Source organism: Actinomadura fibrosa (genome assembly GCF_900659615.1).
Classification (GTDB): domain Bacteria; phylum Actinomycetota; class Actinomycetes; order Streptosporangiales; family Streptosporangiaceae; genus Spirillospora; species Spirillospora fibrosa.
Genome location: NZ_CAACUY010000055.1, coordinates 1 through 47,140 on the forward strand (window position 1 = coordinate 1; position 47,140 = coordinate 47,140).

Sequence of the window (47,140 nt, forward strand, 5' to 3'; positions counted from 1 at the left end):
CCGGCGTGGTGGACCGGCGCGCCGGCGGGGACCCCCGGCAGGCCCGGCAGCGCGACCCCGTGGACGCCCTGGAGGACGTCGGCACCCGGCACGGCCTTGCCCGGCGCCGGCTGCTGGCTGCGCGCGGCCATCGGCGTGACCGGCGCCGCGGGCTTCACCACGCGTCCGGGGACGCCCGGACGGCCCTTCGGCTTGGCCGGAACGCCCTTGACCGGCGCGCCCTTGACCGGGGCGGGCTTGGCGGACGCGCCGGGCAGCAGCGTCGCGGGGTCGAGCGGGAGGCCCGCGCCGGCCTTCAGCGGCAGGCCCTCCCCGCCCCCCGGCAGGCCCGTGACCGACCCGCCGGGGCCCGTGTACGCGCTGCGCTGGCCGGCGGGGAACACCGGCGTCCCGGTGGGCATGGCGTTCGTCCTGGGCAGCCCGCCGAGGCCGGGCACGCTGTTCGAGCCCGGAGCGACCTGCACCCCGGACAGCGACGCGAGCTGCGGCTCGTCGGCCGTCCGGTAGTTGGCCCCCCGGATCGGCCTGGACTGCTGGAGCACGGGCAGGATCGGCATGGCCGCGCCCGGGCTCATCCGCAGCTCCTTGCCCGCCGCGACCGGCGGCAGGCCCACCGTCACCGGGTTCGGACGGGCCGTCCCGCCGACCCTGGAGTAGGGGTGGTAGCCGCCGGGACCGTCCTGGCACGCCGGGTCGGAGTGCCCGACGACGGCCGCGGCGTTCCCGCACACGCCCACCGGGACCTGCGCCGGCACGTTCCCCTGGTTGCCGGTGCCCGCGCCGCCGCCGGACGTCGTGTGCCCGCCCGAGCCGTGCGAGCCCGTGACCAGCGTCTGGCCGTTGCAGCTCGCCGCCGCCGCGCCGATGACCGCCACGGCGTCCCCGCAGACGTCGGTCGGCACGGTCACCGGGGCGTTCCCCTGGTTGCCCGAGGCGACGCCCGCGGCGCCCGAGGTGTGCTGGTCCCCGCCGGAGCTGCTGCGCGCGTGCGCGCCGCCCTCGCAGAACGCGCCCGCCTCGCCGACCACGGCCGCCGCGTCGCCGCAGGCGCTCAGGGGGACGCTGATGGGGGCGTCGGCCTGGTTGCCGCCGAGGACGCTGGTGTCGCCGTTCGTCTTCTGCGTGCCGGACACGTGCCCGCCGTTGCGGACGGACGCGCCGCCCTCGCAGCCGGCGACCGCGTTGCCGACCGCGTTGCCGCACACGTCCAGCGGGGCGCTGACCGGCGCGTTCGCCTGGTTGCCGCCGCCGACGCTGGAGGCGCCGGACGTGGTCTGCCCGGCGCCGGTCGGGCCGCCGTTCTTGACGATCGTCCCGCCGTGGCAGCCTGCGAGGGCCTCGCCGAGGACCGCCCCGGTGTTCCCGCAGACGCTCACGGGCGCCGAGACCGGCGCGTTGACCTGGTTTCCCGCCACGGCGCCGCTCGCGCCGCCGGTGACCTGCCCGCCGCCGTGGCCGGTCGAGCCGCCGCCCTGGTTGTGGACGGTCGAGCCGCCGTCGCAGCCCGCGTCCGCGTGCCCGAAGATCGCGATCCCGTTGCCGCAGGCGCTGACGGGCGCCGCGATGGGCGCGTTGACCTGGTTCCCGGACGCGACCCCGTTCTCGCCGGACGTCTGCTGCCCGGCCCCGGCGCCGCCACCGGCCCCGGCGCCGCCGCCGTCGTTCCGTACGGTCGAGCCGCCGCCGCAGGTCGCGCCCGCCTTGCCCACCACGGCGATCGAGTTGCCGCAGGCGCTGAGGGGCGCCGAGATGGGCGCGTTGACCTGGTTGCCGGACGCGATCCCGTTCTTGCCGGACGTCGTCTGGCCCCCGCCACCGCTCTGCGCGGCGGCGGACGAGCCGCCGTGGGAGGTGGCGTTGGCGAGGCCCGCCGCGGCGACGGCGTTCCCGCTGAGGTCGAGCGGCGCGGAGACCGGGAGGTCCGCCTGGTTGCCGCTGAGGGCGCCGCTGGTGCCGTCCGTGACGTCGGCGAAGGCGCCGGTGGGGATGGCGGTGACACCGAGAGCGACAAAGCTCGCGGTCAGCATGGCGGCACGGGAGGTGCCCTTGGCCCACGTTCGCATGATGCTCCGTTCGGGGGTGATGATGGATGGGACGGGACGAGACGCGCATGGCGAAGCGCCGGTCTCGTGAAAGGACTGACATGCCGCCGGACGGCACGTCGCGGACCCGGCCCGAGCCGCACGGGCAGGGGTCCGGAATCGGTGATCAGGTGCTAGTCGGGCGCGAAGGACGGCTCGTCCGCGGCGGTCCGCACCACCGGGGACTCCACACCGGGGACGCGCGGAAGCGACCCCTGCGGCCGCGACGGAGCCCAGGACAGCACGCAGGGCAGCCCTGCCGGGCCGCCGGACACGACGAGCCCGGCGGCCGTCGAATGCTGGTCGTCCTGGGCGGGCGCCGCCGGCAGCGGCGCCGGACGGTGCTGCACGCCCCGCACCGCGACACGGTGCTCAGCGGAGTGCGGCACGGGAGCCTTGTACCGCCGCGCGACGGCCCGCTCCGCCCGCCGGTGCTCCTGGACGTGCCGCGGCCGCGCATGCGCGGCCGCGGTCTTCGCGACGACGGCCGCGGCGGGCCGTCCGACACGCGGGGGCACGGGCACGGGCGGCGGAACCTCGTTCCGCACAGGCGCCGCCTTCTTCGCCACGTGCTCGACCACATCGGGAATGGGCCTGGCGGGCGTCACCGCCTCGCGCACGGCGCCGTCCAGCACGGGCGACGCCTTCGTCACGACCTCCAGCGGCCGTGGCAGCTCATCCGCGCGCGCCGCCTGCGACGCGTGCGCGCCGCCGAGCAGCCAGCCCGCGACCACCAGGCCGGCGAGCACGAGCAGCCGGTAGAGCATCCGCCCGGTGGCGACACGGCGCAACGGGACGACGATCGTCCCCACCCCGTCGTACGTCACCGGTCGTCCTCCATCCGCGACGGACCAAGCCATCCCCTACAGATGGTGACCGTAGCACCACGGAGAGCACCGGCGACGGTAATCCCGGAGAAAAATCAGGACCGATCAAGGAACCTGTCGAGAACCCGCACGCCGAAGCGCAGCCCGTCCACCGGAACGCGTTCGTCGACCCCATGGAACATTCCGGAAAAGTCCAACTCTGGGGGCAGTTTCAGCGGCGCGAATCCGAAGCACCGCATCCCCAGCCGCGCGAACGCCTTCGCGTCCGTCCCGCCGCTCAGGCAGTACGGCACCGGCAGCGCCCCGGGGTCCTCCGAGGTCAGCGACGCCTCCATCGCCGCGACCAGCGCCCCCTCGTACTCCGTCTCGACCGCATGGTCATGGTGGACGAAGTCCCGCTCGACATCCGGCCCGAGCAGCTCGTCGACGGTCGCGAAGAAGTCGTCCTCATATCCGGGCAGGAACCGCCCGTCCACCTGGGCCTGCGCCGTCTGCGGAATGACGTTCGTCTTGTACCCCGCGTCCAGCCGCGTCGGATTCAACGTATGCGTGAGCGTCGCCCCGATCATCCGCGCCAGCGGCCCGATCCGCTCCAGGCACTTCTGCGGCTCATCGGGATCGAACTCCACCCCGTACGCCATGCACGCCCGCTCCAGGAAGGCCCGCACGCTCTTCGTCAGCTGCACCGGGAACTCATGCGACCCCAGCCGCGCCACCGCCGCCGCCACCGCCGTGACCGCGTTGTCCGGATGCACCATCGACCCGTGCCCCGCCGTCCCCTTGGCGGTCAGGTTCATCCACGCGATGCCCTTCTCCGCCGTCTCGATCAGGTACATCCGCCGATCACCGGGCACCGTCAAGCTGAACCCGCCGACCTCCCCGACCGCCTCAGTGCACCCCTCGAACAACTCCGGATGCTCCTGGACGAGCCACTGCGCCCCCCACTTCCCCCCGGCCTCCTCGTCCGCGAGGAACGCCAGCACAACGTCCCGCGGAGGCTTACGCCCCTCCCTGAGCCGCTGCCGCACGACCGCGAGCATCATCGCGTCCATGTCCTTCATGTCCACGGCCCCACGGCCCCAGACACACCCGTCCGCGATCTCCCCACCGAACGGATCCCGCGTCCAGTCCTCCTTGCGCGCCGGCACCACGTCCAGATGCCCGTGCAGCAACAGGGCGTCGCGCCCAGGATCCTCCCCCTCGATCCGCGCGACGAGACTGGCCCGTCCCGGATGCGACTCGAAGATCCTGCTCTCCAACCCGACCTCGGCGAGCTTCTCCGCGACGTACTCCGCCGCCACCCGCTCCCCGGGCCCGGAGTGGTCCCCGGGATTGCTCGTGTCGATCCGGATCAGCTCCTGGCAGATCCGGACGACCTCGTCCTCAGCGGACGGCTGCTGGCCCACAATGATCACCTTCGCGCCTGGGTCCCTCGCGTACCCGTCCATGGTGCCCCGTCGATCGACTTCGCCGCGAGTCGGGACCTTTGGTATGGTGAAGCCCGCCGCAGCCGCGCTGCGGCACGCAACCGGTCCGGGTGGCGGAATAGGCAGACGCGCTAGCTTGAGGTGCTAGTGCCCTTTACGGGGCATGGGGGTTCAAGTCCCCCCTCGGACACAAACCCTCAGCACAAGTGGAGGCCGGGATTACCCAGGCCTCCACAAGCTTTTTCTCGGGGTAGTAGGCCACCACCAACACGAGCCCGCGATGAGAATCAGCTTCGTCACGCGGAGAGCCGCGACCAGAGCCCGAGCAAAATCCTCCGCCTGACGGCTGGCTTCTTCGACGCGGCACCCGGCGAGACCCTCTCAGCTTCGTAAAGCAGAGCCAGCTATCAGGCGCTTCTCAAGCCCAACCTCCGGCTCTCCGCGGACGATCGTCAACCACGCCATGCAACCAGCCCACTCCGCAACCCGCCCCGCGGACGCGAGGCCGACAGGTCTCAGGCCATGTCCGCGATCGCATGCGGGGAACCATCCCCGCCGGCGCGGAGCCGACTGAGTAGCAGGGGGCCGGGACAACCAGGTGATTGGACCATCCCCGCGGGCGCGGGGCCGACTCGTGACCTCTGGGGATCGTGCCGTCGTAGCGTGGACCATCCCCGCGGGCGCGGGGCCGACACTTGTTGACCTGGGGTCTACCGGGAAGTAGGCGAATCCTCATTCGGTTGGGTTCAACGACGGGCCGACAGTATGAGGCCGTCAAGTCGATGGAATACCGCGGTGTTTGCCTGCGGTACGGACAGCCCCGAGCTTGTTCGCTGGCAGCCGACTCGACGAGGATGGCTTGCTCATCGCCGCTGCGGGTGACGAGCAGGTCGACGAAGCGGTCGCGCACTCGAACCGATACTACGCCCAGCTCCGGAGACGACCGAGGTGTACCGGCGGCTCACGTCCAAGCGCTGATCCGGTGCCGGGCTCAGCGAAGCTGGGTGCTTGGTTGCGCCGATCGGTGTGTGTCCCAGTGCCGTCCGGCGTCGGCGAGGCGTTGTATCCATGGTTCTGGGTCGGCGCTGGCGATGTCGGCCCACATGGCGGCCTGGGCGCGGACGAACGCGTCGACGCCTGGACGTGGTGCGTCGTTCCAGGAGGGGAGGCAGGCGGCCCAGGCTTCCGCTTGGGCCGGGGTGTGGCCGGAGGCGATCAGCCAGACCGCCCAGCAGGCCGGGTCGATCCAGGCGGCACCGCGGGTGGGCCAAGCCCAGTCCAGGATGTGCGCGCGATCGCCGATCAGGACGTTGGTGGGCGTCCATTCGGTGTGCAGGAGCCGGTCACCAGCGAACAGGTCTGGGGTGTCGGTGTAGGCGGCCCAGCGTTGCTCGGCCCGTTTCATCGGCACGTCTGGGCACGGGACGTCCTGGAGCCGCCGCAACGCGTCGGCGATCGTGGGCAGGTCGCGTGAGCCGGGTGAGTAGTTGGCCGCGTGACCGTCGAGGTGTTCGAAGCCGAGCAGGTTCCAGCCGTCGCGCTCGACCGCCCATTGCAGGGTTGCCGACAGGTGCCGCACGTAGGGGTTGATCCGCTTCTCGCACTCCTGCGTCCAGACCCGCGGGTGGTCGTCCCGCAGGCCCTTCACGAACGTCCTGCCGCGGCTGGTGCGGACGGCGACGGCGATCTGCGAGTTCAGGCCGTCGGCGACGGGTTCGGCCGCCTGTATCGGTCCGGTCATCTCCTCGATGAGGTCGCGGACGCTCTCCCAGTTCAGACGGTCGGTCACGGCGGCACCTTATCCAGGCGGCGCCAGCGGAAGCCGTGCATGCACGGCTCCCACGGACGCCGGCGGGTCAGCGGTAGGGGTTGTCGTCGCCGCAGCCCATGTTGGCGGCGGCCTCGGCGAAGGCGTCCAGGTCGTCGATGTAGACGACCTCGTCCTCGGGTGGCGTGGGTGTCGGTGCCTTCAGTTCGACCAGGACGGGTTCCATCAGCGTGTCTCCTTCTCGGTGTGCTGGCAGTAGGTCGCCAGGGGAGCTTTGGCCTTGCGGAACAGGGTGACCAGCGGCATGCACGTGCCACAGGTGCTGCTCAGGGTGCATCCGCTGCAGCCGGCTTGACGGCGCAGTAGCCCGTCGGCGATCGGCCTGAGCGCTGCCAGTCCGGTGACGCCTTGCTCGGGCAGGGAGATCTGCGGATCGCGTCCGACCTTGCAGATACTGGCCATGCCGTGCGGGTCGACGTGGAAGAAGGCGTGGCCGGCGTCGCAGCCGGTGAACGGAGTCCGTTTGGACAGGTGCTTCGGGGATTGCGAGGTCAGGCTCTCGGCGCCGCCGTAGATGGTGGGCGAGATGTTGCTGAACTCCCGCGCCGGCGTCCCGTAGCGATCGGCCAGGGCGTGCATGGCATCGACCTCATGGGCGTTGTCCTGGGTGACGATGATGCTGAGATCGAGTGGCAGCCCGGCCGCGTGGGCGGCGTCCAGGCCGCGGATGAACTTCTTGTACGAGCCTCGGCGCTGGGTCAGCCCGTCGTAGCTGGCTTCGGTGGCGCCGTACACGCTCAAGGTGATGCGGTACGGACGTCTCGCGGTCAGCAGGTCCAGCAGCAACGGGTTGGCCAGTCGGGAGCCGTTGGTGAGGATCTCGACGAGCATGCCAAGTTCGTGAGCCAGCGAGTAGACCGCCGGGAAGTACCGGTCGATCATCGGCTCGCCACCGGTGAGCTGGAGCCACAGCACTCCGGCGTCGCGCATGGCGTGGAGCATCCGCTCGCGTTCTGGCCAGTCGAGGCCGGAGAACTCCTTCAGTCCGAGGTAGCAGTGCTTGCAGGCGTAGTTGCATCCCAGGTTCAGCTCGTAGGAGGCGCGTCCGAAGCCGTACGGGGTCTCCGGTCGGACGAGGACGGTCTCGGCGATCGGCCGTCCAGCCAGATCCAGGTTCCATGTTCGTTCGGCGGCCTGTCGCAGCCAGTTGGGCGTCTTGGCCGCTGAGCGTGTGTCTGCCAGCTCGCGGTACTTGGTCCTGGGGATGTTGATCCCGTTGCGGTGCCCGGGTCTCACGACGAGGTAGGAGCCGAGGTAGGGGCTGGCGATCAGCTCGTGCATGAGGTCCTCCGGACCTTGGCTTCGGGAGGCGTCGGCGATCAAGTAGCGGGGCGGCGGCCGTCGTATGTCATGTCGGCCTGGCGAGCTTGCCTTTCACCGCGGTGACCACATCGGCGATGTGCGCGTCGTCCGCCGGCGCGATCGCCTCCGCGCCCTCGAAGTGGAACCAGAGCTCACCGCCGCAGACCATGCGGGGCTCGCAGCGCACTTTCACCGGCTTCGTCGGCAGGTCGTCGACAGGCGCCGCCACCGACATCAGCGGCTCGAAGTCGGCGAGCTCCACATCATGACCGTGTGCCTTGAGGGCGTTGAGCAGGGTGAACAGGCGTGCCGACTGCACCTGGCTGCGTACGTCCGTGGTCAGGGCGGGTTACACCTCCTGAGCGGCGGCTATCAGCGGTAGCGCGTTGACCACGACGCTAGGCATCCCTGGGATCGCTAGGCGATGAGTGTGCGTGGATGTGCGTCAGGTCCCGAGCGCGGCACGCGCCGCAGTGATCAGGGCTCGTGCGGCATCTCCATGGACGGCCAGTTCCGCCAGCTCGAAGAACGCCTTGATGTAGGCGGCGATCTCGACCGGCTGCGTCACCGTCACGATCGCCGACAGCAGTTCCACGCTCACCTCGACGGCATCGAAGACGGTGAACCCCTCCACGGCCCACATCGGCCGCTCAGCCGTGAACGGAATGATGCCTAGTGACACGGACGGCAACGACATCACCGCGGCCAGATGGTCCAACTGCTCCGCCATCACGTCCTGGTCGCCGACGCGGTAGCGCAGCACGCTCTCCTCGATCAGCAGCGCGAACCGGCGATTCCCTGTCCGCAGCATCCGCTGCCGTTGCACGCGGGCCTCGACGGCATCGCTCACATCGTCGGGGAGCTGTCGGAACCGCCTGATGGACGTCAGCAGTGCCGTCGCGTAACCAGGCGTCTGGAGCTGTCCCGGCACCACCAGCGACTGGTAGACGCGGAAGTGCCGAGTGCGTTCATGCAACGGAACGGCGGACTCCTGCAGTTGCCGCAGCCCGGTGCGCTCAAGCCGGCGCCATTCGACGTAGGCCGACTCGACCGCCCGCAGCGTCGCTATCAGGTTCTCGGCCTCGGCCTGGGCCTCGCATGCCCCACACCAAGCGCGGACGTCGTCCACCGAAGGGTTCTGCGTGCCCGACTCCACCTTGGAGACCTTCGTGCGCTCCCATGCACACGCTCGGGCCAGCGCAACCTGTGTCAGGCCGGCATCCAAGCGAAGCTCACGCAACCGCTGTCCCAGTGCGCGCTTGGCCTGTTCGACGCTGGACGAGGGTGATCGAGGCATGGGGCGACGAGAGTCTCAGACGGGGCGATAGTCCGAGTGCGGTATCGCCCGTTCCCACACCATCTCGAACGCCGTCGCACACAGCTTGGCCACGGCCGGATCGCTGACCATCTCGTCCTCCAGGTGGGCACCTGCGCCGCTGAAGTGATGGAAGCGCACCAGCCGGTCGTCAAAGCACCAGAAGTCGTTGCCGGGCAGGCACACGTCAGAGGCGCGACGGCGGGGCAACCACCGCACCTGCTCGCCGACGGCCAGGTTGGAGAAGGTCACGTCGTACTCGAACCGGATGTAGTCGGTGATCGGCTCCGACACCACCCGCGCCCGCTTGACCTGCACCCCACGCTTCACCGCATCAGCGATCGTCTGGTGGAACTCACTCCACCACTGACTCCGGTCGGCCGGATCCTCACGGTGCCCGCACTTCCACGCCTCGAAGCGCTCGGACGGCACGTCGTACCAGTCGCGCATCTCCAGATGCACCGCCGACCGCTCACACCCGGCCAGCAACTCAGCGAACGGCGGCAGCTCCGCCATCATCGGCCTCCAATGCCGCCAGAGCCTCTCGGACGATCGGCGCCATCCGGGTCGGCAGCCGCACCACCGACTCGTCCGCCGCGATCGGGCTATGTGCCGCGACCTGCCGCAGCGTCTCGGCCTCGGCGACCGTCCAGCCTTGGAACACCAGGTCACCGGTCTCCCGATCGACGAAGACCGCGGGGCAGTGCTCCTTGTCCGTCTCAGGATCAATCCCGATGGACTCTAGAGCCACAACGGCCTCCCACCGACGGCGTGCGCCGACGTGCGCACGCCCGAGAGCCTCACCCGCGGCCACTCGCAGTGTCAAGCGGTTACGAACCGTAGCTGTCGTCGGGATGCGCCCTGCTGAGACTCAGGGTTACCACTGCGCTTGCCTCAAGCTCCCTCGGCCACAACAGTCCTTCGGCCAGAGTCGCCTACGGCGAGGTCCGCGTCATCGATGATCGGAGAAGCAGTAGGCGCCTTCAGCTCACTTCTAGTGAACAGAAGCGCCAGGCCTGTCGCACCAACGATCAAGCATCCGCCGACCAGGGACACAGCGCGCACACCGGATGCAGTGATCAACGGTCCCGCACTGAGTAGGGCCAGCGGAGTAACCACGAAGCTCCCCAGAAGCACCCAACTGATCACGCGCGCCAGCACGTGCTCAGGGAAGGCACTCTGCAACATTGTCGCCCACATCACCGCATAGGCCCCCTGGCAGATGCCCGGCAGCAGCATCGCAACCGCGAGCACGGGCCAGGAGACTCTAATGCTCGTCAGGAACAGCGGTACCGCCGCCGTCGCAGGCAAGAGCACAATCGCCGCTACCGGATGAGCAGGCCGCCACCGGGCGGCGAGGATCGCACCAACCAGAGCGCCGGATGCTTCGACACTCTCCACAAGACCCCACGCGCCAGAGCCACCCCGCTCATCGCTCATGTACAGCGGCCCAATGATCGACGTGAACACGGCTGCCGACACCACGACCATCATGAACTGCAAAGTCGGTATCCACACCCACCTGTGATGCGTGAAGGAAGACCATCCAAGTCGCATCTCAGTCAAGACGGCGAAGTTCACCTTCCGTCTTGCATGCGCTGGAATCTTCACGGCCCCAAGGATCAGCGCTCCTGTCACGGCAGTGAACGCAGCGATGATGGCGGCCAACCCTGGTCCCACAGCGGCGACCACAACCCCAGAACACGCCAGACCGACAAGCAGTCCAGCCGACACAGCTTGGTTCATTAAGGCATTACCGACACGCCGACGGTCCCCCTGAACTAGATCCGCGACAACAGCACGTTCAGCGGGGCCGAACAGAACACGAGCCAGTCCCGCAAGAAACGCCAACACACCGAGGCTCGCAAGGGGGGATTCACCGATAAGGAACAAAGCACCCAAGGCTGCCCACGTCAAGGCAGCCAGAGCCTCAGCACCGGCCATGACGCGCAGGCGACTGAAGCGATCACCCCACAGCCCTCCCATCAGCACCAACAGGGCCGGCGTCGCCTTGCAGGCCAGTACGACTGACAGCCCGCTCGGTCCATGACCCGCGCCGATCCTCCCCCAACACAACGCCAAAGTACCGAATCCGTCACCAGCGCTCCCAACCAGGCGAGCGGCAAGCAACCCGACAACACGACGTTCGACCAACCTAGAGGCATCCATCTCCCGGCGCACACCCCAACGATATTGTGCGCCGCGAGCCCCGAGGTGAGTGGCGTGCGGATGCGTTCACGTGGCGCCAGAAGCTCACTTTAGAAATCATGACAATCCACACAACAGTGGATTAGATGGACTCGATGCAACGACTCCACCTAGCAAATCTATTCAGACCTCTCCCCTGAAAAGCCACCTACGCGACCGCTGCCGGAGAATGAACGTGCTCGCTACGACAAGGATGATCTGGCTGATCAGACTTTCGATGCCCAGCACCATGAACCATCCCCGCGGGCGCGGGGCCGACTGGTCCGTCGCGGGCGAGCGCGACACCGCCCGGGGATGATCCCCGCGGGCGCGGGGCCGACCAATTCGACGGCCGCGGCTCCATTTCGAGCCAAGGACCATCCCCGCGGGCGCGGGGCCGACCGAAGCGACGCCCGCCCAGGAGGCTGACCGTCGGGACCATCCCCGCGGGCGCGGGGCCGACCTCGACCGCGTGGGGGATGAGCCCGATCGTGACGGACCATCTCCGCGGGTGCGGGGCCGACAGGTCGCACACCATCGCGACGAGGTCCCGGCGCGGACCATCCCCGCGGGCGCGGGGCCGACGCGCCCGTGCGCAGCTCCAGCGGCGTGCAGCCCGGACCATCCCCGCGGGCGCGGGGCCGACCTTCAGTCGGTTTCTGTCAGACACCTGGGAGTCGGACCATCCCCGCGGGCGCGGGGCCGACGGCCACGGCGACCTCTCTGCGCTCACCATCCGCAGACCATCCCCCGCGGGCGCGGGGCCGACCTGCCCGACACCGGCGGTCCGGGGATCGTGCGGGGACCATCCCCGCGGGCGCGGGGCCGACTCTTCCTCGTCGGCCGCACGCTTCAGACGGTGGGGGCCATCCCCGCGGGCGCGGGGCCGACAGCCGTCCGCCGCCGGACCCGACCCGGCCCGGAGGACCATCCCCGCGGGTGCGGGGCCGACTCGATCTGGTTCCACGCGACGAACTGGTGGGCGGGACCATCCCCGCGGGCGCGGGGCCGACGCGCCGCCGATCTGGCGCGGCGGCGTGTGGCGCGGACCATCCCCGCGGGCGCGGGGCCGACCCGGTGGGGTCGCCGCGCTCGGCGAGCGCGCGCGGACCATCCCCGCGGGCGCGGGGCCGACGACCTCACTCCCGCGAAGTCGTTGAACAGCGCGGGGCCATCCCCGCGGGCGCGGGGCCGACCAGCGGTCATGGGCTCCCCTCGGGTGGAGTGGGGGACCATCCCCGCGGGCGCGGGGCCGACGCCTTGAGATTGTTTGCGCACCCCCATGCATCAGGACCATCCCCGCGGGCGCGGGGCCGACCACGAGGATGAGTCCCCAGCCTCTCCCCTGGCAGGACCATCCCCGCGGGCGCGGGGCCGACGGCCGAACGATCCTCTCCATCTGCTCCACGGCTTGGACCATCCCCGCGGGCGCGGGGCCGACGATAATGTGCGATCCGTCTGTTTCGCTCGCACGTGGACCATCCCCGCGGGCGCGGGGCCGACGCTTGTTGACCTGGGGGTCTACCGCGGAGTAGGCGGATTTTCATTCGGTTGGTTTCGGCGGCGGGCCGAGAGTATGAGGCCGTCGAAGTCGACGGGTTTCCAGCGGTCCTTACCTGCGGTTCGGACGGACCAGCCTTGTTCGTTGGTGGCTGGCTCGACGAGGATGGCTTGGCCGTCGCCGATGCGGGTGGCGAGCAGGTCCCAGAGGCGGTCGCGGACGCGGCGGCTGGGGTTTCCGACGAAGACGCCAGCGTGTACTTCGACCATCCAGCGGGTGAGGTGTCCGCGGAGTCCTTCGGGGGCGGCGATGAGGACGACGACGGTGGTCATGTGGTGGTGGAGCTGGGTGGTGGGGCGAATTCTGGGCCGATGATGGCGAGGTGCTGGTCTCCCATGCCGGGCTGGATCAGATCCTCGCTACCGGACCAGTTGACGCCGCCGGTGACCGTTCCGGCCTTTTCGTCCCAGAGTTGGTTGACGTCCTCGTCGATGGGGATTAGTGCGGCTTCTTCGGGGGTGAGGAGGGTCTTGATGTCGTGGACGATGCGGCCGAGGAGGCGATTTTCGGCGATGAGGTCACGGAGGCCGGTGCGGGCGTCGCGTTCATCGGTGAGGCCTTTGGCGGCCAGGTCGAAGGCGAGGGGGATGGTGTAGTCGGCCTTGTAGAGGTCGGCGATGTCTAGGACGAAGGAGATGGCGGAGCCTGTATGGACGAAGCCCAGTCCTGGGCTGGCGCCGAGGCCGACGATGACGGCGTGGCAGATGCCGTAGAGGGCGGCGTTGGCGGCGGAAAGCAGCCGGTTGAGGTCGTCTCCGGCGGCGTGGGCGTCTCCGGCTTTGTATTCGCGGCGGTTCCAGGCGACGCCGGTGCGTTGGGAGTGTGTCTGGTACAGCTTGCGGATGCGGGTGCCTTCGCGTCCGCGGAGTTGTTGCATGGTGGTTTTGGAGACGTCTTCGCCGGGGAAGCGCATGGCGTACATGGCGCGGGCGACGTTGAGGCGCTCTTTGGGGCGGGTGACCAGGTAGGCCTGTTGGTGGAGGAGTCCGGCTCCGCGGGCGGGGCCGAGTCCTGAGGCGTAGAGGCGGACGCCTTGTTGGCCGACCCAGCAGATGGCGGTGCCGGAGTCGCCGAGCAGGTTCACGGCGCCGTGGGTGATTCGGGTGCCGGGGCCCAGGAGAAGCGCTGCGACCATGGCGGCAGGGATGCGGACGGTTTCGCGCTTGTTGATGACGACGACGGCGTTCTCGTCGCGGTCGACGTGGCTGCGTTCGACGTAGACGCTTGAGATGCGGTCTTCGAGGCGGTGGAGGTCGTGGGGGTGGGCCTTCCACCAGATGTCGGGCATTCAGCCTCCTGCCAGGGGCGCGAGGGTGAGGAGTCCGCAGCCGTAAGCCTTGGCTGGCCCGATGCCGTCCAGCAGGGCGCGAGTGAGGAGCTCGGTGTCGGCGACCTGGAGGCGTCCTTGGAAGGTTGCGACGTGCAGGATGACGTGGCGCCGGTTCTTCTTGGAAAAGGAGAGGCGGTCGCGGTAGATGATGCGCACGTCCGGGGCGGGCGTGGAGTCGTCCAGAGGCAGCGTCGGTATGCCGGGGTCGGTGCGGGCGGGTGGGATCTGGAAGCCGTACTTGGCCGTGCGCTTCAGCAGCCAGTTGAGTTGGTGTGCGGCGGTGCGGTGCCCGGTGCGGACGGACGTGCGGCGCTTCTTCGCGCTCGATGCTTCTCCGTCGTTCCCTGAAGCGTCGCTGGTCTCGGAAGGACGCTTCAGGTTCTGGACGGGGTTGGCGGTGAGCCGAAAGGTGAACTCCCGGCCGATGGCCAGTTGTGCGAGGAGTGGGGTGTAGTCGGCGACGACGGAGTGCGCGTTGTCGTCGGCGGCGGGCCAGCCTGCGGCTTCGACCAGGTGCGTCCAGTCAGGCTTCGAGCGGGTCAGGGCGATGAGGTGGGGGCGGTGGGGGTTGTCGGTGTCCAGCCGCCACAGCAGGCGTTCGGTGTCGGGAAGCCCGGGGATGGCGGCGCAGACGTGGCTGTGCATGATCTGCGGATTGGTCAGCAGTTCGCGGGACTGCTGGCGCAGCGGGTTGATGCGGATACGGGACAGGTAGGTCATGGTCGGTTCACCAGCCCAGCAGCGCGAAGGGGTCGTGACCTGCGTCGGTGGGCTCGTCGGGGTCGGGGAATCCGGTGGGGGCCGCGACCCATGAGTGGGCGACGCGGCGGCTGGTGAAGCGGCGGTCGCGCAGGGAGAACGACAGCGGGACGTCGTGGACGACGTCGTCGCCGTCAGGGGTCTCGATGGTCACTGGGAGGTCAATGCGGGGTGGGCGGCCGTGGCGGCGGCGGAGTTCGCGGCGGGCTGCGGGTCCGGCTTGCCAGGGCTGGTCTTGGAGTGCGTCGTTCAGCGAGCCGGGGTGGAGGCCGAGGATGATCGGCTGGGTGGGTGGGCAGGAACGCCGTCCGAGCGCGAGCGGGAACGCCGGACGGCGCACGGCGGCGGCCAGGGAGTCCACGAGGCCGGCGGGGCCGGCGACGGCGACGACGAAGACGGCATCCTGCAGGTAGTAGCGCTGCGTGACGTGGGTGTACTTGGCGGGCGAGGTCGGCTTCTGGGTTCCTTTGGCATTGACTGCTGCCTGCGGCAGTGGTCGGCCGCGGTAGTCGCTGACGGTGTGGTAATCGCGCAGCAGTGTCCCGGCCTGGTCGGTTCGCACTCCCAGTGACAGGTCAAGCAGGTCGCCGGGTGGCTGCTCACGGCGCCGTCCTTGTGCGGCGGCGAGCAGCCCGAGGACTCCGGACTTGGTGGGTTCGGGGCGGGTTTCGCGGCGGTTGAAGCGGCTTTGTTCGCCCCAGGATTGCAGGGGTCCGGCGAGCCGCAGGACCAGCACCTTTTGTGGGTCTGCCATGGCGGTGGTCCCTAGCTCTTCCAGGTTCGGGTCAGCACCCGGTCCAGGGAGTCGAGCATCGCGTCGAAGGGCTGGTTGTCGCCGAACGCGCGGGCGATGTGGTCGTCTGGGGCGTCCTCGAACGCGTGCGAGACGGCGGCGTGGACGGGCTGGTCGCCCCACTGCCGGACCGAGCGCGAGTATTCGCGGGCTAGGCGGTTGGCCGATTCGGCGGCTACGCCGCGGGCGGCGCCGGAGGCATCGGTGGCGGGAACAGGCTGCTCGAACGCAGAGACCAGGTTGACGGGCTGGTCGTCGCGTACGACCACGGCGACCAGGCTGGGGCGGGTGCGGTGCGCGAAGGAGGTGATGTGGCCGGTGGGCATCGATAGTGCGAATGCTTGCCCGAAGCGCCGGATCGCGTCCAGCGCCGCTTCGTTGGAGCCCATGTTCTCGACCAGCTGGTGCACGCCGATCGTGGCGTAGCGGTACAAGGTGGCGGAGTTGAAGCCGATGTTGCCGATCATCCCCGCGCCGGTCTCGTCGGACTCGTTGGCGTCGTCGACCGCGGTGTAGTAGTCCGACTCCAGTTCGACGCGGTGGGTGGACAGGGCGTGGGCGACTTGGGCGGCGGCGTCGACGTTGAGGGAGGGGATGTCGGCGACCATGCGTCCGAACAGCGCGACGCCCATGGGGTGCCCGATCTTGAGCTCGTCGGCGATTTCCAGGTCGACGGCCTCACCGAGGTCTTCGTCGGACATGGCGGCATAGTCGTCGGCGCGGTCGGCGATCAGATCGACGATCCGGTCGAGTTGGCCGTACCCGTAGTGGAGCAGGTAGGCGGTGTCACCGGCCTTGCGTCCAGCTTTGATGCCCAGAGGTTCGAGCAGCGCTCCGGCCAGCCGCTGTGCCTGCTCGGTCTTCACGCCGGTGCGGGTGTGGAGCCGGTCGGACAACTGCTTGGCGATCTGCTTGGTACGGGTGGACTGATCGGCTTCGGGCAGGTGCCGGTCGAACTCCTTACGGGTCGCACGCTTCCACGCTTGCGAGGAGACGCGAGAACGGCGGACACCGCCGAAGAAGGCTTCCTTGGGATTGCCCTGGTCGTCCCTATTGAGGTTGGCCGGCGGGACGGTCTGCACGATGTGGTACTCGACGTACTGCTGCTTCGCCATGTGTGGCTCTCTTCCTGGGAAGGCCTGGTAGCCGAAGGAGGGGGACTGGACGAGGTGAGCCGGCTGCCGCTCAGGGCGCGGTCGGCGTGCTGCCGTCGGAGGCTCGACCGTCGGAGCCGCCGGGCACGTTCTTGTCGTCCTTGTGCGCCCAGACCTGGTACTCCACCGCCAAGCGGCGGCGGGCGCGGCGGCGGCCGTCCTCGTAGTACCAGTCGTGAATGAGCTGCATCAGCCCGTCGTAGTCCAGGGGCTGATTGATGACACGGAGCTGGTCGACGAGGCCACGCAACCGCATCAGCAGCGCGGCCGGGTTGGTGGTCGTCGCGGCGGCGTTGACTCGTGCATCGACGGCCTGGGCGCTGAAGCGACCGCTGGCCCGCAGCCGGTACAGCGCTTTGCCCAGTGACTCCTTCGGCTTGTGCATCGAGGTGGTCTTGGACTGCTGGTGGAGGCCGTAGAGGGCGAGCGCCGCGTGCTCGGCCTGTTGCTCCACCGACACCCGGTCATGCTGGGCGAGCTGGTCATCGACTGGGCAGGTGTAGAACCGCCACATGTGCGGGACCTCTCCCGCGCCGCGTCCCAGCCCGGCACGCAGCGCGCTCAAGTCCTCACCGGGCGGACGGCCGAAGAGGCGGCCGCCGCGCGGGTTGCGGGCGAGCCAATCACCGTTGGTGTCGACCCGGTTCCAGTAGCGCTGAGTCATGGGTGTGCCTCGCGTTCGGGTGGGGAAAACGTTCGACGCTCGTCGGCGGCGCGGGGAAGTATGCGGTCCAGCCGCCGGTAGAAGTCGTTGACGGCGATGCCCAACGGGTAAGCCGCCGCGGTGCTCCCGTCGGACTTTCTGGTCTCGCGGCCAGCGAACACGCTCTCGGGGACGGCGACGTGCACTGAGTCGGCGACCTGCAACGCCAACCGCCGGGCCTGCCGTTCCCAGGCCAGCCGCCCACGGTCGAGGGTGTCCTCGTCCGGGACGTTCTGTAGGCCGCGCAGCAGACGCCGTACCACCGGATCCAGTAGGTACAGCAGCCGCTCCCCCGGACGTTGACCTTTGTCCCAAGGGATGGGATCCAGGCCACTCGCGCGGCGCAGGTCGGCTGACAAGTAGTTGAGGGCTTGTGCGAGTTGCTCGGCCTGCTCGGTCGCCTCCAGCACCGCAAAATGGACATCCGCATCGACGCGCAGCGCTGCGACCGGCAGGGGAACCATGTCGTGCAGGACGTCCTCGACTATCGCGGACTGATTCCCATAGACCACACCGAACGTCTCCGCCCGCAGCGGATAATGCTCGTCGATCAGCCCGTCACCGGACAGGCCCCTGATCTGGTCCAGTAGTTCACTAGTGCGGAACGAGGCGGTCTCCTCGGCCTCGACCGCAAGCAGAGCGCTCATGCCGCGCCAGATTGCTTTGCCCGGCATATGCCGCAGTGGTCGCTGCGGGGTCGGCTTCGCTGCCTTCGCCGTTCTCTTGGCCGTCTTCGCTGGAGCGTTGGTTCTCCAGGCCGTGTGCGGTTCCCAGTCGGGTGTCATCGCGAGCCGGTCCCCTGCCGCGACCACGACGCGAGGAACTCGGATTCCTTCGGGTGTCTGCTCAGGGATGAGCCGGATGCGCCGCGACTGCCAGGTCCAGAGGTCGAGCAGGCCTTGCGCTGCTCTGCTCTCCCAGGTGGCGGTGATGGTGCGGGTCCACTGAGGGGTGCCGAGCCGCCCTTGGACACCGATCGGGATGTTGAGCAGGAGGGTCTCGTACAGGTTCCGGCCGACCGGCATGATCACGCCTAGTTGTCCCAGGGGACCGGTCGGGTTGCCTGTGGTCTTACCGGACTTGACCATCGGGTCGCCGACGGCGCCGGTCTTGATGGCGGCGGTGTCCCAGCAGTGCGCGTGCAGCAACCACAGCGCTGCCTCGGCCGGTGTCAACTGAGGCGGATCGTCCTCGGTGCGAGCGGAGAACAGAGGCACGTTGTTGCCGGTGGCCTCGGGAGCCACGATCAGCCCCGCGCCCTTCGTCTCGTCCCTGACGGTGTGCAGGTCGGCGACCTGCGCGAACGGGGTCTCAGGGTGGAAGAGGTCGAACCGGGGCCGGTGCTCTTCAAGGTAGGCGTCAAGTATGGCGAGTTCGGCTTCTGTGAAGGTCCCGTGAGTGAATCTGTCCGCCCATGCGCGGTGGGTGGCGGGCGCTCCAAGTGCGTGAACGACGACCGGGAGGAGAACCTGCCGCATCAGCGCCGGCCACTGGGTGGGAAGATCGACCGCGATCTCGGTGATCTCCCCGGCGCGGTGCAGGACGTCTCGGAGACCCACCGGTTCAGGAGTTGGCGAGTCGCCGAAACGCGCGCGCAACCATGCTTCGGTCACCAGGTCGAACGCAGGCATTGTCGACCTCCCAACTGGTTTTGTGTAGGTAATCCGTCGCTAGGCCGCCTTAGGGCGAGGTGTAGTCGGTATGACAGAGTTGGCCGGACGCGGCCCTGCGCTGGACAACACAGGGCCCGTTGCCCCGCGCCTGGTGGGGATGGCTCCTGGTTTTGTGTGAGCTGCGCGTCGGCCCTGCTCCTGCGGGGAGCGGCGGGACGGCACTGCCGTCCCGCCCTTTCATCGGCGCGGCCCGTCGACTACCAACCCCAACAACCGGTCGTAGCGAAGTACGTAATCGCCAAGCCTGGCCGTATCGGATTCGTCCAGTGTCAGCGCGCGGCTGTAACGCAGCCAGGGATGATCGCGCCATCCGTCCAACGGCACTAGGCCGTCCTCGGCCGCCTCGGTCAACTTGGCGGGCAGGCGCACGGTCCCGCCAAGCACATCGTCAAGGACGTCTCGCGACGCCTCTCCGTTAGGCCCGAGCGCCTTCCCCGACAGCGCCCGGTAGCCCCGCTCGTCACGGCGCACCAGCACCACCTCAATGCTCCGGTCCCCATCGCGCACTACTGCTCGATGCTGCTCCTCCGACAGGTTGTCGCCAGGTCCCCCGCGATGGAGCCCTGCCAGAGTCGGCCGGGTGTGCTCTCCGGTCCGCGTGAGCAAGAACGGCTCAGCGCTCTCGGCACGGGCACGCTGCCGGGTTTCCCACTCAGCCCGCGCTCGCCGCTCGTCCTCAACCCAAGTGGACGGGACGACCTGACGATCGGCGTCATATGCCTTGGCAACCAACTGCGGAACCTGCCCGGGAACCGACCAGTGCTCACCCGCAGCAGCGCAGACCAGAGCCGCCGTGCGCAGCAAGAGATAGCGCCCATAGATGGCCTCGGCTGCGCCGGGGAACTCAGGTGGCGCGTCGTCTCGCGGAAAGAAGCCGGTGACGACCACCCGCGGTTCGGCGACCGCCTCCGGACGCTGGACACCGGCGTGGCGGTGGGTGCGGCCAATTCGCTGCAGCAACAGGTCCATCGGCGCCAAGTCCGTGACCAGCAGGTCGGCATCGACATCGAAGGACTGCTCGGCGAGCTGCGTCGCTACCAGGATCATCCGAGCAGGACGCCTCGGTCCCTCCGGCTGTGGCGGCCCGAGCAATCGCAAACACTTTTCAGTACGGTCGGCACGGTCGGCGGCGCTGAGGCGCCCATGCAGCAACTGCACCTCGTCGCCGAACTCGGCGCGAAGAGCCTCGAAAGTCATCTGTGCACGCGGCACGGTGTTGCGGATCACCAGGGCGCATCCGCCGTCAGCGAGGCGTTCCCGAAGAAGAGAGAGGACTTGCGCATCACCTGCCGTTAGCCTGTCCGAGTTGCTCGGAGTACCGCTGACCTGCTCAGCGAGGAGTTCAACCGCAACCTGCAGATCAGAACGCCAAGACCTGCAATGCTTTACGAGGTTGCCCACGGTTGATTCGTCGCTCCACACGGCCGTCACACTGGGATAGCCAGTGGGGTCGGGCACCATCGCGAACTCCGAGGCTTCCACTACCTCATGGTGTCCTGCACCAGCGAGATAGGCCGCTATCAAGTCGCGACGCTGCATTCGAGGCAAGGTCGCCGACAACAAGACGACAGGTACTCGTGCCTGCCCCAGCCAGCGCAGCCCCTCGGCCAGGAACTGTGACATGTAGACATCGGCGGCATGAACCTCGTCCAGGATCACGACCTTGCCGGCCAAACCTGCCATACGCAACATCACGTGTTTGGTGCGTGTGGCGGCGAAAAGCAGTTGGTCGATCGTGCCCACGACGAAGGGACTCAGCAGACCGCGCTTGGCCCCCAAGAACCATTCCGCCGGAGCCAGCCGTTCAGGTGCGGCCTCCGGACAGCACAGACTGTCCACGGTTCCGTAGGGGTCATCGAGGCCGAACTCGTCCTCACCTACTCCCGCGAACCGCTCATCTGAGCCCGGTCCGTCGTCCTTCAGCAGGTCCCGCCACTGCTTGTTGAACATCCGCTTGCCGTGCAACAAAGCCACCTGCGAGGCCAACGACGGCAAGATCGCCTCCACCCACGAGCGGACATTGGTGAACATCGGGTCACAGGTAGCCTGCGTCGGCATCCCGACGAACACCCCGTCCAACCCCCATCGGGAGGCCAGTACCTCAGCGGCTGCCAGCGCCGCCTTCGTCTTCCCTTCTCCCATGGGCGCTTCGACCACGATTAACCCGGGAGCATCCATCCGAGCCGCAACATCCATAACCATCGCTTGCGATGGCCGAGGATCTCTACCAAAACGCTCGCGAAAAGCGGCTTCACCCGGCTGCCTTAGTTCGCCCCACCCTCCACGCAAACCTAGGCGCTCCCACGCCAGCGCGGCGCGGTCCCGAGCACTATGGATGTCAACCCGTTGCAACGCATCGACACCCTTGAAGTGGTTCTGGTCACTGGCGATCCAGTCCGCCATGACCACGAAGCCACTTATCTGCAATTGCATCGCACGACTCGGCACACCGTTCGGTTCCACAGCCGCGACGCATCTGAACCCCAGCGCCCGCGTGAAGCTCTTAAGCAGATCCCGCTGAGCCGCCTTCCACTCTGGCCCCTTGCCACTGAGCTGCTCCCTTGCGCGAGAAGGTTCTTGCGCCTGACCGAGTGTCGGAAACAGGCCATGGTGTCCCGCGACTAGCGGCCACAACCACTCAACGCTCGTCTCTGACCAGCCCACGTCTGCAAGGAGTCGGCGGACCAAGAGGCCCCCGGCTCGATCATGACGCCAGGAGTACCGGGCGACTACACGCGGATCCCACGCCAGGCCAGCACCAAGTACGCGGGCAGCACCAGCCGCGTCCAAGTGCTGGAAAGCAGGAGTTGCTTTGCCGATGTCATGGATGCCGCACACCCAGGCGAACATCTGTCGGCCCCGGCCATCGCCCGCAGAGTCCTCCAACGCTCGACAGACGGATGGCGCCAAGTACTGATCCCAGATGAGTTCGGCTACCGCAGCAGTGTCCAGCAGATGTTGCAACAGCAGGTTGGCCTGCCCGCCAGCCTTTTCCGCGCTCTTACCCCACAACACCCCGAGCGGGCCCTGAGCGCTCGTCCCTGAGTCCTCAGTGTTCACAGGCGATGAAGGTAGTCGGACACACTGACAATCGAGCCTCCTCCCAGGTGAGGCATGATGTTCGGGAAAAGAGACATGCATCAACCAACGTGTGCGCGGACCGACCACCTCCTGAATGCTCATGATCGCCAAGCAACCGAATGAAAACCCGCACCTCGGCTGATAGCGTCGCAGGTCAGCAAGTGTCGGCCCCGCGCCCGCGGGGATGGTTCGCACGCCCGAGGTGGTCGAACCATTTCCAGCGGGGTCGGCCCCGCGCCCGCGGGGATGGTTCGAACGACCGCTTGCGCGTGCCGGCGAACTCGCGGTCGGCCCCGCGCCCGCGGGGATGGTTCAGACGTCCTCCACCAAGCCCAAGGACGTCGACGCGTCGGCCCCGCGCCCGCGGGGATGGTTCCCTCACCGGATCGGCAACGAACCTGGCGTTGGAGTCGGCCCCGCGCCCGCGGGGATGGTGCCAGCACCCGGGAGTAGTCCTTGGGGTAGGGGGAGTCGGCCCCGCGCCCGCGGGGATGGTTCCCAGTACGTCACCGTCAACGTGACGGACGCGGGGTCGGCCCCGCGCCCGCGGGGATGGTTCCAGCTCCGCGGCGAGCTGGACGACGCCCACGCCGTCGGCCCCGCGCCCGCGGGGATGGTTCTTCGTCTCCTCGGCGATCGCGGCGGGCTACTCCGTCGGCCCCGCGCCCGCGGGGATGGTTCCTGTCAGCGTTGCTGACCGGGACCTCCGACTTCGTCGGCCCCGCGCCCGCGGGGATGGTTCGGTGGCGCCGCTGTCGGACAGCGGCCACCACAAGTCGGCCCCGCGCCCGCGGGGATGGTTCGCCGTTTTGGCCGTCGTCCACGATCGCGATCCCGTCGGCCCCGCGCCCGCGGGGATGGTTCGGCGGGTGAGCACGTCACGATTCTCGCGCCTACGTCGGCCCCGCGCCCGCGGGGATGGTTCGTCTACCGGTTGTCGGCGCCGGGTCGTACGGTGTCGGCCCCGCGCCCGCGGGGATGGTTCCAGGTACCAGGCGGTGGACCCGAACGTCCCCGAGTCGGCCCCGCGCCCGCGGGGATGGTTCCGACGTCTTCCCGGGGAGCTATGCGGCCTTGGAGTCGGCCCCGCGCCCGCGGGGATGGTTCCCGAGGTCCGTGAGCAGGACGGCGAACAGGAGAGTCGGCCCCGCGCCCGCGGGGATGGTTCGTCGAAGCAGACCGAGGGCTGAAGCGAAACGCAGTCGGCCCCGCGCCCGCGGGGATGGTTCCCGAGGTCCGTGAGCAGGACGGCGAACAGGAGAGTCGGCCCCGCGCCCGCGGGGATGGTTCGTCGAAGCAGACCGAGGGCTGAAGCGAAACGCAGTCGGCCCCGCGCCCGCGGGGATGGTTCCCGAGGTCCGTGAGCAGGACGGCGAACAGGAGAGTCGGCCCCGCGCCCGCGGGGATGGTTCGTCGAAGCAGACCGAGGGCTGAAGCGAAACGCAGTCGGCCCCGCGCCCGCGGGGATGGTTCCTCGCCGCCCTTGTAGCGGGCGTTGCGGCACGCGTCGGCCCCGCGCCCGCGGGGATGGTTCAGCAGTCGCCCGCGTTCTCCGACGTCGTCACCGGGTCGGCCCCGCGCCCGCGGGGATGGTTCCGCGACCGCGTCCGCGGCGAAGACCACGATCCCGCCGGCCCCGCGCCCGCGGGGATGGTTCTCCGGACTGCCCCGCATGCAAGGCACCACACCCGTCGGCCCCGCGCCCTCGGGGATGGTTCGAACACCAAGGCCGCGGGCGTGCTCCGCACGATGTCGGCCCCGCGCCCGCGGGGATGGCTCCCGGCTCGTCTCGCTGGCCCGCTACACGCTCACGTCGGCCCCGCGCCCACGGGGATGGTTCGTCCGCGAAGCTTCGCGCCTGCTCCGGGACGCGGTCGGCCCCGCGCCCGCGGGGATGGTTCCCGGGCGACGTACGCGGAGTGGGCCCAACTGGTGTCGGCCCCGCGCCCGCGGGGATGGTTCTCCGACTCTCAGCGTGTCCGGTGGTGCCGCGTGGTCGGCCCCGCGCCCGCGGGGATGGTTCGGCCACCATCGCGGGCTTCACCATCGCCCTGACGTCGTCCCCGCGCCCGCGGGGATGGTTCCGGCAACCGCCGCAGCCCCGACCAGATCTGGGAGTCCGCCCCGCGCCCGCGGGGATGGTTCCAGGTCCTGGCGCAGTTCGAGGCCGCCGACTCCGTCGGCCCCGCGCCCGCGGGGATGGTTCCTGGTCGGAGTTCTTGATGACCAGGTCGGGGGTGTCGGCCCCGCGCCCGCGGGGATGGTTCTGCGAGCGTTACGGGAATCGTGTACATCCAATAGTCGGCCCCGCGCCCGCGGTGATGGTTCCTCCACGAGGGCGGGGCGGTTGGGGACGAGCTGGTCGGCCCCGCGCCCGCGGGGATGGTTCCTGCTTGAGCGTGGCTCGCGCGACCCACAGCACGTCGGCCCCGCGCCCGCAGGGATGGTTCCGCCTGGTCATCCTGGGCACCTCCTCTGGAGCATGTCGGCCCCGCGCCCGCGGGGATGGATTCCGGCACCGCGACCTGCGGTCCGGTGTGCACGTAGTCGGCCCCGCGCCCGCGGGGATGGTTCCCGGATTGGGCTCGTGCGCGGCCTGACCGGAGGGTCGGCCCCGCGCCCGCGGGGATGGTTCCCTGATCCGGGTGATCAACACGATCCGGGAGGAGTCGGCCCCGCGCCCGCGGGGATGGTTCTGGTGCCGAGCAGGGGATCACCGCCCTGGCCTTGTCGGCCCCGCGCCCGCGGGGATGGTTCGTCCCAGTCGCCGTCCACGACCAGGTCCATGCCGTCGGCCCCGCGCCCGCGGGGATGGTTCTCGACCCGGGCGGTGACCGGCCGGGCCTGCAACGTCGGCCCCGCGCCCGCGGGAATGGTTCCAGCGGGTCGGACTGGCCGCGGTTGCAGCCGGCGTCGGCCCCGCGCCCGCGGGGATGGTTCGGGCTTCTACTCCGGTGGCGCGGTCGGGCAGGCGTCGGCCCCGCGCCCGCGGGGATGGTTCGTCCAGGGTGTTGTAGAAGGGGAAAACGCCGTTGTCGGCCCCGCGCCCGCGGGGATGGTTCCGAGGCCCGCACGGCGTGGAGGAGCTCGTCCTCGTCGGCCCCGCGCCCGCGGGGATAGTTCGGGCGCGCGCCGCCGCCCGGTCCGAGGCGCACCGTCGACACCGCGCCCGCGAGGATGGCTCGTGGACGATCCGCCATTTCGAAGTCATATTTTCAGTCGACCCCAGGCAAGCAATGAGAGCTCTATTGACGATATATTAGATGCGTCGACCTCGCACACACGGGATGGTTTCAGCGCGCACGTCACATGACCGGGATGCTATATACCCACGGCTATGCGGTAGATGCCGCCGATCTGGGTGGTATTGGGCAACGTAAATTGGTCGTGGCCGCCCCTCGGACACAAACCCTCAGCACAAGTGGAGGCCGGGCCAACCCGCGCCTCCACTGTCTTTTTCTCGGGGCAGCACGTCACCACCAACCCGCTCCCGCGAAAAGATCGGCTTCGTCACGCGGAGAGCCGCGACCAGAGCCCGAGCAGAATCCTCCGCCTGACGGCTGGCTTCTTCGACGCGGCGCCCGGCGAGACCCTCTCAGCTTCGTAAGCAGAGCCAGCTATCAGGCGCTCCTCAAGCCCGACCTCAGGCTCTCCGCGAACGATCGTCAACCACGCCATGCAACCAGCCCATTCCGCAACCGCCCCCGCGGACGCGGTGCCGACAGGTCTCGGGCCAGGTCCGCGATCGCATGCGGGGAACCATCCCCGCGAGCGCGTGGCCGACCTGGTCGCGATCCTGCGGGCGCACATCGCCCGTGGACCATCCCCGCGGGCGCGGGGCCGACTTCCGGTGCGAGCGGTTGCCGGGCGAGAAGCCGGGACCATCCCCGCGGGCGCGGGGCCGACAGTTCGGCATAGGCACGCATCCCCATGTCCATTGGATCATCCCCGCGGGCGCGGGGCCGACCAACGACCAGTGCGCGACCGCCACGCTCCAGGCGGACCATCCCCGCGCGGGGATGGTTCTCCGTTCGCGGCGCTGACGTTTTGGGCTCGGCACGTCGGCCCCGCGCCCGCGGGGATGGTTCGCCATGGCGGCCGTCTCCCCCGCTGATGACGAGGTCGGCCCCGCGCCCGCGGGGATGGTTCCTCCGAGCGGCCAAGATTGCGGAGGCCCTTGTCGTAGGCCCCGCGCCTGCGGGGACGGCTCGTGGACGCTCCGCCATTGCAAAGTCATATTCTCAGTCGACCCCCAGGCGAGCAAGGAAAGCTTTATTGACGATATCTTCTTTGGAGATGCGTTGGCCTCGCGCACAGGTGATGGTTTCAGCGCGCACGTCGCATCACCGGGACGGCCATGCACCCATGGTGATGCGGTGGATGCCGCCGATCGGGGCGGTATTGGGCAACGTAAATTGGTCGCGACCACCCCTCGGACACATCATGACAATGTGGGACAGATAAGTCATCTGTCCCACATTTCTTTCCTCGGGCAAGGCGGACGGCATCCCGCCGCAAGCGGTGGCGAGGTGGGTTAGGAAGACTGATCCCTGGAGGCACCCTTCCTAACCGACCTGCAGGGGAGCCGCCACCTTCGGCCCAAGAGGTCCCCGGTTCACGGCTTGACCACGACCATCAGGACTCGCTCTCCTCCGATGTGTGGACCGCCGCCATCTCGGATTTGACCGCCATCATGGTTACCGGTTCCCGGGCCGAGCGGTCTCGTCGTTGATGGCGTGCGTGGTTTCCTCGACCACTGCCTGGATGATCCGGTCGCGTTGTTCCGTGCCGAATTCCTTGGGAACGCCGTCATCGCCGATTCCGATGCGGATGGTCCGGATGATGACCGAGGCAGTCGGCGGATCGTTGTGCTTCTTTTGTGACCACCTTGCCTCGATGACCTGACCGCATCGTCGGCAAAGACTCCTGAGCGGTGGCCATGGCCGGGGCCGGGTGCGCCGACGATGCTTCGAGCCCGCCGCCAGGGCGTGTAGAGGGGGGCGGGCGATCTCGTCGTCCGGGATGCCAGCGGCGTCGAGGGCAAGCACCGGGCGGTGCGCCCATCCCCTGACCTTGGCGATGTCACGGGACCGCCAGCTCCGCCTACTAACTCCTGAGGATCCGGGCCGGTGGCGGTCCGGCAGAGACACGAGTAGACCTCGAGAGGCGGAGCCGGATGGAACCGACGTGGCTCAGCGAGGCGGTGGTGCTCGGCTGCTCGGCGGCTGGCCTCACCGGGCTGTGGCTTCGGCTGCGGGCACACGTCCAGCTTGACCAGACACGGCAAAGGACGAGAACGGAGATGTTGCGTACGCTGCCGCCTGGGAGCCGGCTGAGCGACCATGGAGCGGACGGCTCATTGGTTCAGATCGACGTCGGCCCGACCCCAAGTGGAGAACGCGGATGAGTGATGCGGCACCCGAACGCGTAGCGACACGGGCAGCGCGCCCCCAACCGGGTGTCCAGGAGTTCAGCGCGCTGTACGAGAGCGAAATGGTTAAGCTTATGCGGTTCGTCCTGAAGCACGGGGCGTCGCCGACGGAAGCCGCCGATGCCGCGCAGTCGGCGTTCAGCTTGGCTTGGGAGTCATGGGACCGAATCCGCGAGCCGAAGGCGTGGCTCCGTACGGTTGCGGTTCGTGAGTACCTGCGCCGTCCCCCGGTCGAAGCACCGATCGACGCGGTGCCCGACCGAGCCGCGTTCCCGCTGCTCGACTCGGTGGAGCTCGGTGAGCAGGAACAGCGGGTCATGGACGCGCTGCACACTCTGCCGATGAAGCAGCGGCAAGTGATGGCCTGGCACTACGACGGGTTCTCAAACACCCAGATCGCGAAAGAGATGGGCATCAACGAGGACGCCGTGCGGCAGAACTTGCATAGGGCGAGGGAGCGACTGAAGGAATTGCTGCTCCGAACGGCTGGAAAGGCGGGCGACGAATGACCGGCCACCATGACGACACCACAATCGATCCCCTCGACATGCTGCTCCAGGTGGCCGACGTTCGCACCGAACAGGCTCTGCAGGAGTCGTTGGACCTGCACGCTGGCCTTGCTGCCATCACGGCACAGCGGAACGAGGGATCAGCGCTGGCTGCTCCCTCGCGCAGTGACGATACTGTCGGCAGTCTTGGCAGCGGTACGTTCACCAGTCCCGAGGACGCAGACACCCTCCTGGCCATCAAGCCAGCCACACTGGCCCTCGCGCCTAGAAGGGACGAGGAAAAGTTCGGCCTGACTGAAGATGAGATCAGGCTCCTCGCACAAATCGCCGCCGGCGTGACCGTGAACGTCGCCGCGCGCAAGTTGGAGTTGAGCGCCCGGACACTCCGCAGGCGACTCCGAGCGATTTGTGATCGCCTGGAGGTCAACACCCCCATCGAAGCAGTGATCTGGGCCGCACGAAGGCAACTGATCTGACGGACGACGCTTCCCCGGCCCGCGCGCTGGCCATTCCGATGCGGACCGGGTACGTGTTCAGCATCAGTAGCGGCGGCGGGGCCCGGCCCGCCTGAGGCGGAGCCGGACAGCGGCCCAAACCGCCTCTCAGTCGGATCGCTGATGTGGTGGGGATGCCCTCAGCCAAGTCCGGGTCTACACAGGCCAGGCCCACTGGTCGAAGTCGTGGATCACTCCAGTACGTGAATTCAACCAGCGGCTGACCGAGTCGGGCATTGCTAACTCTTTGGAGTTAGCAAGCTCCAGAGACTACGGGGTAGCGTTAACGTAGGGCTCGTACGCGCGAGAGCGCGTACGAGCCCGAATGATCGCGACACAGCACGTCACACGGCTAGTCACCCACCGTAATGCGGTGAACGTCGCCGATTGGGGTAGTCGTGGGCATGTGGAATTGGTTGTGATCACCCCTCGGACACAAACCCGCAGTACACGTGGAGGCCGGGATCACCCGAGCCTCCACGATTCTTTTCCGGGGCAGTACATCACCACCAACCCGAGTCTGTGCTGTGCGTTGTCGAGCGCGGTGAAGCCGGCTAGGCGTAGTAGCTCGGCGGTGGTGGTGTGGAGGCGTTTGTCGGTGGTGTCGTTGTAGGTCCTCCGCCATATGGCGCAGCCGGGCTCTGATGGCGTCCAGGTCGTCGACGATCTGGGCTGGGCCCGGTGGCCGGTCGAGTTGTTGATCGACCGTGAGAAGACACGGTTCCGGTGGGTTCACTCGTCGCGGGTGATCTCGTGCTGGTGCTTGTTCGCGCACCCTGCACTGGACGCCGAGGCGGAGGTAACGGGAAGATGCGACGTAGATTCGTTGCGGTGTTCGCCGCCGGGGCCTTCGTGACGGCCTTGGCGACCGGGTGTGGCGGTGACGGCGGCGGGACGTCAAGTGAATCGCCGGCTCAGACCAGAAGCGTCGATCAGTCTCCTAGCCGCGCCGCCGGCGTCCTTCCCGAGCGCAGTACCGCTCCGCAGGAACGCGACACCCCGGCGGATACCGTGACCGCGGCCCCTACAGAGGCTCAGGGTGCCTCTTCGGATGGCAGCGGTGCCTCTTCGCTTGTGGGGCTTTGGATCGCCCTCGCCGCTTCGCTTGTCGTCCTTGTGGCCTGGCTGGTTTATGTCATGCGGAAGCGTTCAGAAGGCGAGCAGGATTGGAACGCGAAGGCGGTCCGGGTGTGGGCGCAGGGCGCCAATCTGCGCGATGCCATTCGTACGGTCGAGTTGCTCACTCCCGGCGCGGAGGTCAGTGTCCGGTGGGGTGACATCCAGCGTCTCGCCGACGATATGAACAAGGCGCTTCACGTGCTGCGGGAGACCGCCATAACGGAGGACGAGCATCTTCGTGCCGACGATGCGCTCGCGGCGCTCGACGCCGTCCGCATGACCATGGCGACAGAGCGGTCCCTGGACGGGGTGGATGCCGCGCGGAGTAGGAGCATGCAGGCCAACCTGCAGACTCTCGACTACACCCTCGGAGCGCTGCGCGCCCGGGCGACCGTTTGACTGCGGTGCGGTTAAAGCGTCAGTTCGGACGGGTGGTCGCGTACTTCTGGAGGAAAAGGGCCTCCGCCAGGGCCATGGAGGCGATCTCGTTCGGGTCCACGCTCTCGTTGGGCGCGTGGATCATGGTGAGGGGCTCCTCCACGCCCATCAGGATGATCTCCGCGTCCGGGTAGGTGTCGGCGAACACGGTGCACAGCGGGATCGATCCGCCCTGTCCCAGGACGGCCATCGGTGCTCCGTAGGCCTCCTGCATGGCGGCGGCGATCGCGCCGTAGGCGGGTCCGTTCACGCCGGCGCGGAAGGGTTCGCCCGCCGCCTCCAGCTCGACCTCGACGCGGACGCCCCAGGGGGCGGCGGCGTGGAGGTGGTCGACCAGGGCGCTGTACGCCTTGTCCGAGGCCGTGCCCGGGGGGATGCGAAGGTTGAGGCGGGCTGCGGCTTTGGGCGCGATGGCCGCGGCCGAGCCCAGGACCGGCGGGCAGTCGATGCCGAGGATGGTGGCGCAGGGGCGCGCCCAGAGCATGTCCGAGACGCTGCCCTGGCCGGTGAGCCCGGCGCCGTCCAGCACTCCGGCGTCCTTGCGGAACCGCTCGGCGGGGTAGGGCTCGCCCGTCCAGTCCTGGGTGTGGTCCAGCCCGGCGACGGTGGTCTCGCCGTCGGCGTCGCGCAGGGTCGCCAGCATCGCGACCAGGGCGGCGAGCGCGTCCGGCGCGGGGCCGCCGAACATGCCCGAGTGGACCTCCGAGGCGAGCGCCTCGACCCTGACCACGACATTGACCATGCCGCGCAGGCTGACGGTGACGGCGGGCCGGCCCACGGCGCCGCCGCCGGTGTCGCTGACCAGGATCGCGTCGGCCCTCAGCAGCTCGGCGTGCTCCGGGACGAACGCCTCCAGCCCGCCGGTGCCCTGCTCCTCGGAGCCCTCGACGACGAGCTTGAGGTTGACCGGGATCCGCTCGCCGAGGGCCCGCAGCGCGATGAGATGCATGAGGATGTTGCCCTTGCAGTCCGCGGCGCCGCGGCCGTACCAGCGGCCGTCCACCTCGGTGAGCTCGAACGGCGGGGTGCGCCAGGCCGCCTCGTCCAGCGGCGGCTGGACGTCGTAGTGGGCGTACAGCAGGACGGTCGGCGCGCCGGGGTCCGCGCAGGGCCGGTGGCCGACGACGGCGTCGCTGCCGTCCATCGTCGGGACCAGGCGCGCGTCGGTGAAGCCGAGCGCGGCGAACCGGCCCGCCACCCACCGGGCGGCGGCCTCGCACTCCTCGGGCGGGTACTGACGGGGGTCGGCCACCGACCTGAGGCCGACGAGCTCGGTGAGTTCCGCGCGCGCCCGCGGCATGAGGCTCTGGATGTGGGTGGGCAGGTCCATGGCTCAGTCCTCCGCCACGTCGTCCAGGTCGAGCCGGTCGGCCAGCTTCTGGACGGTGGGCAGCTCGTCCGGGCAGTAGATCTTGAGGATCAGCAGCTCGCCCTTGAGGACGTCCTCGTCCGCGATCACCGGGCGGGTGCCGGGGCCGCCGGCGCCGTTGGCCAGCTGGGACAGCAGCACGGCCTTGGTCAGGGACGCGCCCGGGTCGGCGCAGACCGCGCCGCCGTCGTCGCCGAGCACGCCGACGATCTGGTCGCGCGACGGCGTCCGCGCTCCCGCCCGCTGGAGCGCGGCGATGAGCTGGTCGGCCTTCTCCTCGGCGGCGCGGTTCTCCTTGGCGGCGTCGAAGGCGAGCAGGCCCGCGACCATGAGCGCGGCGACCGCGACCGCGATGACGGTGTAGAGGATCCAGCGTCCGCGCCGCTCGGCGTCCGGCGGGGTGCCGGCCGGCTCCGTCATGACGGGCTCACCTCCGGCTCGGGTTGCTTCCAGGACGGTTTGCGCAGCCTGTAGAACAGGTAGGGGACCAGCAGGCCGAGGCCGAGGGCGCCGCCCGCGACGAACAGGATGTACAGGCCGGCGTTGCCGGACTCGAACTGCGACGGCGGGACGAACCCGACGAGCAGCGCCGCCAGCGAGGCGGCGAACCCGATGCCGCAGAGGCCGGCGAGCATCGGCGCCCGGTAGCCGCGCGGGTGGTCGGGGTCGTTGCGGCGCAGCCGGACGGCCGCGACGAACAGCAGCAGGTACATGATCAGGTAGACCTGCGTGGTGATCACCGAGAAGATCCAGTAGGCGCTGGAGACGTCGGGGACGAACGCGTACAGCAGCGCGATCACCGTGGTGATCAGGCCCTGCACGACCAGGATGTTCTGCTGGACGCCGTTCTTGTTGAGGCGCTGGAGGAACGGCGGGAGGTAGCCCTCCTGCCGCGAGATGAGCAGCAGTCCCCGCGACGGGCCGGCCAGCCAGGTCAGCATGCCGCCGAGCGACGCGGTGACGAGCATGATGCCGACGACCGGGGTCAGCCACTGCGAGCCGAACTCGGCGAAGACGGCGTCGAAGGCCTGCATCACGCCGGCGGTCAGCGAGAGCTGCTCGCTCGGCACGACCCAGCTGATGGCCAGCGCGGGCAGGATGAAGATGAGCAGGACCAGGCCCATGGCCAGGAACATCGCCCGCGGGAACTCCTTGGCCGGCCTGCGCAGGAGGGACACGTGCACCGCGTTCATCTCCATGCCGGAGTAGGACAGGAAGTTGTTGACGATCAGCACCAGGCTCGCCAGGCCGGTCCACGCGGGCAGGAGGTGGTCGGACGTCATCGGCGCGGCCGAGGAGTTGCCCTGGCCGAGGAAGACCAGGCCGAGGGTGATCAGGACGGCGCCGGGGATGAGGGTGCCGAGGACGAGTCCGGCGCTGGCGAGCCCGGCGACGCCCTTGGTGCCGCGCGAGGAGATCCAGACGCCGGACCAGTAGCAGATCATGATGACCGCGGCCGTCCACACGCCGCTGGAGGCGAGGTCGGGGTTGAAGACGTAGGCCAGGGTGCTCGCCACATAGCCCAGCAGGCTCGGGTAGTAGAAGATCGTCATGGCGAACTGGCACCAGACGGCCAGGAAGCCCATCGGCTTGGAGATGCCGAGGCTCACCCAGTTGTAGACGCCGCCCTCCCAGCCGGAGGCCAGCTCCGCCGACACCAGCGACGTCGGCAGCAGGAAGACCAGCGCCGGCACGACGTACAGGAAGACGCACGCCAGGCCGTAGACGGCCATGGTCGGGGACGGGCGCAGGCTCGCCACCGAACTCGTCGTCATCAGGGCCAGTGCGGTCCAGGAGATCCACGCCCCCGCCCTGGGACGGGCCTCGGCCGCGGTTCCGGCCGTCGAACGGGTCCCTCCGGTCGCGTCCGCGGTGCTCATGACGGCCCACCGTCCTGAAGCCGGACACCGCCGAGATATCGCATGTGTTCGCCTGGCCCGCCGCGAGCACGCATCGCCGCCGCTCCCTCCGCCGGATCGACCCGGTCGTGATGCCGAGTCTGCGAGGAGAAAGGCGGTCGAGGACCATCCGTTTCGGGTGACTGCACGGATCCCGCTCGACGCCCGAAATCCCGCCGAGCGGGGGTCCGGCCATCCTCCCTAACGGGTGATGACCACGGCCTCCGGCGGCGTTTGGCTGATCCCACGGATCCCGCCGGTACGCCGCGCGCACCGCTCGAAGGCGATGCCGCGGACAGAGCGAACCGAGGAATCGCATGTGCAGATGGATGGCCTATTCCGGCGACCCCATCGCCGCCGAGGACCTGCTGTTCCGGCCCGTCCACTCCATCATCGACCAGAGCCTGCATTCGCGTCTGGGAGCCACGACCACCAACGGTGACGGCTTCGGAGTCGGCTGGTACGGCCGGGGAACGACGCCCGCGCTCTTCAAGAGCACCGACCCCGCTTGGAGCGACCGGAATCTGCGCGAGGTCGCCGCGCAGATCGACACACCGCTCCTGTTCGCCCACGTTCGCACCTCGACGGGCACTCCCGTCCAGCGCAGCAACTGCCATCCGTTCCGGTACGGCCGCTGGCTCTGGATGCACAACGGGGCCGTGACCGGGTTCCACGAACTGAAGCGCGACCTGATGATGGCGGTGGACGCCGCGCTGTATCCCGGCATCGAGGGCTCCACCGACTCCGAGGCCCTGTTCTTCCTGGCCCTCACCTTCGGGCTGGCCGAGGATCCCCCGGCGGGCGTCGCCCGCGCGGTCGGGCTCGTCGAGCGGCTCGCGCGGCGCCGCCGCATCACCGCGCCGGTGCGGATGACCGTGGCCACCACCGACGGCGAGACGATCTGGATCTTCCGCTACTCCACCGCCGGGGAGAGCGGATCCCTCTTCTGCTCCACCGAGATGTCGCAGGTGCGCCGGCTCTACCCCGACCTGGAGGTGCTGCGGCGGCTGGGGACCGAAGCGCGCCTCATCGTCTCCGAACCGCTCCGCGATCTCCCCGGCGTCTGGACCGAGGTCCCCGAACGCTCGTACGGAGTCGTGCATGCGGGCAAGCACGAGATCCACCCTTTCAACCCGCTGCCGAGCGCATGAATTCACATGTCGGCCAACGTGGCGGGTTCGCCGAACATCAGTGAGGAGTGAGCCGGACAATGGCGGCTTCATACGGATTCGACGCCAGTATTTCCAGTGCCGTGGAAAGGCGTGGAAGCGGTCCAGCGACCGGCGCGCATGGGGCGCCCGCCGGGCCGCTTTCCGACGACGTGCTGGATCGGATGCGGCGCTACTGGGCGGCGGCCAACTACCTGACGATCGCGCAGATCTACCTGCTGGACAACCCCCTGCTGCGCGAGCCGCTGCGCCGCGAGCACATCAAGCCGCGGCTGCTCGGCCACTGGGGGACGTCCCCCGGCCTCAACCTCGTCTACGTGCACCTGAACCGGCTGATCAACGAGCGGGACGCCAGCGCGATCTACCTGGCCGGGCCGGGCCACGGGGGCCCGGCCCTGGTCGCCCAGGCCTATCTGGAGGGCACCTACTCGCAGGTGTATCCCGCGGTCTCCCAGGATCTCGAAGGGCTCCGGCTGCTGTGCCGCCGCTTCTCGACGCCCGGCGGCATCCCGAGCCACGTCAGCGTGCAGACCCCCGGGTCGATCCACGAGGGCGGCGAGCTCGGCTACGTGCTCTCCCACGCGTTCGGGGCGGCCTTCGACAACCCGGACCTGCTCGTGGTCGCCGTCGTGGGCGACGGGGAGGCCGAGTCGGGGCCGCTGGCCGGAGCCTGGAAGGGCACCGCGTTCCTGAACCCGGTCCGCGACGGGGCCGTGCTGCCCGTCCTGCACCTGAACGGCTACAAGATCAGCGGTCCGACGGTCCTCGGCCGCGACGACGACGAGGACGTCCGGGCGCTCCTGCAGGGCAACGGCTACGACGTCCACTTCGTGGAGGGCGACGACCCCGCCCTCGTCCACCAGGCGTTCGCCGCGACGCTCGACCGCTGCCACGACCGCATCCGCGCGATCCAGACCGAGGCGCGCCGGGACGGGTTCACCGGACGTCCGCGCTGGCCCGCCATCGTCCTGCGCACACCGAAGGGCTGGACGGGCCCACGGGTCCTGGACGGCCGCCCGGTCGAGGGCACCTTCCGCGCCCACCAGGTTCCGCTGGCACACCCGCGCACCGACCCCGCCGAGTTCCGCATGCTGGAGGAATGGCTGCGCGGCTACCGGCCGGACGAGCTGTTCGACGCCGATGGCCGGCTCGTCCCCGAACTCGCCGGACTCGCGCCGCGCGCCGAGCGGCGCATGAGCGCCAACCCGCACGCCAACGGCGGCGAAATCATGGTCGACCTGGACATCCCCGACTTCCGCGACTACGCGCTGGAGGTCAAGCGGCCGGCCACCGAACGGCAGGAGTCGACCCGCAGGCTCGGCCACATGCTCCGCGACATCTACGTCCGCAACGCCGCGGCGGGCAACTTCCGCCTGTTCTGCCCGGACGAGACGAACTCCAACCGGCTGGGCAACGTCTTCGAGGTCGAGAACCGCTGCTTCGTCGGCCCCACCCTCGACATCGACGACCACCTGGCGCCGGACGGCCGTGTGATGGAGGTGCTCAGCGAGCACCTGTGCGAAGGGTGGCTGGAGGGCTACCTGCTGACCGGCCGGCACGGGCTGTTCGCCACCTACGAGGCGTTCGCAATGGTGTCCGCCTCGATGACCGTCCAGCACGCCAAATGGCTCCAGGAGGCCCGGAACCTCCCCTGGCGGGAACCGGTCGCGTCCCTCAACATCCTGCTCACCTCGACCTGCTGGCGCAACGACCACAACGGGTTCAGCCACCAGGGCCCCGGCCTGATCGACGTCGTGCTGTCCAAGCGCGGCACCGTCGCCCGCATCTACATGCCGCCCGACGCCAACTGCCTGCTGTCGGTCGCCGACCACTGCCTGCGCAGCCGCGACCTGGTCAACCTCATCGTCATCGACAAGCAGCCGCAGCTCCAGTACTTCGACCTGGACCACGCCGTCGAGCACTGCCGCCGCGGCGCCTCGATCCTGCACCGCGTCGGCAGCGACGACGGCGGCGAACCCGACGTGGTCCTGGCCGCGGCCGGCGACATCCCGATGCTGGAGACCGTCGCGGCCGCGTCATGGCTGCGGCAGCACGTCCCCGACCTGCGCGTGCGCGTCGTCAACGTCGTCGACCTCATGCGTCTGTTCCCGCCCGCCCACCACCCGCACGGCATGACGAGCGAGGAGTTCGTCGAGCTGTTCACCGCCGACAGACCGGTCGTCTTCGCCTTCCACGGCTACCAGCGGGCGATCCACGAGATCGTCCACGGGCACCCCGACGTCGGCCGCGTCCACGTCCGCGGCTACAACGAGCAGGGCACCACCACGACCCCGTTCCAGATGTGCGTGCTCAACGAGATGAGCCGCTTCCACCTGGCCGCCGAGGCGATCCGCCGCGTGCCCCGGCTCGCCGAGCGCGCGGCGGAGCTCACCGCCGCGTGCGAGGAGCAGATCACCGCCTCGGTGACGTACGCGCACGAGCACCTGGAGGACCCGCCCGAGATCCGCGACTGGACCTGGCCCGAGTGAGCGTCCGCTCGACCTCCCCGCAAGGAGACGGAGCATGGCCGGAACGAGCTCCCCACCACCGCCGATCTCCGCGGTCCTGGCGGACGTGGACGGCACCCTGGTGACCAAGGGCAAGGTGCTGACCCCGCGCGCGATCGACGCGATCAGGCGGCTCCACGAGGCCGGCGTCCTGTTCGCGATCACGAGCGGACGTCCGCCGCGCGGCATGCGCATGCTGGTCCACCCACTGGAGATGCGGGGCCCCATGGCGGCGTTCAACGGCGGCATCATCGTCCAGCCGGACATGACCGTCGTCGACGAGCGCACCGTCCCGGCCGACGCCGCTCCGGCGATCGTCGAGACGATCCGCGCGCACGGCCTCTACGTCTGGGTCTACCGCGGCACCGAGTGGTACGTCACCGACCCGGAGGCGCCGCACGCGCGGCGCGAGGCGACGACCGTGCGGTTCCAGCCCACCGTCGTGCCCGGCTACGACCGCCTCCTCGACCGGGCCGTGAAGATCGTCGGCGTCAGCGACGACCACGACCTGGTCGCCCGCTGCGAGGCCGCGGTACGGCAGCGGTTCGGCACGCACGTCTCGGCCGCCCGCTCCCAGGCGTACTACCTGGACGTGACCCACCCGACCGCCAACAAAGGCGTCGTCGTGGAGCGCCTGTCGCACTACTACGGCATCCCCTTGGAACAGATCGTCACGGTCGGCGACCAGCCCAACGACGTCCTGATGTTCCAGCGCAGCGGAACGAGCATCGCGATGGGCAACGCCAGCAAGGAGGTGCAGGAGCAGGCCACCTACGTGACCGCCTCCCACGAGGACGAAGGCTTCGCCAAGGCCATCGAGCAGTACGTCCTCCCCCGCACCCCCGCCTTCCGACCGGGCAGAGAAGGAAGCCCCTGAGCAGTCACCGGGCCGCAACCCCTCGGAACCCCGAGGGGTTGCGTCCGAGAATGCTCGTAATTGCGGGTGTTAGTCGAGATCCGGTTCGCTGATCTCTTCTCAGGATGAGGATATTCCCCGGATCGCCAGAATATCATTTCGGATGTCCGTCGACTATCGGTCGACCGAGTGGCTGCTGGCCGGACTCGGCCGTGTTGGATTGTTGGCGAGTCTGGCATCGTGTGATGCAGGCGGCGTTATTGACATCGTGCGGATCACATCGGATATCAGTGGCGCGGCAGTCATGATCGGAAAAGGGGGCGGCTGTGCTTCAGGTGACGAACGGCTCCGGTGAGGTCGTCAAGGTCTCCAAGGTCGAGCAGTTGGTAGCGCTGATCCCCGGAGAGACGATGACGTCGCTGAGGGAGCAGGTCGGAGACGCCGGCACGCTCAATGACTATCTGGACCTCTTCATCGGGCAGGGCCGGAAGACCACGAGCGCCAGGCTCGGCGCGGACGTGTCGATGGCCGTTCGGATCATGCACTGGAAGGACGCGGGGGAATTGCCCGGTACCCGGGGTGGCGGGGACTTGGTGATGTTCCACTACGTCACTCCTGAGCCTCAAGTGGCAGGAGGGAAGGGGAGCGCTCAGCTGGCGGCGGCGCAGGAGGCGAGCGTTTATGCCCAGAATCAGCTCAGGTTCAACGGCAAGCAGATGCTGCGCGTGTACTCCGCCTACACGAACTTCTTCAAGAAGTACGCCCTTGACGGCGCCGACCAGGGTCGGTTGACCCGGTTCGGGGAGGAGGCGTGGGCGGGGAGGTCGGTGGACCCGTCGTCCCCCGACACGCTCGTAGATGCCTTGGGTAAAGCGGCCGACGGGCAACCGTTCATGATGTCCTTCATTTACGGCGCCCACCAGGTATATATGAGGTTCTCCTATGAGGGGGGATCGTATCGGCTTGAGTACTTCGATCGGCAACGGCAGACGCTCACCCTGAAGGGGCGGGAGATTCCCGGCTATCTTCGGGGTGAAGAGACGGCCGACGCCCGGCCGATGTACTTCATCTTCGGGATCGAGCCGAAGGAGCTGGCGACCCTCTGCGCCGAAGCACAGGCGCTCGCCGCGAAGCAGATCGTCAATCCGGGCGAGACACTGGTCAACGGTCCACGGAAGAGCGTCCTTGAGAAGCTCGCGGCGAAGGCGACGGACGTCGGTGTCTTCGGCGATCCCGAGCCGGCTCAGCATCCGGACGCGATCAACTGTCCCTGGGCGAGTCTGGAGAGTGCCATCCGCCATTTCGTGGGGCCTGAGCCGCTCCAGAGGCAGGTCGGGTTCATTCGCGAGGTGGGGGTGACCCTCTACATAGCCGACAGTGGCTCGCCCGTGGAACGGGAAGCGGCGGGCCTGATGGCCGCCGAATAGCCTCGGACGCCGCGCTCTGGATTCGCGCTCCCGAGCCGGGACGGGTGGCATGCGGTGGTGTCGCGACCGCGCGGACCCCCTGCGCCGGATCTGCGATCGCCGCTATCGTGTCGTGACCGAATCACGGTGATCGCCGCTTGGTCCGGTCTTTCGTCCACGGCGGATGGGGATGGCGTGTCGCAGCAGCCGGGTGTGCCGCGGGGGATCGATCCGAGCAGGCCGAACGTGGCCCGCATGTACGACTACGTGCTCGGGGGCAAGGACAACTACGCCGCCGACCGCGAGCTCGCCGAGCACCTCATCGCCTCCATCCCGGACGGGGTCGAGGCGCTGCGGGCGAACCGGCGTTTTCTCGGGCGCGCCGTCGCCTACGTCGCCCGGCAGGGCGTCGACCAGTTCATCGATCTCGGCGCCGGGCTGCCCAACCAGGGCAATGTGCACGAGATCGCTCAGGGTGTTCATCCGCACGCCCGTGTCGTCTACGTCGATATCGACCCGGTGGTCATCACGCATGCCCGCGCCCTGCTGGCGGCTGATGATCACACGGCCGTCGTGCAGGCCGACATGCGGAATCCCGGGACGGTCCTCGCGTCCGAGGCCGTGGCCCGGCTGATCGACTTCGACCGGCCGGTCGGCGTCATCTTCAACGCCATGCTGCACTTCGTCACCGATGCCGAGGATCCCGCGGGCATCGTCGCCGCCTTCACCGGGCACATGGCGCCGGGCAGCCACCTGGTGATCTCGCACAGCACCGTGGACGACCGTCCGGCGGACCTGGTCGAGATCATCAGGGCCGCCTACGACAACGCCTCGGCGCCCATGGTCTTCCGGACGCGCGAGGGGGTCCTGCGCCTGTTCAACGGGCTCACCCTCGTCGAACCGGGCCTGGTCAAGGTCAACCGGTGGCGGTCCGACGACCTTGAGGCCGCCGCGCGCGGCGGCGCCTGGGTCTACGGCGGCGTCGCCGTCAAGTGACTCCCGGGGCGCGCGAGGAGGGCCGCGGCCCGATTTGTCCCTGTTACGGGTGGTTTCAGCGGTGCAGGACGGGCAGAGGGTCTGAACAGGCTCGGCCCTCGGGTGGTCCAGCGGCCACCGCTCGTCGTGTTTCGGGGAGGTCGATCATGCGCCCCGCAGGTGAGAACCGGCGGCACCGGCCCGGCTGCCACCTCAGGCTGCTCGGCTCGTTCGAGCTGCGGCACGCGGACCGGGCGGTGCCCGTCGCGCCGTGCGCGCAGCGGCTGCTGGCCTTTCTGGCGACGCGGAGCCGGCTCGCCACCAGGACGACGGCGGCGACCGCCCTGTGGCCGGAGTTCACCGACCGCAGGGCGGTCGCCAACCTGCGCTCGACGCTGTGGCGGCTCCGCCGCGATCATGCCGTCGACCTGGTCAGCAGCACCGGCGACGGGGTGACGCTGGCGGACGGCGTCGATGTCGACGTCCGGCGCGTCCACCGGGCCGTGACCGCCCTGGCCGCGCAGGACGAGGGGACCGCGGACGCACGGGCCGGTCCGGACGGTCTCGATCCCACCGTGCTCAGCCAGGATCTGCTCCAGGACTGGCCGGAGGAGTGGCTGCTGCCCGTCCGGGAGTGGTTCCGGCAGGTGCGCTTGCACGGGTTGGACATGCTCTGCGAGCGGCGGTGCCGGTGCGGCGAGTTCAACGCGGCGCTGGAGGCGGGCATGCTCGCCGTACGTCCCGACGCTGGAGGAGGCCAGGCCGGAGGCGAGCAGGGCCAGGGCGAACGCCACGGCCGCGCCCGGGCCGAGCAGCCGGCCGAGCTCGTGGTGGATGGCGCCGAGCCCGCCCGGGTCGGCGCCGCCGAAGGCGGCCGCGGCCACGGTCAGCATGACCATGTTGACCACGCCCGCGGCGCCGAGCGCGACCGCGATGTCGACGCGGCTCGACCGCAGCGCCGCGCGGCTGCCGGGCGGCTCGCCCTGCCGGCTCGTCAGCTCGGAGTGCAGGTAGATCACGTGCGGCATCACGGTCGCGCCGACGATGCCGGTGGCGAGGAGCATGCTGTCGGTCCCGTCCAGGCGCGGGACGAACCCGCCGGCCGCGCCGCCCAGCGAGCCGGCGCGCAGGGACTGGTAGGCGAAGCCCGCCAGCACGCTGCCGAGCAGCCCGGCGATCACGATCTCGAACCGGTGCCGCCCCCGCGGCGCGAGCATGAGCAGGACGCACGAGACCGTCGCGGTGATGCCGGCCGCCGGCAGCAGCGGGACGCCGAACAGCAGGTTCAGCGCGATCGCGCCGCCGATGAACTCGGCCAGGTCGGTCGCGACCGCGACCAGCTCGGCCTGGAGCCACAGCAGCCGCACGACCGGGCGCGGCAGCCGGTCCCGGCACAGCCGGGGGAGGCTCCGGCCGGTGGCGATGCCGAGCTTGGCCGACAGGCTCTGCACGAACATCGCGACGAGGTTCGCCGCCGCGATCACCCAGAGCAGCAGGTAGCCGTGGCGCGCGCCGCCGGACATGTTGGTGGCGAAGTTGCCCGGGTCGACGTAGGCGACGGACACGACGAACGCCGGTCCGCACAGCCCCGCGAGGCGGCGGGCCCGGCCGCGCGTCCGGCCGCGCGTCCGGTGCCGGGAGGGCACGTCCGTCGGCAGGACCGGCGCCCCGGTGACCGGCCCCTCGGGTACGGCGACCGGTGCGCCGGTCATGATCGGTCCTGCGGCGGGCGGCATGGTCGCGGGAGGCTTGGCGATGGCCGGGACGGCTGCGGGGGTGCGCGCGGTGGCCGGGACGGCTGTGGGGGTGGTGGCCGGTGCGGGTCGTCGGTACTGGGCCGGATCGAGCACGGCGGGCTCCTCTCGTGGGCCGCTCCGCCGCCGTCCCCGCGTCGGGGCGCGGCGGCCCGGAACGGGCGAGGCAGGCGGGATCCGGGCGCGGGCGCCGGGTTCCCGCCTGCCGTCGGCTCGGTCAGGTGAGCTTGTCCTTGAGCTTTCCGGCCAGTCCGGCCTCGGTGCCGAGGGCCGGGCCCCGCGGTTCGCCCTGGCTGCCGTCGTAGGTGGCGTACAGGGCGGGGTCCGGGGGCGGGGCCGAGGCCACGTCGCCCAGCGGCTCGGTGTCGGTGAGGTAGCCGAACTCGTGCCGCCCGTCGGGCTGCGGCCCGCTCGCCCAGCCGCCCTCCTGCCCGTGCTCGCCGTCCGAGAGGTGCCAGACGGACGTGGCGTGCTCGGCGTGCTCCTCGTCCAGCAGGGCGTTCGGCGCGACCGTGCCCTCCAGGCCGTCGGCCTGGAGCTCCGCGATCGCCTGGATCCACAGGTTCTGGTGCAGGGTGTCGCGGGCCAGGTTGAACTTGAGCATGTCCCGGACGCCGGCGTCGTCGGTCATCTGGTAGAGGCGGGCCGTCTGGACGCGCCCGTGGGCCTCGGCGGAGACGTTCGCGCGGAAGTCGGCCAGCAGGTTCCCGCTGGCGACGATGTAGCGGCCGTTCCAGGGGTAGCCGTTGCTGTCGGAGGGCAGCGGCCCGCCGCCCGCCACGATGGCCTGCTGGACGTCCATCCCGCCGATCACCGAGCCGACGACCGGGTCGGCCGCGGCGGCCTTGGAGGTGGCGGTGGCCGGCGCCCCCTCCAGCAGCCGCGCGACCATGGTGGCGATCATCTCGACGTGGCCGATCTCCTCGGTGGCCACGTCCATGATCAGGTCCTTGTACTTGCCGGGCATGCGGCAGTTCCAGCCCTGGAACAGGTACTGCATGGTGACGGTCATCTCGCCGTACGCGCCGCCGATGAGCTCCTGGAGCTTGCGGGCGTAGAGCGGGTCGGGCTTGTCGGGCTTGGCCGCGAACTGGAGGCGGCTGTCGTGCCGGAACATCGGGGTCCTCCAACCAGGAGTGGGTTTCGCTGGACTCACCCGAAGCTAGGAACCCGCCGCCACCCGGCCGTCACCGTCACCTCACCGGTCGCCGTCCGCTCGCGCGTGTCCGCCGGTCCCGCCGGTCGGCGATGCCGTCCGGCGGGGCCGGTGGGGACGTGGACGATGCTCGTGATCGCGAGTCATCCGGCCCGGTGACGCGCTGGTGACGGCCGTATCCGGGCGGGCTGCCGCGGAGCGATCAGAGCCCGTCCTTCGGGCCGTAGGCGGCGGCGATCTCTTCGGAGCCGGCCCAGCGGCTGTAGGTGGGCGACTGCGGCCAGCCTTCGGGCGAGTCCTGCCACTCCTCCTGGCGCCCGTACGGCAGGAGGTCGATGAGGGGGAAGGTGTGGCTGAGCTGCTCGGTGCCCCGCCCGCTGGTGTGCCAGGTGCGGTAGACGGTGTCGCCGTCGCGGAGGAAGACGTTGACGGCGAAGCCGCCGCCGGGCGGGGCGCCCACGTCGGTGCCGAACGGGCTGTCGGCGGTGGAATACCAGGTCATCTTGTTCCCGACCCGTCGCTTGTACGCGAGGGCCTCGTCGATCGGGCCCTGGGTGACGATGACGAACCTGGCGTCGTAGGCGTCCAGGAACTCCAGCCGGGTGAACTGGGACGTGAAGCCCGTGCAGCCTGGGCACTGCCACGTCTCGCCTGGGAACCACATGTGGTTGTAGACGATGAGCTGGGGCCTGCCCTCGAAGATGTCGGCCAGCCGGACCGGTCCGTCCGCGCCTTCGAGGGTGTAGTCGGGCATCTCGACCATCGGCATCCGGCGGCGCTGGGCGGCGATCGCGTCGAGTTCGCGGGTCGCGGCCTTCTCCCGGGCGCGCAGCTCGTCGAGCCGGCGTCGCCAGGTCTCGGCGTCGACGACGGGCGGTAGTGCCTTGGCGGTCATGGGCTCCTCCATGGTTCGCGGGTCCGCGAGTACGGACCATGGCCGTCCGCGAAACTCATCGCGCGGCCCGGGGCGGGTGGCACGCGACACTGACACGCATCGATGATTACTCTCTGTAACTGCATGGATACGTTTGCCGCGATGCGGGCCCGGTCATATGTCGGGTGGCCGACTCGGCGTCCACCGAGCATGAAGGTCCCGGTCAGCCGCTTGCCCCGGCCACGGGGGCGCTCGCCGCGGCGTTCGCTCCGTCGCTCTCGTCGCGAAGCGGCGGCCGGCCGAGCCGGTCCCCCTTCGTGACATCGCGTTACCTGCCGGCGGCGGCGCCCTGTGACGGCTGCTCCCGCGCAGTCGGACGGCCGGTCGTGACGGGCGATCGCTCGATCTCGTGAAGGGAGAGTCGGCATGGGGGTGCTCGGGGCCGGTGGCGAGCGGCGGATCTGGGACGTCGTGGTCGTGGGCGCGGGTCCGGCCGGTGCCAGCGCGGCGCGGGTCGCGGCCGGGGCGGGGTGCAGCGTGCTGCTGCTGGAGCGGGCCGTGATGCCGCGTTACAAGACGTGCGGCGGCGGTCTGATCGGGCACTCGCAGACCGCGCTCCCGCCCGGCCTGAACCTCAAGGTGTACGAGACGATCGGCTCCTTCACCTTCAGCCACGTGGGGCGGCGGCAGCGGTCGCTCGCCTCGTCCGGGCGGCGGCCGTGCCTGATGGTGTTCCGGGACGAGCTGGACGCCGCGCTGGCCGAGGCCGCCGCCGGCGCGGGCGCCGAGGTCCGCGACGGGGTCTCGGTGACGGGGCTCGCCGAGGACGGCCTGGTGACCGTGCGGACCTCCGCCGGGCCGGTGCGCGCGCGGGCGCTGGTCGGGGCCGACGGCAGCGCGAGCCGGATCGCCCGGCACGTCGGGGTGCGCTACGAGCAGACGGATTTGGCGCTGGAGGTGGAGGTGCCGGTCGGCGCCCGGGCCGCCGAGGGCTGGCGCGGGACGGCGGCGTTCGAGTGGGGGCCGCTGCCCGGCTCGTTCGGCTGGGTGTTCCCGAAGGCGGGGATCTGCACCGCCGGTGTGGTCGCCGCGCGCGGCCAGGGCGAGGCCACCCGCGCGTACCTGGGCGAGTTCCTGGCGCGGCAGGGGCTGGACGGCGAGACGCCGGTGCGCGACACCGGGCACCTGACCCGGTGCCGCCATCCGGAGTCGCCGCTGACCCGGGGCCGGGTCGTGGTGGCGGGGGACGCGGCGGGGCTGTGCGATCCCTGGTCGCGAGAGGGCATCTCGTTCGCGCTGCGCTCGGGGATGTGGGCCGGGGAGGCGGCGGCGCGGATGGCGGGCGAGGGCACCGCCGGCGCGGAGCAGGCCGGCGCCGAGTACGCCTGGACGGTCCGGTCGAGCCTCGGGGCCGAGATGGCGGCCTCGCGGCAGGTGATGGACATCTTCGTGCGGCGTCCGGGTGCGGTGCACGGCGCGCTGACCCGGGCGCCGCTGGTGTGGCGGATGTTCGACCGCTACATGCACGGCGAGGCGACGATCCCGGCGCTGATGGGGCATCCCGCCGCGCGGGCGGCGGTGCGGGCGGCGAACCGCCTGCTGTGAGTGAAGACCTGTAAGCGGGGACGCGGCCCCGGCGCCTCGGCGGCCGCCTCCGGTGCCGCCGTTCCCAGATGAGACACGCAGCGAGAAAGGACTTGTCGGGTGAGCCTGACCTCCTCTTCCGTCCAGGTACCGGTGGCGATCGTCGGGGCGGCCTGCCGGGCGCCCGGCGGGGTGGCCGATGTCGAGGGTCTGTGGCAGTTGCTGCTGGACAAGCGCGACGCGGTGGCCGGCTGCGATCCGGGGTGGCGGTGGCCGGAGCGGGAGCGGGTGGTCCCCGCCGACCTCGCCGAGCCCCGGGCACTGCGCCATGGGGCGTTCCTGGAGGGGATCGAGCAGTTCGACCCGGGCTTCTTCGGGATCCCGGTCAAGGACGGGTCGAGCGTCGATCCCCAGCACCGGCTGCTGATGGAGGCCAGCTGGGAGGCGCTGGAGAACGCCGGCATCCCGCCGCGCTCCCTGGCGGGTTCGCAGACCGGCCTGTTCATCGGCATCTCGAACACCGACTACTCGCGGCGGTTCACGCTGAACGACGTCGACATCTACCAGGGCATCTCGTCGATCCTGTCGGGCGCGCCGGGACGCATCTCCTACCTCCTCGACGTCAACGGGCCCTCGATCGCCGTGGACGCCGCCTGCGCGTCGTCGCTGGTCGCCGTCCACCTGGCCTGCCGCTCGCTGCACAGCGGGGAGAGCGACCTGGCCCTCGCGGGCGGGGTGACGGTGCAGCTGGAGTGGGCCGGTCTCATCGGGTTCGCGCGGGCCGGCGCGCTGTCGGCGGAGGGGCGCTGCGCGGCGTTCGACGCCGCCGCCGACGGTTTCGTGCGCGGCGAGGGCTGCGGCGTGGTGGCCCTCAAGCGGCTGCCCGACGCGGTGCGGGAGGGCGATCCGATCCTGGGCGTGATCACGGGGACGGCCGCCAACCACGCCGGACGGGTGCAGGGCATCACGCAGCCGTCGCGGGCCGCGCAGCAGGCGGCGATCACCACGGCGCTGCGGGCCGCCGGGGCCGCACCGGACGGGATCGGGTACGTCGAGGCGCACGGGACCGGCACGCCGGTCGGCGATCCGATCGAGTTCGCCGCGCTCAGCGCCGCCTACGGAACGGACGGCCCGCCGTGCGCGCTCGGTTCGATCAAGACGAACATCGGGCATCCGGAGAGCGCGGCGGGCGTGCTCGGGCTGATCAAGGCGATGACGGCCGCGCGGACCGGCGTCATCCCCGCCAACCTGCACTTCACCGCGTGGAACCCGGCCATCGACGCGACGGGGGGCCGCTTCTTCGTCCCCACCGACGACGTCGGCTGGGCCTCAACGGACGGCCCGCGGCGGGCGGCGGTGTCCTCGTTCGGGGTGACGGGGAGCAACGCGCACGTCATCGTGGAGCAGCCCCCGGCACCGCCGCGGCGGCCGGGTCCGGCACCGGCGGCCGGGACGGGCCCGCGCCAGGGACCGGGACCGGGCGAGGTGCGCCTGTTCGCGGTGTCGGCCGCCTCTCCGGGCGGTCTGGCCGCGACGAGCGCGCGGCTGGCCGACCGCGTCGAGGGGGCCCGGCCGGATCC

General features: G+C 69.8%; 37 protein-coding genes, 1 tRNA gene and 2 CRISPR repeat arrays. Of the genes, 12 read left to right on the forward strand and 26 right to left on the reverse strand.

Annotated elements, in window-relative coordinates; all coding sequences use genetic code 11:
* The 3 genes from E1300_RS20240 to E1300_RS20250 form a co-directional block, all read right to left on the reverse strand.
* Positions 1-2,063: chaplin family protein (locus E1300_RS20240; RefSeq protein ID WP_131758596.1), on the reverse strand; the 2,063-nt coding region annotated here is incomplete at its 3' end.
* Positions 2,064-2,215: 152 nt separating this feature from the next.
* A complete protein-coding gene (locus E1300_RS20245) occupies positions 2,216-2,908 on the reverse strand; it encodes a hypothetical protein (RefSeq protein ID WP_131758597.1) in 693 nt (230 codons plus the stop codon).
* Positions 2,909-3,003: 95 nt separating this feature from the next.
* The gene (locus tag E1300_RS20250; protein ID WP_207399859.1) at positions 3,004-4,356 is read right to left on the reverse strand and encodes a M20/M25/M40 family metallo-hydrolase; all 1,353 of its coding nucleotides are present in this window, start codon (positions 4,354-4,356) and stop codon (positions 3,004-3,006) included.
* An 83-nt stretch (positions 4,357-4,439) separates the two neighbouring features.
* On the opposite strand from E1300_RS20250, the gene E1300_RS20255 reads away from it, so the two are divergent.
* Positions 4,440-4,525, forward strand: a tRNA-Leu gene (locus E1300_RS20255).
* Between the two features lie 801 nt (positions 4,526-5,326).
* On the opposite strand, the gene E1300_RS52605 is transcribed toward E1300_RS20255, so the two are convergent.
* From E1300_RS52605 to E1300_RS20340, 17 genes are all read right to left on the reverse strand, one after another.
* Positions 5,327-6,124: an aminoglycoside phosphotransferase gene (locus E1300_RS52605; RefSeq protein ID WP_131758599.1), complete on the reverse strand. Its 798-nt coding sequence runs from the start codon at positions 6,122-6,124 to the stop codon at positions 5,327-5,329.
* Between the two features lie 67 nt (positions 6,125-6,191).
* On the reverse strand, positions 6,192-6,329 hold the full coding sequence (locus tag E1300_RS50165; protein ID WP_165502917.1) for a hypothetical protein: 138 nt from the start codon (positions 6,327-6,329) through the stop codon (positions 6,192-6,194).
* On the reverse strand, positions 6,329-7,444 hold the full coding sequence (locus E1300_RS20265) for a radical SAM protein (protein WP_131758600.1): 1,116 nt from the start codon (positions 7,442-7,444) through the stop codon (positions 6,329-6,331). Before E1300_RS20265 ends, E1300_RS50165 begins: the two co-directional genes overlap by 1 nt.
* A 67-nt stretch (positions 7,445-7,511) precedes the next feature.
* The gene (locus E1300_RS20270) at positions 7,512-7,784 is read right to left on the reverse strand and encodes a hypothetical protein (protein ID WP_242619266.1); all 273 of its coding nucleotides are present in this window, start codon (positions 7,782-7,784) and stop codon (positions 7,512-7,514) included.
* Between the two features lie 126 nt (positions 7,785-7,910).
* Positions 7,911-8,762 carry a helix-turn-helix domain-containing protein gene (locus E1300_RS20275; protein WP_131758602.1) on the reverse strand — a complete coding sequence of 284 codons (852 nt, stop codon included), beginning with the start codon at positions 8,760-8,762 and terminating at the stop codon, positions 7,911-7,913.
* Positions 8,763-8,777: 15 nt separating this feature from the next.
* A complete protein-coding gene (locus E1300_RS20280; protein WP_131758603.1) occupies positions 8,778-9,299 on the reverse strand; it encodes a DUF6879 family protein in 522 nt (173 codons plus the stop codon).
* Positions 9,271-9,531 (reverse strand): hypothetical protein, encoded by a 261-nt coding sequence (locus E1300_RS20285; RefSeq protein WP_131758604.1) that lies wholly within the window; start codon positions 9,529-9,531, stop codon positions 9,271-9,273. Before E1300_RS20285 ends, E1300_RS20280 begins: the two co-directional genes overlap by 29 nt.
* A 143-nt stretch (positions 9,532-9,674) precedes the next feature.
* Entirely contained in the window at positions 9,675-10,949 is a 1,275-nt protein-coding gene (locus E1300_RS20290; RefSeq protein ID WP_242619270.1) for an MFS transporter, read from the reverse strand.
* Between the two features lie 273 nt (positions 10,950-11,222).
* Positions 11,223-12,470: direct repeats of the CRISPR family, unit length 25 nt; unit sequence CCATCCCCGCGGGCGCGGGGCCGAC.
* 18 nt (positions 12,471-12,488) lie between these two features.
* Entirely contained in the window at positions 12,489-12,800 is a 312-nt protein-coding gene (cas2e, locus tag E1300_RS20295) for a type I-E CRISPR-associated endoribonuclease Cas2e (protein ID WP_131758606.1), read from the reverse strand.
* Entirely contained in the window at positions 12,797-13,816 is a 1,020-nt protein-coding gene (gene cas1e / locus E1300_RS20300; RefSeq protein ID WP_131758607.1) for a type I-E CRISPR-associated endonuclease Cas1e, read from the reverse strand. The genes cas2e and cas1e overlap by 4 nt, the downstream gene beginning before the upstream one ends.
* The gene (gene cas6e / locus E1300_RS20305) at positions 13,817-14,578 is read right to left on the reverse strand and encodes a type I-E CRISPR-associated protein Cas6/Cse3/CasE (protein WP_131758608.1); all 762 of its coding nucleotides are present in this window, start codon (positions 14,576-14,578) and stop codon (positions 13,817-13,819) included. It abuts the gene before it with no gap.
* A 7-nt stretch (positions 14,579-14,585) separates the two neighbouring features.
* The gene (gene cas5e, locus E1300_RS20310; RefSeq protein WP_131758609.1) at positions 14,586-15,371 is read right to left on the reverse strand and encodes a type I-E CRISPR-associated protein Cas5/CasD; all 786 of its coding nucleotides are present in this window, start codon (positions 15,369-15,371) and stop codon (positions 14,586-14,588) included.
* Positions 15,372-15,382: 11 nt separating this feature from the next.
* Positions 15,383-16,525, reverse strand: a complete 1,143-nt coding sequence (gene cas7e, locus E1300_RS20315; RefSeq protein ID WP_131758610.1) for a type I-E CRISPR-associated protein Cas7/Cse4/CasC — start codon at positions 16,523-16,525, stop codon at positions 15,383-15,385.
* A gap of 70 nt (positions 16,526-16,595) precedes the next feature.
* Positions 16,596-17,228: a type I-E CRISPR-associated protein Cse2/CasB gene (gene casB, locus E1300_RS20320; protein ID WP_131758611.1), complete on the reverse strand. Its 633-nt coding sequence runs from the start codon at positions 17,226-17,228 to the stop codon at positions 16,596-16,598.
* Positions 17,225-18,898 carry a type I-E CRISPR-associated protein Cse1/CasA gene (casA, locus tag E1300_RS20325; RefSeq protein ID WP_131758612.1) on the reverse strand — a complete coding sequence of 558 codons (1,674 nt, stop codon included), beginning with the start codon at positions 18,896-18,898 and terminating at the stop codon, positions 17,225-17,227. Before casA ends, casB begins: the two co-directional genes overlap by 4 nt.
* Before the next feature lie 219 nt (positions 18,899-19,117).
* Positions 19,118-22,123: a CRISPR-associated helicase Cas3' gene (cas3, locus tag E1300_RS20330; protein WP_306440664.1), complete on the reverse strand. Its 3,006-nt coding sequence runs from the start codon at positions 22,121-22,123 to the stop codon at positions 19,118-19,120.
* A 61-nt stretch (positions 22,124-22,184) separates the two neighbouring features.
* A CRISPR array of direct repeats spans positions 22,185-25,206; the repeat unit is 28 nt; unit sequence GTCGGCCCCGCGCCCGCGGGGATGGTTC.
* Between the two features lie 1,512 nt (positions 25,207-26,718).
* On the reverse strand, positions 26,719-27,069 hold the full coding sequence (locus E1300_RS20340) for a hypothetical protein (protein WP_131758614.1): 351 nt from the start codon (positions 27,067-27,069) through the stop codon (positions 26,719-26,721).
* A 355-nt stretch (positions 27,070-27,424) separates the two neighbouring features.
* Between E1300_RS20340 and E1300_RS20345 the strand changes: the two genes are divergently transcribed.
* The 3 genes from E1300_RS20345 (at position 27,425) to E1300_RS20355 (ending at position 29,973) form a co-directional block, all read left to right on the forward strand.
* Positions 27,425-27,961 (forward strand): RNA polymerase sigma factor, encoded by a 537-nt coding sequence (locus E1300_RS20345; RefSeq protein WP_131758615.1) that lies wholly within the window; start codon positions 27,425-27,427, stop codon positions 27,959-27,961.
* A gap of 236 nt (positions 27,962-28,197) precedes the next feature.
* Positions 28,198-28,437: a LuxR C-terminal-related transcriptional regulator gene (locus E1300_RS53715; RefSeq protein ID WP_131758629.1), complete on the forward strand. Its 240-nt coding sequence runs from the start codon at positions 28,198-28,200 to the stop codon at positions 28,435-28,437.
* An 849-nt stretch (positions 28,438-29,286) separates the two neighbouring features.
* Positions 29,287-29,973 carry a hypothetical protein gene (locus tag E1300_RS20355; RefSeq protein ID WP_131758616.1) on the forward strand — a complete coding sequence of 229 codons (687 nt, stop codon included), beginning with the start codon at positions 29,287-29,289 and terminating at the stop codon, positions 29,971-29,973.
* A 19-nt stretch (positions 29,974-29,992) separates the two neighbouring features.
* Here the strand turns inward: E1300_RS20355 and E1300_RS20360 are convergent, their stop codons facing one another.
* The 3 genes from E1300_RS20360 to gadC are packed head-to-tail and all read right to left on the reverse strand — an operon-like array spanning position 29,993 to position 33,261.
* On the reverse strand, positions 29,993-31,342 hold the full coding sequence (locus tag E1300_RS20360; RefSeq protein ID WP_131758617.1) for a dipeptidase: 1,350 nt from the start codon (positions 31,340-31,342) through the stop codon (positions 29,993-29,995).
* Between the two features lie 3 nt (positions 31,343-31,345).
* Positions 31,346-31,801: a hypothetical protein gene (locus tag E1300_RS20365; RefSeq protein ID WP_131758618.1), complete on the reverse strand. Its 456-nt coding sequence runs from the start codon at positions 31,799-31,801 to the stop codon at positions 31,346-31,348.
* Positions 31,798-33,261 (reverse strand): glutamate/gamma-aminobutyrate antiporter GadC, encoded by a 1,464-nt coding sequence (gadC, locus tag E1300_RS20370; protein WP_131758619.1) that lies wholly within the window; start codon positions 33,259-33,261, stop codon positions 31,798-31,800. The genes E1300_RS20365 and gadC overlap by 4 nt, the downstream gene beginning before the upstream one ends.
* Before the next feature lie 335 nt (positions 33,262-33,596).
* On the opposite strand from gadC, the gene E1300_RS20375 reads away from it, so the two are divergent.
* From E1300_RS20375 to E1300_RS20400, 6 genes are all read left to right on the forward strand, one after another.
* Entirely contained in the window at positions 33,597-34,430 is an 834-nt protein-coding gene (locus tag E1300_RS20375; RefSeq protein ID WP_207399862.1) for a class II glutamine amidotransferase, read from the forward strand.
* Positions 34,431-34,531: 101 nt separating this feature from the next.
* Positions 34,532-36,937, forward strand: coding sequence for a phosphoketolase family protein (locus E1300_RS20380; protein ID WP_278045370.1), 2,406 nt, complete (start codon positions 34,532-34,534; stop codon positions 36,935-36,937).
* A 34-nt stretch (positions 36,938-36,971) separates the two neighbouring features.
* On the forward strand, positions 36,972-37,832 hold the full coding sequence (locus E1300_RS20385) for a Cof-type HAD-IIB family hydrolase (protein WP_131758621.1): 861 nt from the start codon (positions 36,972-36,974) through the stop codon (positions 37,830-37,832).
* Between the two features lie 142 nt (positions 37,833-37,974).
* Positions 37,975-38,166 carry a hypothetical protein gene (locus tag E1300_RS20390; RefSeq protein WP_131758622.1) on the forward strand — a complete coding sequence of 64 codons (192 nt, stop codon included), beginning with the start codon at positions 37,975-37,977 and terminating at the stop codon, positions 38,164-38,166.
* A complete protein-coding gene (locus tag E1300_RS20395; RefSeq protein WP_131758623.1) occupies positions 38,138-39,238 on the forward strand; it encodes a hypothetical protein in 1,101 nt (366 codons plus the stop codon). Before E1300_RS20390 ends, E1300_RS20395 begins: the two co-directional genes overlap by 29 nt.
* Before the next feature lie 174 nt (positions 39,239-39,412).
* Positions 39,413-40,213, forward strand: a complete 801-nt coding sequence (locus E1300_RS20400; protein ID WP_242619269.1) for an SAM-dependent methyltransferase — start codon at positions 39,413-39,415, stop codon at positions 40,211-40,213.
* On the opposite strand, the gene E1300_RS51640 is transcribed toward E1300_RS20400, so the two are convergent.
* The 3 genes from E1300_RS51640 to E1300_RS20415 all read right to left on the reverse strand — a co-directional run bounded on the left by E1300_RS51640 (position 40,189) and on the right by E1300_RS20415 (position 43,997).
* Positions 40,189-42,042: an Nramp family divalent metal transporter gene (locus E1300_RS51640; protein WP_207399863.1), complete on the reverse strand. Its 1,854-nt coding sequence runs from the start codon at positions 42,040-42,042 to the stop codon at positions 40,189-40,191. The genes E1300_RS20400 and E1300_RS51640 overlap by 25 nt on opposite strands.
* 121 nt (positions 42,043-42,163) lie before the next feature.
* Positions 42,164-43,063, reverse strand: a complete 900-nt coding sequence (locus E1300_RS20410) for a manganese catalase (RefSeq protein ID WP_131758624.1) — start codon at positions 43,061-43,063, stop codon at positions 42,164-42,166.
* A 241-nt stretch (positions 43,064-43,304) separates the two neighbouring features.
* Positions 43,305-43,997 carry a DUF899 domain-containing protein gene (locus E1300_RS20415; protein WP_131758625.1) on the reverse strand — a complete coding sequence of 231 codons (693 nt, stop codon included), beginning with the start codon at positions 43,995-43,997 and terminating at the stop codon, positions 43,305-43,307.
* Between the two features lie 405 nt (positions 43,998-44,402).
* Between E1300_RS20415 and E1300_RS20420 the strand changes: the two genes are divergently transcribed.
* Both E1300_RS20420 and E1300_RS20425 read left to right on the forward strand, forming a co-directional pair.
* Positions 44,403-45,581: a geranylgeranyl reductase family protein gene (locus E1300_RS20420; RefSeq protein WP_131758626.1), complete on the forward strand. Its 1,179-nt coding sequence runs from the start codon at positions 44,403-44,405 to the stop codon at positions 45,579-45,581.
* A gap of 99 nt (positions 45,582-45,680) precedes the next feature.
* Positions 45,681-47,140: polyketide synthase (locus E1300_RS20425; protein WP_131758627.1), on the forward strand; the 1,460-nt coding region annotated here is incomplete at its 3' end.

What these genes read in the sequence shown, in the direction of transcription:
- E1300_RS20250 (WP_207399859.1), bottom strand. Translation starts at nt 4,356, where the DNA reads ATGGACGGGTACGCGAGGGACCCAGGCGCGAAGGTGATCATTGTGGGC.
- E1300_RS50165 (WP_165502917.1), bottom strand. Translation starts at nt 6,329, where the DNA reads ATGGAACCCGTCCTGGTCGAACTGAAGGCACCGACACCCACGCCACCC.
- E1300_RS20265 (WP_131758600.1), bottom strand. Translation starts at nt 7,444, where the DNA reads ATGCACGAGCTGATCGCCAGCCCCTACCTCGGCTCCTACCTCGTCGTG.
- E1300_RS20275 (WP_131758602.1), bottom strand. Translation starts at nt 8,762, where the DNA reads ATGCCTCGATCACCCTCGTCCAGCGTCGAACAGGCCAAGCGCGCACTG.
- E1300_RS20280 (WP_131758603.1), bottom strand. Translation starts at nt 9,299, where the DNA reads ATGATGGCGGAGCTGCCGCCGTTCGCTGAGTTGCTGGCCGGGTGTGAG.
- E1300_RS20290 (WP_242619270.1), bottom strand. Translation starts at nt 10,949, where the DNA reads ATGGATGCCTCTAGGTTGGTCGAACGTCGTGTTGTCGGGTTGCTTGCC.
- cas2e (WP_131758606.1), bottom strand. Translation starts at nt 12,800, where the DNA reads ATGACCACCGTCGTCGTCCTCATCGCCGCCCCCGAAGGACTCCGCGGA.
- cas1e (WP_131758607.1), bottom strand. Translation starts at nt 13,816, where the DNA reads ATGCCCGACATCTGGTGGAAGGCCCACCCCCACGACCTCCACCGCCTC.
- cas6e (WP_131758608.1), bottom strand. Translation starts at nt 14,578, where the DNA reads ATGACCTACCTGTCCCGTATCCGCATCAACCCGCTGCGCCAGCAGTCC.
- cas5e (WP_131758609.1), bottom strand. Translation starts at nt 15,371, where the DNA reads ATGGCAGACCCACAAAAGGTGCTGGTCCTGCGGCTCGCCGGACCCCTG.
- cas7e (WP_131758610.1), bottom strand. Translation starts at nt 16,525, where the DNA reads ATGGCGAAGCAGCAGTACGTCGAGTACCACATCGTGCAGACCGTCCCG.
- casB (WP_131758611.1), bottom strand. Translation starts at nt 17,228, where the DNA reads ATGACTCAGCGCTACTGGAACCGGGTCGACACCAACGGTGATTGGCTC.
- casA (WP_131758612.1), bottom strand. Translation starts at nt 18,898, where the DNA reads ATGCCTGCGTTCGACCTGGTGACCGAAGCATGGTTGCGCGCGCGTTTC.
- cas3 (WP_306440664.1), bottom strand. Translation starts at nt 22,123, where the DNA reads ATGAGCATTCAGGAGGTGGTCGGTCCGCGCACACGTTGGTTGATGCAT.
- E1300_RS20345 (WP_131758615.1), top strand. Translation starts at nt 27,425, where the DNA reads ATGAGTGATGCGGCACCCGAACGCGTAGCGACACGGGCAGCGCGCCCC.
- E1300_RS20360 (WP_131758617.1), bottom strand. Translation starts at nt 31,342, where the DNA reads ATGGACCTGCCCACCCACATCCAGAGCCTCATGCCGCGGGCGCGCGCG.
- E1300_RS20365 (WP_131758618.1), bottom strand. Translation starts at nt 31,801, where the DNA reads ATGACGGAGCCGGCCGGCACCCCGCCGGACGCCGAGCGGCGCGGACGC.
- gadC (WP_131758619.1), bottom strand. Translation starts at nt 33,261, where the DNA reads ATGAGCACCGCGGACGCGACCGGAGGGACCCGTTCGACGGCCGGAACC.
- E1300_RS20375 (WP_207399862.1), top strand. Translation starts at nt 33,597, where the DNA reads ATGTGCAGATGGATGGCCTATTCCGGCGACCCCATCGCCGCCGAGGAC.
- E1300_RS20385 (WP_131758621.1), top strand. Translation starts at nt 36,972, where the DNA reads ATGGCCGGAACGAGCTCCCCACCACCGCCGATCTCCGCGGTCCTGGCG.
- E1300_RS20390 (WP_131758622.1), top strand. Translation starts at nt 37,975, where the DNA reads ATGTCCGTCGACTATCGGTCGACCGAGTGGCTGCTGGCCGGACTCGGC.
- E1300_RS20410 (WP_131758624.1), bottom strand. Translation starts at nt 43,063, where the DNA reads ATGTTCCGGCACGACAGCCGCCTCCAGTTCGCGGCCAAGCCCGACAAG.
- E1300_RS20415 (WP_131758625.1), bottom strand. Translation starts at nt 43,997, where the DNA reads ATGACCGCCAAGGCACTACCGCCCGTCGTCGACGCCGAGACCTGGCGA.
- E1300_RS20420 (WP_131758626.1), top strand. Translation starts at nt 44,403, where the DNA reads ATGGGGGTGCTCGGGGCCGGTGGCGAGCGGCGGATCTGGGACGTCGTG.